45 protein-coding genes (1 of these 45 only partly in view) are annotated in these 57671 nt (G+C 46.5%); 19 read left to right on the forward strand and 26 right to left on the reverse strand.

Annotation, left to right across the window (positions count from 1 at the left end; translation table 11 throughout):
• Window positions 1–1177 precede the first annotated feature (1177 nt).
• Window positions 1178–1426, forward strand: a complete 249-nt coding sequence (locus GGU45_RS13740; protein WP_435225600.1) for a hypothetical protein — start codon at window positions 1178–1180, stop codon at window positions 1424–1426.
• A 9-nt stretch (window positions 1427–1435) separates the two neighbouring features.
• Here GGU45_RS13740 and GGU45_RS13745 read toward each other — a convergent pair whose 3' ends face one another.
• Both GGU45_RS13745 and GGU45_RS13750 read right to left on the reverse strand, forming a co-directional pair.
• Window positions 1436–1735 (reverse strand): hypothetical protein, encoded by a 300-nt coding sequence (locus GGU45_RS13745; protein ID WP_435225601.1) that lies wholly within the window; start codon window positions 1733–1735, stop codon window positions 1436–1438.
• A gap of 304 nt (window positions 1736–2039) precedes the next feature.
• Window positions 2040–3275 carry a DEAD/DEAH box helicase gene (locus GGU45_RS13750; protein ID WP_435225603.1) on the reverse strand — a complete coding sequence of 412 codons (1236 nt, stop codon included), beginning with the start codon at window positions 3273–3275 and terminating at the stop codon, window positions 2040–2042.
• A 717-nt stretch (window positions 3276–3992) separates the two neighbouring features.
• Between GGU45_RS13750 and GGU45_RS13755 the strand changes: the two genes are divergently transcribed.
• The 4 genes from GGU45_RS13755 to GGU45_RS13770 all read left to right on the forward strand — a co-directional run bounded on the left by GGU45_RS13755 (window position 3993) and on the right by GGU45_RS13770 (window position 6440).
• Window positions 3993–5057, forward strand: coding sequence for a fatty acid desaturase family protein (locus GGU45_RS13755; protein WP_435225605.1), 1065 nt, complete (start codon window positions 3993–3995; stop codon window positions 5055–5057).
• Window positions 5058–5180: 123 nt separating this feature from the next.
• Entirely contained in the window at window positions 5181–5411 is a 231-nt protein-coding gene (locus tag GGU45_RS13760) for a hypothetical protein (protein ID WP_435225607.1), read from the forward strand.
• Window positions 5412–5839: 428 nt separating this feature from the next.
• Window positions 5840–6106 (forward strand): RNA-binding regulator, encoded by a 267-nt coding sequence (gene rbp / locus GGU45_RS13765; protein ID WP_435225609.1) that lies wholly within the window; start codon window positions 5840–5842, stop codon window positions 6104–6106.
• 58 nt (window positions 6107–6164) lie between these two features.
• On the forward strand, window positions 6165–6440 hold the full coding sequence (locus GGU45_RS13770; RefSeq protein WP_435225611.1) for a hypothetical protein: 276 nt from the start codon (window positions 6165–6167) through the stop codon (window positions 6438–6440).
• Window positions 6441–6470: 30 nt separating this feature from the next.
• Here GGU45_RS13770 and GGU45_RS13775 read toward each other — a convergent pair whose 3' ends face one another.
• The 6 genes from GGU45_RS13775 to acs form a co-directional block, all read right to left on the reverse strand.
• The gene (locus GGU45_RS13775; RefSeq protein ID WP_435225613.1) at window positions 6471–6857 is read right to left on the reverse strand and encodes a response regulator transcription factor; all 387 of its coding nucleotides are present in this window, start codon (window positions 6855–6857) and stop codon (window positions 6471–6473) included.
• Between the two features lie 35 nt (window positions 6858–6892).
• Window positions 6893–7090, reverse strand: coding sequence for an ATP-binding protein (locus GGU45_RS13780; RefSeq protein ID WP_435225615.1), 198 nt, complete (start codon window positions 7088–7090; stop codon window positions 6893–6895).
• Window positions 7066–7800, reverse strand: coding sequence for a PAS domain S-box protein (locus GGU45_RS13785; RefSeq protein ID WP_435225617.1), 735 nt, complete (start codon window positions 7798–7800; stop codon window positions 7066–7068). The genes GGU45_RS13780 and GGU45_RS13785 overlap by 25 nt, the downstream gene beginning before the upstream one ends.
• 190 nt (window positions 7801–7990) lie before the next feature.
• Window positions 7991–8449, reverse strand: a complete 459-nt coding sequence (locus GGU45_RS13790) for a MaoC family dehydratase (RefSeq protein ID WP_435225619.1) — start codon at window positions 8447–8449, stop codon at window positions 7991–7993.
• 366 nt (window positions 8450–8815) lie between these two features.
• Window positions 8816–8983 (reverse strand): hypothetical protein, encoded by a 168-nt coding sequence (locus GGU45_RS13795; protein WP_435225621.1) that lies wholly within the window; start codon window positions 8981–8983, stop codon window positions 8816–8818.
• 84 nt (window positions 8984–9067) lie between these two features.
• Window positions 9068–11014 (reverse strand): acetate--CoA ligase, encoded by a 1947-nt coding sequence (gene acs / locus GGU45_RS13800; RefSeq protein WP_435225623.1) that lies wholly within the window; start codon window positions 11012–11014, stop codon window positions 9068–9070.
• Between the two features lie 152 nt (window positions 11015–11166).
• Here acs and GGU45_RS13805 point away from each other — a divergent pair, with 152 nt between their 5' ends.
• The 3 genes from GGU45_RS13805 (at window position 11167) to GGU45_RS13815 (ending at window position 13466) form a co-directional block, all read left to right on the forward strand.
• Window positions 11167–12693 carry an MFS transporter gene (locus GGU45_RS13805; RefSeq protein WP_435225625.1) on the forward strand — a complete coding sequence of 509 codons (1527 nt, stop codon included), beginning with the start codon at window positions 11167–11169 and terminating at the stop codon, window positions 12691–12693.
• Between the two features lie 26 nt (window positions 12694–12719).
• Window positions 12720–12956, forward strand: a complete 237-nt coding sequence (locus GGU45_RS13810; RefSeq protein ID WP_435225627.1) for a DUF6814 family protein — start codon at window positions 12720–12722, stop codon at window positions 12954–12956.
• A gap of 159 nt (window positions 12957–13115) precedes the next feature.
• Window positions 13116–13466 carry a hypothetical protein gene (locus tag GGU45_RS13815; protein ID WP_435225629.1) on the forward strand — a complete coding sequence of 117 codons (351 nt, stop codon included), beginning with the start codon at window positions 13116–13118 and terminating at the stop codon, window positions 13464–13466.
• A gap of 76 nt (window positions 13467–13542) precedes the next feature.
• On the opposite strand, the gene GGU45_RS13820 is transcribed toward GGU45_RS13815, so the two are convergent.
• A complete protein-coding gene (locus GGU45_RS13820; protein WP_435225631.1) occupies window positions 13543–13746 on the reverse strand; it encodes a hypothetical protein in 204 nt (67 codons plus the stop codon).
• 4 nt (window positions 13747–13750) lie between these two features.
• Between GGU45_RS13820 and GGU45_RS13825 the strand changes: the two genes are divergently transcribed.
• Both GGU45_RS13825 and GGU45_RS13830 read left to right on the forward strand, forming a co-directional pair.
• Window positions 13751–15439, forward strand: coding sequence for a SulP family inorganic anion transporter (locus tag GGU45_RS13825; RefSeq protein WP_435225633.1), 1689 nt, complete (start codon window positions 13751–13753; stop codon window positions 15437–15439).
• A gap of 38 nt (window positions 15440–15477) precedes the next feature.
• The gene (locus GGU45_RS13830) at window positions 15478–16119 is read left to right on the forward strand and encodes a carbonic anhydrase (protein WP_435225635.1); all 642 of its coding nucleotides are present in this window, start codon (window positions 15478–15480) and stop codon (window positions 16117–16119) included.
• 384 nt (window positions 16120–16503) lie between these two features.
• On the opposite strand, the gene GGU45_RS13835 is transcribed toward GGU45_RS13830, so the two are convergent.
• Window positions 16504–18783, reverse strand: coding sequence for an aconitate hydratase (locus GGU45_RS13835; protein ID WP_435225637.1), 2280 nt, complete (start codon window positions 18781–18783; stop codon window positions 16504–16506).
• 147 nt (window positions 18784–18930) lie between these two features.
• Between GGU45_RS13835 and GGU45_RS13840 the strand changes: the two genes are divergently transcribed.
• A complete protein-coding gene (locus GGU45_RS13840; protein WP_435225639.1) occupies window positions 18931–19152 on the forward strand; it encodes a PspC domain-containing protein in 222 nt (73 codons plus the stop codon).
• 17 nt (window positions 19153–19169) lie between these two features.
• On the opposite strand, the gene GGU45_RS13845 is transcribed toward GGU45_RS13840, so the two are convergent.
• On the reverse strand, window positions 19170–20501 hold the full coding sequence (locus tag GGU45_RS13845; protein WP_435225641.1) for a sensor histidine kinase: 1332 nt from the start codon (window positions 20499–20501) through the stop codon (window positions 19170–19172).
• Window positions 20502–20704: 203 nt separating this feature from the next.
• On the opposite strand from GGU45_RS13845, the gene GGU45_RS13850 reads away from it, so the two are divergent.
• Genes GGU45_RS13850 through GGU45_RS13860 form a run of 3 tightly spaced genes read left to right on the forward strand, consistent with a single transcriptional unit; the run spans window position 20705 to window position 22866 of the window.
• Window positions 20705–21262 (forward strand): RNA polymerase sigma factor, encoded by a 558-nt coding sequence (locus GGU45_RS13850; RefSeq protein ID WP_435225643.1) that lies wholly within the window; start codon window positions 20705–20707, stop codon window positions 21260–21262.
• The gene (locus GGU45_RS13855; RefSeq protein ID WP_435225645.1) at window positions 21252–21980 is read left to right on the forward strand and encodes an anti-sigma factor; all 729 of its coding nucleotides are present in this window, start codon (window positions 21252–21254) and stop codon (window positions 21978–21980) included. Before GGU45_RS13850 ends, GGU45_RS13855 begins: the two co-directional genes overlap by 11 nt.
• Complete coding sequence (locus tag GGU45_RS13860; protein WP_435225647.1) at window positions 21955–22866, forward strand: hypothetical protein; 912 nt, start codon at window positions 21955–21957, stop codon at window positions 22864–22866. The genes GGU45_RS13855 and GGU45_RS13860 overlap by 26 nt, the downstream gene beginning before the upstream one ends.
• Before the next feature lie 83 nt (window positions 22867–22949).
• Here GGU45_RS13860 and GGU45_RS13865 read toward each other — a convergent pair whose 3' ends face one another.
• The 5 genes from GGU45_RS13865 to GGU45_RS13885 form a co-directional block, all read right to left on the reverse strand.
• Entirely contained in the window at window positions 22950–23570 is a 621-nt protein-coding gene (locus GGU45_RS13865) for a response regulator (protein WP_435225649.1), read from the reverse strand.
• A 26-nt stretch (window positions 23571–23596) separates the two neighbouring features.
• On the reverse strand, window positions 23597–26548 hold the full coding sequence (locus tag GGU45_RS13870) for a sensor histidine kinase (protein ID WP_435225651.1): 2952 nt from the start codon (window positions 26546–26548) through the stop codon (window positions 23597–23599).
• Between the two features lie 680 nt (window positions 26549–27228).
• Entirely contained in the window at window positions 27229–30573 is a 3345-nt protein-coding gene (locus GGU45_RS13875; RefSeq protein WP_435225653.1) for a vitamin B12-dependent ribonucleotide reductase, read from the reverse strand.
• 600 nt (window positions 30574–31173) lie between these two features.
• Window positions 31174–33237, reverse strand: coding sequence for a thioredoxin domain-containing protein (locus GGU45_RS13880; protein ID WP_435225655.1), 2064 nt, complete (start codon window positions 33235–33237; stop codon window positions 31174–31176).
• A gap of 335 nt (window positions 33238–33572) precedes the next feature.
• Window positions 33573–34382, reverse strand: a complete 810-nt coding sequence (locus GGU45_RS13885; protein ID WP_435225657.1) for an alpha/beta hydrolase — start codon at window positions 34380–34382, stop codon at window positions 33573–33575.
• 182 nt (window positions 34383–34564) lie between these two features.
• On the opposite strand from GGU45_RS13885, the gene GGU45_RS13890 reads away from it, so the two are divergent.
• From GGU45_RS13890 to GGU45_RS13900, 3 genes are all read left to right on the forward strand, one after another.
• A complete protein-coding gene (locus GGU45_RS13890; protein ID WP_435225659.1) occupies window positions 34565–35512 on the forward strand; it encodes an ATP-grasp domain-containing protein in 948 nt (315 codons plus the stop codon).
• Between the two features lie 135 nt (window positions 35513–35647).
• A complete protein-coding gene (locus GGU45_RS13895) occupies window positions 35648–36022 on the forward strand; it encodes a four helix bundle protein (RefSeq protein ID WP_435225661.1) in 375 nt (124 codons plus the stop codon).
• A 122-nt stretch (window positions 36023–36144) separates the two neighbouring features.
• Window positions 36145–37254 carry a carboxylate-amine ligase gene (locus GGU45_RS13900; RefSeq protein WP_435225663.1) on the forward strand — a complete coding sequence of 370 codons (1110 nt, stop codon included), beginning with the start codon at window positions 36145–36147 and terminating at the stop codon, window positions 37252–37254.
• 72 nt (window positions 37255–37326) lie between these two features.
• Here GGU45_RS13900 and GGU45_RS13905 read toward each other — a convergent pair whose 3' ends face one another.
• The 5 genes from GGU45_RS13905 to GGU45_RS13925 all read right to left on the reverse strand — a co-directional run bounded on the left by GGU45_RS13905 (window position 37327) and on the right by GGU45_RS13925 (window position 46362).
• On the reverse strand, window positions 37327–38766 hold the full coding sequence (locus GGU45_RS13905) for a glycoside hydrolase family 10-like protein (protein ID WP_435225665.1): 1440 nt from the start codon (window positions 38764–38766) through the stop codon (window positions 37327–37329).
• A gap of 123 nt (window positions 38767–38889) precedes the next feature.
• On the reverse strand, window positions 38890–40329 hold the full coding sequence (locus tag GGU45_RS13910; protein WP_435225667.1) for a DUF4623 domain-containing protein: 1440 nt from the start codon (window positions 40327–40329) through the stop codon (window positions 38890–38892).
• Between the two features lie 71 nt (window positions 40330–40400).
• Entirely contained in the window at window positions 40401–42209 is a 1809-nt protein-coding gene (locus GGU45_RS13915) for a RagB/SusD family nutrient uptake outer membrane protein (protein ID WP_435225669.1), read from the reverse strand.
• A 20-nt stretch (window positions 42210–42229) separates the two neighbouring features.
• A complete protein-coding gene (locus tag GGU45_RS13920) occupies window positions 42230–45649 on the reverse strand; it encodes a SusC/RagA family TonB-linked outer membrane protein (protein WP_435225671.1) in 3420 nt (1139 codons plus the stop codon).
• A 20-nt stretch (window positions 45650–45669) separates the two neighbouring features.
• On the reverse strand, window positions 45670–46362 hold the full coding sequence (locus GGU45_RS13925) for a DeoR/GlpR family DNA-binding transcription regulator (protein WP_435225781.1): 693 nt from the start codon (window positions 46360–46362) through the stop codon (window positions 45670–45672).
• Between GGU45_RS13925 and GGU45_RS13930 the strand changes: the two genes are divergently transcribed.
• Window positions 46350–46601 carry a hypothetical protein gene (locus tag GGU45_RS13930; RefSeq protein WP_435225785.1) on the forward strand — a complete coding sequence of 84 codons (252 nt, stop codon included), beginning with the start codon at window positions 46350–46352 and terminating at the stop codon, window positions 46599–46601. The genes GGU45_RS13925 and GGU45_RS13930 overlap by 13 nt on opposite strands.
• Before the next feature lie 1410 nt (window positions 46602–48011).
• Window positions 48012–49586, forward strand: a complete 1575-nt coding sequence (locus GGU45_RS13935; protein ID WP_435225783.1) for a DEAD/DEAH box helicase — start codon at window positions 48012–48014, stop codon at window positions 49584–49586.
• Between the two features lie 169 nt (window positions 49587–49755).
• Here the strand turns inward: GGU45_RS13935 and GGU45_RS13940 are convergent, their stop codons facing one another.
• From GGU45_RS13940 to GGU45_RS13960, 5 genes are all read right to left on the reverse strand, one after another.
• Window positions 49756–50553 (reverse strand): DUF4397 domain-containing protein, encoded by a 798-nt coding sequence (locus tag GGU45_RS13940; RefSeq protein ID WP_435225673.1) that lies wholly within the window; start codon window positions 50551–50553, stop codon window positions 49756–49758.
• Between the two features lie 26 nt (window positions 50554–50579).
• Complete coding sequence (locus GGU45_RS13945) at window positions 50580–52226, reverse strand: SusD/RagB family nutrient-binding outer membrane lipoprotein (protein ID WP_435225675.1); 1647 nt, start codon at window positions 52224–52226, stop codon at window positions 50580–50582.
• 112 nt (window positions 52227–52338) lie between these two features.
• Window positions 52339–55431, reverse strand: a complete 3093-nt coding sequence (locus GGU45_RS13950; protein ID WP_435225677.1) for a SusC/RagA family TonB-linked outer membrane protein — start codon at window positions 55429–55431, stop codon at window positions 52339–52341.
• A gap of 129 nt (window positions 55432–55560) precedes the next feature.
• Window positions 55561–57237, reverse strand: a complete 1677-nt coding sequence (locus GGU45_RS13955) for a RagB/SusD family nutrient uptake outer membrane protein (protein WP_435225679.1) — start codon at window positions 57235–57237, stop codon at window positions 55561–55563.
• Window positions 57238–57249: 12 nt separating this feature from the next.
• On the reverse strand, window positions 57250–57671 hold the 3' end of the coding sequence (locus GGU45_RS13960) for a SusC/RagA family TonB-linked outer membrane protein (RefSeq protein WP_435225681.1). The gene runs 2845 nt beyond the window's last position; only the last 422 of its 3267 coding nucleotides appear in the window; its start codon lies beyond the right edge, outside the window — the gene reads right to left on this strand; the stop codon is at window positions 57250–57252.

Consider the following 57671-nt stretch of genomic DNA (forward strand, 5'->3'; position numbering starts at 1 on the left):
CGAATTGACGAGGAAATTGTTGAAAATCTTTTAATAGTGAGTGAATTGCCAGGCTTTCAGGATGGCGACGAAGGGATCGGATAGGTGATTTTCATCCACTTTTACTTCAGGTGCTCACCTACTGGAGAATATGTGGATAGCTAATTATAAATTTACCAATGATGAGCCGCAGAAATTAACGACAGACCTGAATAAAATTAAAATTACTGGTGACAAATACGTTAGCATTTCAGCTCAGCAAACAAATAAATAAATCAAGTACAAAAAATGCAATAATGAAAGCAAATCAGAAAAAGGTTTATTGCAGGAGGTAAGACCAGGAATGTGCAAACTGTGATTTATTTTAATTGCTCCACGGTGGCAAATTGGTTTCATTTACAGGGAAACCTAACTTGGTTTATCTTTTTATCAAAAAAAGGGCTTGAGGTCTTTAAATAGGCTTACCTTGATGTATGAAAAAGATTTTTTCAGTACAAAATGTACTTGTCTTCTTTTTGATCCTAGATATTTTGTGGACAATTGTCTTGATAATCTTCGCAGCAATAAAAATGGATTGGACCTGAAAATATCAAGTATATCTGGATCATTCAATTTCGTGTATATTCTTAGGTCGCTGTGATAATAATAGGTGTCGTACTGGTTACGGTATCTAATGTTATTAAAGATCATACGAGAATTCAATGCTATAATAGAATGGCGCATTTTAACGTGGCAAAATGTAATATATTTATTCTTTCAAAAGACCCGCGTTCCCTTTGAACCCACAAGCCATCTGCCCGATATTTATATTTTTATGATAAATGATTATAAATAGCGTATCTTCATCAATAATAAAAGGGGCATAAGTTAAATTAATTTCCATTCTTTCTATTTCCCATATTTCCGTCTCTTTCTTCTTTTATTTTCGAGGTTTAACCAAAATCAATCATAAATAACATTTGGGTTTCAATATGAAAGCCTGATAACAGGATTGGGGGCCAGGTATTTCTTCGGCGCTCCACGTGTTTTGATCACTATTAATTTGATGCCATGTACTTTTAAAAAAAAACTTTCAATTCGTATGCGTTTTGGCCAGGTGAACGAAACCCATATTGTCAGGCATAAGCGTCAAACAATGATTATGCAAAATCACTTTATTATAAACATCGTAGACCTTCACGAATAATATACTTGTTATATGACATCCGAACAAATAGACAAAGCCCTACAAAAACAAAACCGACCCGTATTCGAGATCCGATTTAAAAGTCGTTCTTCAATTAAAGGGCTATTTATACAAACAACGGACTATAATGAATTAAAGCTGAAAAATTTTTGGCGGATTGTAGATGCGAGTCGGATTGAAGAATATGATAAGACCGGAAATGAAAATCTGGCCCGCGTTTTTTATGGAGATGGATTTACAAAGCTAGAGATTGCCGACTAATAATGCTTTCTAAAGAGCACTAGCTCTTCTCTTAAACTCCACCAGGCAATATGCAATATGTTCAGTAAGTGATTGCTGTAATTGCAAGATATCGTTACGCTTATATGCGCGCATCAAATCTTTGGCTTCCAGGCCCAATTGGTATTGCAACTGACGCTCGTATCTTCCGCGCAACTGCTGAAATACATTTTCGTCTGTTTGGCGATCTAATTTGCCTGCTTGCTCTTTAAAATTGCGATAATGATCTTCAAATAATCGGAACGTTGTTTTTTGGAAAGCTTTTATTATTAAAACAGATTCTTGTTCCATATTGTTTCGTTTATCAGTTATTAGACGTAGTGCCAAATTGTACAAGCGTTCATTCCATCTAGTCTACTGTATCCTATTTATACATTTGATATAAATAACCAGGTTCTTATGCAGCCCTGCATATTGCAGCGTAACATAAGAGCCATTTATTGCTACTACTGTATATTGTCTTTTAGAGTCAAACGGAGATTGTAACGTAACAGTATCACCGATTTTTATATTATCCATTAAATGCCTTTTTATATTGGCCAAATTTATATGAAGCAGATAATCCTTAACTGAATGCCAGCATAGTGATCGTCGGCTACATTTGCTGCATAAATAACCGGCCCTTTCTTTTGCCTGAACGACCGCTCTGATGCAGTATCTGCAATGAGCCGGGTTGTTTAAAATCATTGCCGTGCATTAATGGAACGTCAAAGGCATGATCTTTTACAACAGGGATCGTTTTGCTGATCAGTTTTTGAATGTCACGTAAATATAATTTCTCTTCATAATCACAAAAAGAAATAGCAACGCCATTTTTGCCAGCTCTTCCCGTACGCCCAATCCGATGCACATAGGTTTCTGGTTCATTGGGTAGCTCATAATTGATTACATGACCCATCTGGTCTATATCAATACCTCTGGCTGCGATATCTGTGGCCACTAATACCTTTATCGTTCCTTTTTTAAAATTCAGGAGGGCTGTTTGTCTTGCAGCCTGCGATTTGTTTCCATGAATGGCTGCTGCTTTTATACCCGCACTAGTAAGATTTTGAGTGATTCTGTCTGCCCCATGCTTTGTTCTTGAAAATACCAACACTGTTTGCATACCTTCATCTTTCAATAATTGCAACAGTAATGATGGCTTATGTCTTTTTTCCGTATAGTATAGCAATTGTTGTATTCGTTCCACGGTTGTAGCTGGCGGCGTTACTGCTATTTTTACGGGCTGGTTTAATAGCGTATTCGTCAGTTGCTGAATTTGCGGCGGCATAGTTGCTGAAAACAGAATTGTTTGTCTTTGGTCGGACAATCTGGACAGGATCTTTCGCACATCATTCACAAATCCCATATCCAGCATACGATCAGCCTCGTCCAATACCAGGTATTGAATATCACTTAATGAAAGGCAACGTTGTTCAAGAAGATCCAGCAAACGGCCGGGAGTCGCAATAAGTACGTCTACCTTTTGTCGTAATGCCTTTACCTGGCTGTGCTGAGAAACGCCTCCAAAAATAGCCAGGTGTTTTAGCGAAAGGTATTTCCCGTAAATGGTAAAACTTTCTGCAACCTGCAGCGCCAGTTCTCTGGTAGGCACTAAAATTAAGGCCTGGCAGTTGGTTCGCTTTGTTGTTTCCTGTATGGACAATAGCTGCAACAGCGGTAGTGCAAAGGAGGCCGTTTTGCCGGTGCCCGTTTGGGCACAGACCAACACGTCTCTTTTCTGTAAAATTACGGGGATAGATTTTTCCTGTACGGGAGTAGGTGCAGTATAGGATGTGTCGCCCAGCGCCTTCAATAACGGCGCAATAAGCTGTAAATTGTTAAATGACAAATTAATAAAATTAAAAATGATAAAATAGGGTAAGGCTACTGCATAAACACATGCGAATACGATACCTGCCTTACGTTAAGCAATCACTATATTTGAATGGTGGGAATGAAGACAAATCCAGTGTAAGGATAACATACAAGATTATAAAGATAAACAATTTGCTCGAGACCGTTAATTAATTTATTTCTAATAGCACTTCTTCATTTGTCTGAAAGATAAAATCATTTTTACATAGTTTATAGAAAATAACGATTATTCCGGCATAGGGTCAGTCCCATTCTTGTTTTGTTTGTAGACAAAGTATGATCCACAGGTATTTAAGTCTAAGAGATGAAGCATTCAGTTAATGCGCCTGGTGCTCAATCGGTTAAAAGGTGCCGGGCGCAATATGATGCTTTATTGAGCCTTGCTTTATTGATTAACAGAGATCGGCAAAAATATATAATGGCTATTCTTTAACAGTCGCATATAGGGAAAGAATCGAATAATGTCGGTTTATATAGCTACCTTACGAAAGTATTTAATTACATATTTGAAAATGTCTGCCTAAAATGGAGCAGGATCGCGATTCCCCACACAACACAATTATGTGCGAAATTCAATTCGGCTGCTAACACCTCCCACCAACGGTGAACAATAATAGAATATACGAATGAACCGGGAAAAACCTTTTTGAATCAAAGATTCTTCCGGACTAAAAACATTTAAAAATTACGAATGAAGATTTTATCTGCATTAACGGATCCTGTTTATACCAATAAGGCCCGGTTTAGCCGCTACGAAAATTTCTGGCTGCACTTTATGAACGATAAGAGAGATGTTCCATTTATGTATCTTCTTACGCGCATCCATGTTTTTATATTGCCCGTTGCAATACTGCTTTTCACTCCGCTTTTAAAAGGGTGGACATGGTGGCTGTTGGCGCTTGTTTATTTTTACTTTTCCCAGTTTTATTTTAAAGGCCGCTTTGGATTAATGTTTCACTGTCTGTGCCACAGGAAAATGTTTAAACCCCGTTATCAACAAAAAATCCACGGATACATCAGCTGGGTCATTTGCCCACTGTTCGGCCATACTCCGGAAAGTTATTTCAGCCACCATATGGGAATGCATCATGTTGAAAACAATAATGAAGAAGATTCCAGTAGTACGATGCATTATCAACGGGATAGTTTCAAAAGTTTTTTGTCTTACTTTTTTAATTTTCTTTTTTTAGGAGTAATACAGACCTTTCAGTATTTGTACTCACGAAAAAGAAAAAAGCTTTACACCCGGCTAACGGTTGGAGAATGGTCATATATTGCTTTTTGTATCGTACTCTGTTTTATAAATCTGAAGGCCACATTGATGGTATGCATTTTTCCTTTGTTGTTTGCACGACTGGTAATGATGCTGGGTAATTGGGCACAACATTCGTTCATTGATAGCACCAATCCGGAGAATATTTACACCAATTCGATTAATTGCATTAATACGCCATACAACCACACCTGCTGGAACGACGGTTATCATATCATACATCATTTGCGGCCTGGGATGCACTATACAGACATGCCGCAGGAGTTTTTAAAACGACTGGAGGAGCTCGCGCGTGAGAAAGCAATTGTATTTGATGGTATTCATTATCTCCATGTTTTTTATTATTTAATGACCCGGCAATATAATAAACTGGCAAATAACCTGGTTAACATCAACAATATGTTTGAAACCAGAGAGCAAGCCATTTGCCTCATGAGGGAGCGTACACGGCGGATCGGAGGAAAAGCTGTATTAGTACGCTAGATTTTCGTTTGGAAAAAATTTCTTTAAGATGGACCGCGAATTATACGCTTAAAAAAAACAATAACAACTTGAAGACAACGTATTTTTCACTGACCTTATTTGTTATCGATTAAAATGACTTTTATGCATAAAAAACAACTTGACGGAGTCTTCAAATTACAAGTCCTGGGAGAGAATGAAAAAATCATACCGAATAATATTTGTTTTACCGGAGACGCAATTGCACTGTTAAACAATTATGCGGCAACCGGAACGACAATTCATTTAGGTGATTGGGATGGCTATAAAGAATCAAGGAACGGATCACTGTACTATATTGTTACTGATATTAAAAACGCGGATGCTACAACTTAGATAATTCCGTTTTTAAATAAATGCTTTATTTGTTGCTGATTTTTTGGTCTTTATAATATAGCTGGCCTCTCTTTAAAAAAATAGCGTTAACTATATGCGCTGTATGTTTTCTTCTTCGGGCACTGCCAGTTATAAATTTATAAAATTGCAGAACCTTCTGGTACTAGGTGTTTGGTTGGTGCAGCTCTAAATGTTATTCTTTAGATTTATTTTGTTTTTAACCAAGGGCTTCTCTTTTCGGCCCGGTAATAAAAAAAGACTTAATTGCTAATAAAGCCCTATCTTTACAGAGATAGGCATAAATACTCCATCACTTCAAGGCAAGATCCAGTTACATATCTACTACACACCAATAGCATTTATTTTCTTCTTCTTTTTCTTCTTTGCTGCCGCATTTAGCCTCTTTTTTAATATAAAAAATTATTACAATGAACATGTATGTTTCAAACCTGGGGTTTCATGCCTCTGACGATGATTTGCGCGAACTTTTCAGACCCTTCGGTCAGGTGTCTTCTGCTAAAGTAATTACGGATAGAACCACCGGTAAAAGCCGCGGGTTCGGCTTTGTAGAGATGGGCTCGGTTTCAGATGCAACACTTGCAATGAAAGAGCTAGATGGTAAGGATGTCGATGGCCGTAGAATCGCTGTTTCCGCTGCAAAAGAAAGGGAAGAGCGGCCTGGTAGAAAATGGTAGTAAACTTTTGAAGAGGCCATCCGGCCTCTTCTTTTTGTTTTATTTAAAATAAAATACTATGCATTTTCAAAAACAAGACCTCTCCGGTACTCATTATACCTGGGATAGAGGACAGTCCGTTTTTAGTGGCCAGCCCAGCCGCAGAAGCTTTGATAAGAACAACGGAGATCAGGTGCTTTACATGATTAATTTTTACGCATCGCTGGCTGGTCGGGTCAGCCTTCACGAGGGTCGGATTATCGAACAAGCGATTACACGGGATCTGCCGAGTGCAGCAAAAAGTGAAATCTCCGCTTTTAACTGGATCAGGCGCAGCGCTTTCTCTAGTCGGTAGTATCAATTGATCTTTCTTCTTAAAGCACTTTTATAGCTGCGCTACTATGAAAAATAGTAAACTAATCGAATAAAGGCAGGCGTTCACCGTCAACCTTAACGTATGAATATCAAACGGCTTGCCTATGAAGTGATCTGCGCATGAATTGGCGGGTTTCTCCAGTGCCGATATCAATATCACCTTAGCGTTTCTGGTTTCTAAGGTGTCTTTTAATTGATCGCATAAATCGCTTCCACTTCCATCCGGAAGCATGATATCCAGTATGATTAAGTCAGGAACTCCTTTGTCGATTTCCCTTTTTCCTTCGGCTATGGTTGTGCATGCTGTTAAATGATAAGGATCTGCCGAAAAGATATAGCCAATTAAATCACTGATATCTGGATCGTCCTCTATTAATAGAATTTGCTTTTCTGTCATTTGGGTTCAAAATAAAAGTAGTGCAAAATTTGCTCCTAAGTCTTCGGCAGCTTTATTGTAAAGGTAGATCCAGCCCATTTTTTGCTCTCCACCTTTATCGTTCCTCCATGACGTTCAATAATTTCTCTACTAATGGATAATCCCAGACCAAATCCAGATATCTTGTATCCTGGATCGACAGCCCTATAAAATTGAGTAAAGATTTCCCCTAGATGTTCCTGATCGATCCCCATGCCTTCATCCCTGACGCTAATAGAAATCTCCTTAGGGCTTTCGGTAGCCGTAAGTGCGCCAGGTTTAACTGGACTTTCCCATCTCGGATACGGGAAATATCTAACAAATCACTTATTAGTGACTCCAGCTTTCTTGCTTGTTTTGAACACCGTTCAATGAGAGCAAAATTATGATTGCTCGGATCCGTTTGTAGCGTCAGTACTTGTAAAAAGCCATTCATGGAAGTTAAAGGTGTCTTTAATTCATGGGCGGCCATGGCAATTAATTTATCCTTTTTTTGGCTCAGAAAGCTGGTTTTCCGATACAATTGTTCCCGTTCCCGCTGTATGGCCAGTCTTTCTGAAATATCGCGGGCGATCTTTGAAGCGCCGATAATCTGCCCATTTTTATCACGAACAGGAGAAATTGTCAACGATAGAGGTATGAGCGCTCCGGATTTTGCAATTCTTATCGTCTCAAAATGTTCTACTCTGTTCCCATTTGCTATTTCCTGAATAATATAATCCTCTTCCTGCATGCGATCGGCAGGAATTATCATTGAAATATGCCTTCCTATTGCTTCCTCTTCATTATAACCTAAAAGACGTTCTGCGGAGGGATTCCAACTGGTAACGATTCCTTGCAAGGTCTTACTGATAATGGCATCATCAGATGAGGCAACAATTGCGGCTAGCAGAGCCTGTTTAGCGTCTATGGTTAATTCAGCCATAACCAGAAAGCGCAAATAACAGACCAAAGTATCTGGAGATATACTAATACCGATGCGCACAGCTAAGTGCCCTGGTATTGCTGCCCTGGTATTGCATGGCCAAAGGTTACGCCGAAGCGTCAACAGAGGCTGTATACAATAAAAAAAAAGAAAAATCGAGGGATATTTTCCAAACTAGTTGGACTGGTAGCTAAACAAAATGGTAGAGAAATACAACATTACCAGTATAAGCCGGTTTTGTCTGATTTCTGATAACAAGGATTGCCTCGATAACGACTTTGGTAATACCTCTCAAATCTACAATCGATTTAAGTTTAGCCCTTAATTGAATTTCACTATTTACCAAAACAGGCTCTCCAAATCTAAAATGCTCTATTCCGTAGTTGATCTCCATTTTCAAATTCCGAACGTCGGCTATTTGTTTCCATAGATATGGTATTAACGACAACGTCAGATAACCATGGGCAATCGTGGCCTTAAATGGGCCTTCTTTTTCGGCCTTTTCTTCATCTGTATGTATCCACTGATAATCTAACGTTGCCGCAGCAAATTTGTTAATCTGCTCCTGGCTTATTGTATGCCAATTAGAACATCCTAATTCCTTGCCTAAATGCAATTTAAACTCTTCAAAACTATTGATGACTAGCATATATTTCGAAATATAGGACTTTTTTTATTTTTGTAATGTATGTTTACCAAAATGAGTAGTAAAGTAAGAAGAGTTGCTTTTGAGAAAGAGTATCGGTTGTATTCCGATTTATAATTACACCTTCCCCACGATCAGTGGTACATTGATCGTGGCTGTACAAATTGAGCTATTTAGCGAAGCAAATATTTGAATCACTTCAAATATTGCAGGCTGAACTTAAACCGGCATGGATACTCGGGCTCAAGTAATTTAAAGACCTTATTTCTTTAAAATAGAAGATAAACAAAAGATACTTAACTTTATACTGTTAACGTTAAGCGTTATAAAGTGAAGTAAGATTTGAAAGATTTAGCACTCGGAAGTAGACTAAAAGTAGACCAGGACATAATTGTAATTGATAATCAATGAAATATGGGCCAGTGACTTATCCCGTCCGATCTCAAAATGTCGCTTGGGGATCAACACATCCAAAAATCCTTTTTTTATCAGCCGTTGTTTAAACGCCACCTGCACATCCGGCTCACCGTAATGCATTTTTATAACCAATGCGCTCGTCTTTTATAGCAAACAACGGCGCGAAATATGTCCATTGCTCCGCATAAACGCTCCTAAATCAGATCAGAGTTTTCCTTCTTTAATTTCATCTACAATTGCGGGGTCCAGCAGCGTAGTGGTATCGCCCAGGTTGGCCAGCTCGCCTTCCGCTACTTTGCGTAAAATACGCCGCATGATCTTTCCGCTCCTTGTTTTGGGGAGCCCACTTACAAACTGGATCTTATCCGGCTTTGCAATGGGCCCAATGATGCGACTTACCGTAACCAGTATGTCTTTGCGGGTAAGATCATCCTCATCCTTATGCCGTTTTCCATCCAGCACTACGTATGCGTAAACGCCTTGCCCCTTCACTTCATGCGGATAACCTACCACAGCGCTTTCGATCACGCTTGCATGCATATTAATGGCGTTCTCTACTTCCGCAGTACCCAGCCGGTGACCACTCACATTTAATACGTCATCTACGCGTCCGGTAATTTTATAATTCCCCTGCTCATCCTTCCAGGCTCCATCGCCGGTAAAATAAAGATCTTTGTAGGCGCTGAAATAGGTTTGGCGACAACGCTCATGGTCGCCATAAGTAGTCCTCAGAATGCCCGGCCAGGGCGCCCGCATGCAAAGATTGCCGCTCATTACTTCATCCGTAAATTCTACGATCTCTTCCCCTTTTTCGTCTACCAGCAGCGGCTGCACCCCCGGAAGCGGCAGCGTGGCCCAACTCGGGCGCGATGGTGTAACCCCCGCCAGGTTGGAGATCAGGATACCTCCGGTTTCGGTCTGCCACCAGGTATCTACAACAGGACATTTCTTTTTACCGATGTTTTCATTGTACCAATGCCAGGCTTCTTCATTGATGGGCTCGCCAACCGTGCCCAGCACCCGCAGGGAGGACAGGTCCTTATCTTTCAGCGGATCCAGCCCATAACTCATCAGCGAACGGATGGCCGTTGGCGCCGTATATAAAATATTTACTTTATGCTTATCTACAATTTCCCAGAATCTTCCGGCATCCGGCCAGGTGGGCACCCCTTCAAACATCAGGCAGGTAGCACCCGCCGACAGCGGACCATAAACGATATAGCTATGACCGGTGATCCAGCCAATATCTGCCGTACAAAAGAAAACCTCCCGGGGCCGATACTGAAACACATTCACAAATGTATAGGTTGTCCAAAGCATATAGCCTGCACAGGTATGCACCACACCTTTAGGCTTGCCCGTGCTGCCCGATGTATAAAGAATAAATAGCGGATCTTCTGCATCCATTTCTTCGGCAGGAATGTCCAACACCTCATCATGCATGGTTTCGATCACATTCTCCACCTCATCGCGCCACCAGATATCGCGCCCTTTGATCATACTCACCGGGGTACGGGTGCGGGTATGTACAATAACACGTTTTACGGTTTTATTGCCTACCAGGGCATCATCAATAATCGATTTTAGCGGAATATCTTTTGCCCCACGGTAAGCTCCATCGCAGGTAATAATATATTCGGACCCGGCATCGGCCAGGCGGTCGGCAATGCTCTGCGCCGAAAAGCCTCCGAAAATAACGGAATGAATCGCCCCGATGCGGGCACAGCCCAATACGGCAATCACCAGTTCGGGAACCATACCCATATAAATACAAACACGATCGCCCTTCTGAACTCCGTTGTTGCGCAACACCTGGGCAAACTCGCACACTTTGCGGTGCAGCACTTTATAGGTAAGTGTTCTTACTTTCTCATTGGGATCATTGGGCTCCCACACAATAGCAGGCGTGTCTCCATTCGTTTTCAAATGACGGTCGAGGCAATTTTCAGTAATGTTCAGCTTAGCGCCCTCAAACCATTTCACTTTCGGTTCTGCAAAATTCCAGTCGAGCACACGGCTGCTGAAAGGCTGCTTCTTTTTCCACTCAAACGTATCGGCCACTTCCGACCAAAAACCTTCCGGATCTTCTACACTTTTTCTGTAAGCTTCATGATACTCTTCAATCGTCTTTATCTGAAATGAATATGACATAACTAAAACGTTTTTTTTGCGGCAATAAAAATAGGCAATAAAAATTATTCAAATTTATTAATCTTTTATTGAAAGAAATATTATCTTGAACGCTGTTAACGCGAACGTTAGCGAACGATTGTAGGTTTTTTTATTGCACAAAACAAAATTACATGAAACAAGTGAGTGAAGCAGCAGTGCTTCGAAAAGTCATTGGGGCATCATCGTTGGGCACCATGATTGAATGGTACGACTTTTACATTTTCGGAATGCTGGCCAAAACCATTTCCACTGAGTTTTTTCCGGAAGGTAACAGTACGGCAGCCTTATTAAGTACGCTGGCTATTTTTGCCGCCGGCTTTATTGTGCGCCCTTTTGGCGCCCTGTTTTTTGGGCGGTTGGGAGATTTGCTGGGACGGAAATCTACCTTTTTGCTAACACTTATTTTAATGGGCGGTTCCACATTCCTGATAGGACTGGTACCGGGCTACCAAACCATCGGAATTGCAGCCCCGCTTATTGTACTGCTGCTGCGTTTGTTGCAGGGGCTGGCCCTGGGAGGCGAATACGGCGGCGCCGCCACTTACGTGGCCGAACATGCCCCACCTGGCAAAAGAGGCTATTATACCAGCTGGATACAAACTACCGCAACCCTTGGATTATTTTTGGCACTGGGCGTTATCATGCTCGTAAAAATGAATATGAGCGATGATCACTTTAATACCGAATGGGGCGGCTGGCGTTACCCTTTCTGGTTTTCGATTGTATTAGTGGTTGTATCGGTTTATATCCGGTTAAAGATGGAAGAATCTCCATTATTTGCACGCCTGAAAAGCGAAGGCAAAGTGGTCAAAAACCCATTGAAGGAAAGCTTCCGGAAAAAGGCCAATTTTAAAATGGTGCTTCTGGCCCTGTTTGGCGCCGCCATGGGACAGGGCGTCATCTGGTATACCGGACAGTTTTACGCACAGAGTTTTTTAGAAACAAAAGTAGCGCTCAATTTTGAGCAGAGCCGCTCCATCCTGCTATGGGCCATATTACTGGCAACGCCCTTCTTCATCGTCTTTGGCTGGCTGAGCGATAAGATTGGCCGCAAATGGATTATGCTGGCGGGCATGTTGTTGGGCATACTCACCTACCGCCCCATTTTTAACACGCTGCTGACGGATGCCGGCACCGACCAATGGAGCATGGCAATCAGCAACAGCCAGGTTCAAAAAGAAACCAGACCGCTGGCCAACAGCAACGACTCCCTGGTAAAAACCATTACGCATATTGAAGTATCCAATGGAGCAACGTATACCAGGGAACAAACGGACACCCTGCATACGGCTACAGGAGTCATTGCGGAGGGCAAGCCGGTAATCAGGGATAAAGTATTACCGCGGCCCGTTTACTGGAAATTTGTAGGGCTTGTATTCCTGCTAATCTTTTATGTAACGATGGTATACGGCCCTATTGCCGCATTTCTTGTTGAGCTGTTCCCGGTACATATCCGGTACACATCTATGTCCCTGCCTTATCATATCGGTAACGGCGTATTTGGGGGACTGGTTCCGTTTATTGGGGTACTCCTCCAAACCACGTTTACCGAAGATCCGATGGTGGGGCTTTGGTATCCGATCGGCATTGCGGCGCTAAGTTTTGTTATTGGCGTCGTATACCTGTCTAACAAGATCGATAAAGACGTAAGCGATTAATAGTTGACTACTTAAAACAAAAAGTAATGAACAGTATAAAAAAAGGATTGGGCATATTGTGGCTGATACTGGGACCGGTTATTACCTATTTTTTAATAATGGGCGCCATACATAATATTGACCCGGATGGAAAAAAAGACATTAACAACCCGGTGATCTGGATCATCATCATTACCATCTTCCTGCCTATTGCCATAGGTCTCATGATCTTTGGATGGTATGCATTGAAGGGTGAGTATTCTCAAAAAACAGCAGATCAGTAAACCGGCAATGCAAGCCTTCCTGCAATAGCGTTTCCGGGTTGCTGCAACACCCGGAAGCGCTTTTTTTGTAGCGCTGGCCGGCACGTTGCTTCGTTAAAGAATTGAAATATTTTTCCGTTTTTTTGTCTGAAAAAAAACAATCTGTTATTTTCGCACTACATGGTATCCGGTTTATTATACAACAGAACAATATCCAGGGCGCTTGCAGTAATGCTGAGCATCGTCTTATTGTGGCTTACGGTAAGCCTCCCGTTTGTATATGAAGCCAGGCTCCTGCTTACGGAGCGCACGGAAACCAGCGGCAAGGATCAAAGCAATCCGCTTGCGGGGGCTACCGAAGAAAAAACGCCGTCTAACCCAACCATCACCATTACAGAAGAATACCTGCACCAGGGCGCCTGTGACCTTTCATTGACCGGGCTTCAAAAAAACTGCGCTTACCTGCATGCACACGAGGCCACCTATATAGCCTTTCATCCGGAGCTGCACGCCCCACCACCCAACGCTTAACACCAGCACCCCCGGCTCCGGCATCTTTTGCTGCGGGCTACTTTTTTAATAGCCGGTCACCGGCAACTATCCTTTTTTATACGGTTCGTTCCTGATGCCTGAAAGCGTCTGAATCCTTTATTCCACTGATTTCATGGTAACAGATCAGCGGATCACGGATCTGTAATCCTAAGGCTTTCGTTGAATCCTGGCCCACCCGGAACAGTATAACAGTAAGGACTTTTTGAGCGACCCCATAACAGGGGGCCGTATACACATCTTCATATTTCTTTAATGTCATTTTTATGCATACGAATTCAAAAAAAAATAATACATTTTCAAACCTGGCCGCTAATATACCCTCATCGGTAGTCGTGTTTCTCGTGGCCCTGCCCTTATGCCTGGGGGTAGCGCTGGCATCCAATGCACCCTTGTTCAGCGGTATCATTGCCGGCGTTTGCGGGGGAATCATTGTAGGCATCCTCAGCGGCTCCCAACTCAGCGTAAGCGGGCCTGCAGCCGGGCTTACGGCAATTGTAGCCTCGGCCATCATCACCCTTCAATCTTTTGAAGCCTTCCTGGTAGTAGTGGTACTGGCGGGCATTATGCAGGTAATTCTTGGTTTTGTAAAAGCCGGTGTCATCGGCGACTACATTCCCAACAGTGTTATCAAAGGCATGCTTGCTGCCATTGGCCTGATCCTGATCATTAACCAGGTACCGCAATTGCTGGGAGATAAATCGGCACTGCCCGCCAATGACGAAGAATCCGTTGCTGCAACCGGCAATATTTTTGTCAACTTCTTCAGGTCGTTTGGTCACATTACACCTACAGCGTTGCTGATCGGCATCATCTGCCTCGTCTTTCATTTTGTTTGGGAAAAGCTGGTGGCGGGTAAAAAAGGCTTCATCAAACTGGTGCCGGCTCCTCTGCTGATTGTTTTTACCGGAGTAGGGTTAAATGCGCTGTTTACAAGCACTGGGCTTATGCCCGCCTTAACAGAGAACTACCTGGTGCATATCCCCACGGCCGGCTCCGCCAGCGAGTTTGTTTCCTTTTTTACAAGCCCCGACTGGAGCGCGATCCAAAACGCCCAGGTTTGGGTGCTTGCCATCACTATTGCCCTGGTAGCCAGCCTGGAAAGCCTGTTAAGCCTTGAAGCGATTGACGATATGGACCCTTACCAGCGTGCCAGCCCCACCAACCGCGAGCTGAAGGCCCAGGGCATTGGCAATATTGTTTCCGGGCTGATCGGCGGCATCCCGGTAACCAGTGTTATTGTGCGTTCCTCGGCAAACGTGAACGCAGGAGCCAAAACAAAAATGTCGGCTATTCTACACGGGGTTCTGTTGCTGAGCTCTGTAGCCTTTATACCCTTCCTTCTGAACATGATCCCCAAAACGGCATTGGCCGCTGTCCTGATCTTTACCGGTTACAAGCTGGCAAAGCCGGCCCTGTTCAGGCTCTATTATAAAAAAGGCTGGGATCAGTTCCTGCCCTTTGTGATCACGATCGCCGCTATACTGGCCACCGACCTGCTGAAGGGGGTCATTATAGGAATTGGCGTTGGCCTGTTCTTTGCCTTCCGTTCCAACATCAGAAAAGCGGTATTTGTAGTAAAGGATGAATACAGGTATCTCTTCCGCTTGCGGAAAGATGTTTCATTTCTGAACAAGGCTATTATTAAACAAAACCTTGAAAACGTAACCGATGGGGCCCGGGTAATCATTGATGCACGCCGCGCCGATTATATCGACAAAGATATTGTTGAGGTCATTGAAGACTTTATCATTCATGCGCCTTTAAAAAATATTGATGTACAATTGGAGACAAGCGGTTTTATCGACCATGGCTTCTCTCATAAAATACTGGCAAACGACAACAGGGATGGGCATTTAAGAAGAACCTACACAAAAGTGATCACAAGCATCAGGCAAAAGTCAATACCGGAAAGTCAACCGGAATTGTCTAACTTAGCATCACATTCCCAATAAATTTAATTTTAATAATACATTCAACAGATATTCATATTATGCAATCATACGAAAAGTTATTACAGAACAATAAAGAGTGGGCTTCAGAAAAATTAAAAATAAATCCTCATTTTTTTGATCACCTGGCAGAGACACAAAAACCGGAGTTTTTATGGATCGGTTGCAGCGATAGCCGGGTTCCGGCAAACGAAGTTACCGGCACCACTTCGGGTGAGATCTTTGTACACCGGAACATCGCCAACCTGGTGGTTCATACCGATATCAACCTCATCAGCGTACTGGAGTATGCAGTGGCACACCTGAAGGTAAAACACGTAATTGTGTGCGGACACTATGGATGCGGTGGTGTAAAGGCCGCTATGAGCAATGGTGATTTTCACCAGGTACTGAATATGTGGCTTCGGGTGATCAAAGATGTTTACTACAAACACAAAGAAGAACTGAGTGGGATCGCCGATGAAACAGCCCGGGCAAACCGCCTGGTAGAGCTCAATGTAAAAGAGCAGGTGGAAAAACTGGCCAAGACTTCCATTATCCAAAAAGCCTGGCAGGAACGCCAGGCCCCTATATTACATGGTTGGGTATACGGACTGGAAGACGGGCTGCTGCACTCCCTGCAGACCATCACACCGGCTACCACGCCGGTAGACCCCATCTACGTGTACGAAAACCTTCAGTAAAGTAATGCCTGTCCCTGTTATGCCCCCCGCTCAAACCGGGGGGCTTTTTTGTAGACGGCTATTGTCAGCGGATTATGGCCATTTCATCCTTAAATTTATATGGTTTTAATGGTAGGATGTAACCTGGGATGATTTCAATAAAAGATCTGCTTTCGTTACAGAGAAGGTATAAAATATGGACAATTATAAAAACTATAATTAGCCAAAATGATAAAAATCAGGGCCATTTTGGACAAATATAAAGTCATTTCAGGGTCTGATACGACTACCGCTAACCCTGAAATCCCAAGCAGGCTCAACCCTTTTTTTAGAGATTTTTTGCTTCAGCTCCAGCAAAAAGGGCCGTCCTTTTGAGACAGCCCTTATCCTTAAACAGGTTTACTATTATGATGCTTTTTGCTTTGCAGCAAACTCACGGCGGATGATGTTCAGCGCCGCACCGGCCTTAAACCATTCGATCTGCTGGGCATTGTACGAATGATTTACCGTAATGGTTTCTGAAGTACCGTCTTTATGATGCAATACCAGGGATAACGATGTATCGGGAGCAAACTCCGTAAGACCAATGATATCGATGGTATCATCTTCCTGAATCTTTTCGTAATCATCTTTATTGGCAAAAGTCAGCGCCAGCATCCCCTGCTTTTTCAGGTTGGTTTCATGTATGCGTGCAAAGGATTTTACCAGCACGGCACGGGCGCCCAGGTGCCGGGGCTCCATGGCCGCATGCTCGCGGCTGCTGCCTTCTCCATAGTTTTCATCGCCCACAATCAGCGTACCAATACCAGCGGCTTTATAAGCGCGCTGTGTGGCGGGCACCGGGCCATATACGCCGGTGAGCTCGTTTTTTACGTTATCCGTTTTATCATTAAAGAAATTGATTGCGCCAATCAGCAGGTTGTTGGAGATATTATCCAGGTGCCCGCGAAATTTCAGCCAGGGACCCGCCATTGAAATATGGTCGGTTGTGCATTTTCCTTTGGCTTTGATGAGCAGCCTCAGCCCTTTCAGATCCGTACCCTCCCATTCAGGAAAGGGGTCCAGTAACTGCAGGCGTTTGCTATCCGGAGCCACTTTTACTTCCACGCCGGAGCCATCCGCAGCAGGCGCCTGGTAACCGGGGTCATCTACAGAAAATCCTTTGGCCGGCAACTCCTCACCGGTTGGAGGATCCAGCTTAACGGTTTCTCCTTTTTCATTCACCAGGGTATCCGTAAGGGGGTTAAAAGTCAGGTCGCCGGCAATTGCCAGCGCGGTCACTAATTCGGGCGAAGCCACAAATGCATAGGTATTGGGATTCCCGTCTGCGCGCTTTGCAAAGTTCCGGTTAAAGGAATGCACAATCGTGTTCTTCTCCTGCTTGTCGGCGCCCACACGGTTCCACATACCAATGCAGGGCCCGCAGGCGTTGGCGAATACGGTGGCGCCAATGCTGGCAAAGGTATCCAGGAAGCCGTCTCTTTCGATGGTGTACCGTACCTGCTCCGAGCCCGGGGTTATCGTAAATTCTGCTTTCGTTTTTAATCCCTTTGCATTTACCTGTTTGGCCAGCGACACGGCGCGGCTGATATCTTCATAAGAAGAGTTGGTACAGCTGCCGATGAGTCCTACCTCTACTTTTGTGGGCCACCCATTGGCGGCGGCGGCTTCTTTCATTTTTGAAATCGGCGTAGCCAGGTCCGGGGTAAAGGGCCCGTTCAGGTGCGGCTCCAGCTCGTCCAGGTTAATTTCTATCACCTGATCAAAATATTGTTCGGGATTTGCGTATACTTCAGGATCTGCGGTTAGCTGGGTTTTGACTGCGTCTGCTGCAGCTGCCACATCTTCGCGCCCGGTAGCTCTCAGGTAGCGGCCCATGCTGTCGTCATAAGCAAAAGTTGAGGTGGTAGCCCCAATCTCCGCACCCATATTACAGATGGTTCCCTTGCCGGTACAGCTTAATGCCTGTGCCCCTTCTCCAAAATATTCCACGATGCAGCCCGTACCGCCTTTTACGGTGAGGATGCCCGCCACTTTCAGGATCACATCCTTTGGTGCTGCCCATCCATTCAGTTTCCCGGTGAGCTTTATACCAATCAATTTGGGCATTTTCAATTCCCAGGGCAGGCCCGACATCACATCGCAGGCATCCGCGCCACCTACCCCGATGGCAACCATTCCTAATCCGCCGGCGTTTACCGTGTGGCTATCCGTACCGATCATCATTCCCCCCGGAAATGCATAATTTTCCAATACTACCTGGTGAATGATGCCTGCACCGGGCTTCCAAAAGCCGATGCCATATTTATTAGACACCGATGCCAGGAAATCAAAAACCTCGCTACTGTCTTTTTTTGCAATGGCAAGATCCTGAGCCGCCCCCGTTTGCGCCATGATCAGGTGATCACAATGCACGGTGGATGGTACCGCCACCCTGTTGCGGCCAGCCTGCATGAACTGCAGCAGCGCCATCTGCGCGGTTGCATCCTGCATAGCTACCCGGTCCGGGGCAAAATCAACATAATCTGCGCCCCGCTGGTAAGCCCGCTGAGCAGGTGCGGTCAGGTGTGCATAAAGTATTTTTTCCGTAAAGGTCAAAGGCTTGTTCACGAGTTTACGCGCCTCATTTACCTTCCCTTCAAATTCGGCGTAAACCTTCTTTATCAGGTCAATATCAAATGCCATAGAAAATTGTTTATTGGATGTGAATAAATTGGGGCGAATTTACAAAAAAATGACAGAAAAATAAAATGCAACCTGTGGGAATTATTATTGCTGATTCGGCGAATATTAAATAATTTCGCGTAGCAGTATCTGATGTGTATACTAACTATGAACCGTCTTAAAAATTTTGTTGAATGGAACGCCTTCGGCGTTTGTTCTTCCATCGGGAACCGGATGAATATTTCTCCCAGCCGGATACGGCAGTATTTTATTTATACGTCCGTTTTAACGATGGGATCCCCGATCCTGATTTACATGATCCTGGCTTTCTTTAAGAATGTAAAAAATTACATTCAGTCTTCTAAAAGAAATCCCTGGTACTATCTTTAAAGCCAGCTCCTTTTCCATTAATTTTCAGATACCTTAACGGCGGCGGCTTCCGGCCGGTTTCCTTTTGGCAGCCTTACGGTAAAGCAGGTTCCATTGCCGGGGCTACTTTCCACGCTGATATGGCCTTTATTCTGGCGTAGAAATTCGCTGCAAAGGAGCAACCCTACCCCTGAGCCCCGTTCGCCAATAGTGCCATAAGCCGGACTCTGAGGACCATCAAACATTTTCTTACGTTGTTCGGCATCCATTCCTATGCCATAATCGCGAATGGTAACAACCACATGGTTGCCTTGCATCGCAGCAGCCAGTTCTATACGTCCTCCGGGAAAACTAAACTTAACCGCATTGCTAAACAGGTTCCGGAACACCACGGATACCTGGTCGCGGTCGGCATATAAGGTAATATCGGGGGATACATCGATGTCTATTTGAATCTTTTTCTGCTGTACAACCGGCTCAAAAAAAAGCGCCAGATCCTCCGTTAGCGGGGCCAGCAGAAAATGCGTTGGAACAATCCTTATTCCCTGCATTCCACGGGCGCTCCACCGGAGCAGGTTATCCAGTGTACTGCTCAGCTGCGATACCCGGTCGTGCAGCACGGCAGTAGCGGCCTCCATCTCATCCTTTTCGAGCAAACCATGACGAAACTGTTCCAACAGGGCATCCAGTGTCGCAACCGGGCTGCGGATATCATGCGCCACCACCGAAAACAACCGCTCCTTGTCGCGGTTCATAATAGTTAATGCCTGCTGTTGCGCTTCAATTTCGCGTTCATAGTCAGATTGTATGGATTTAAAAAAAAGCAGGGCCAGCACCACAAACAGCAGGGCGGTAACAACATTGCCCCAAACCCGGGCATACGGCACCGGCGCTCCAAAAATCGGGGGCTGGGGACAAAAGAGGATCAGGAGCTGCGCGGCAATAATCAGGAGGCTTATCCCAATCACTGCCCGGCGGTTGTCATTTACCAGAATGACCATAATAAGAATATTCATCAAAAAATACTGCGACCCATTGTGAAAATACAGGCCGGCGAAGGTATATGCCAACAGGTTAACACCGATCAATACCATCCGCGCGCCCAGGTACATCCGCCGCCGGTGCATGATCAGCACCAATACTGCAGACAACGTGTTTAACAGGTTGAGCCCGGCCAGCACCTGGCGACCCTGGATAAAATTGAGCACGGAAAAGAAGAACATAAAGGGGATACAGGGCAGCGCCAGTAAATTCAGCAATTTGGTTCGCCGGGACTCTACATAGGGCATGGCAGGCAGCACTCCAACGTTAACAATACTATTCCAAACCAGGTTTACATACTTCAGCAAGGGCTCCGTTCTCTTGATCATATAACAACAAAGATAAAATCAACGGAGCAAACTGTTGCCCCCGGAGCTGATGCTATTTGTTTCATTTTTGTAAAGAAATGCTCAAATACAAATAACACCTCCTTGTTTATCAATATATTGCCTTTTTTTTAAAAAAATAGCATACGGCGCGTGTAACATTTTAAAGCTTTTTGCTATTATTAAGTAAAGGGTAAATTACTTCGTTGGACCAAACCATAGAAATAGCGAGAGATGAGCAGGTGGAACTTTGCAAAAAGGGGGATCATAACGCCTATTTCTGCATCTATGAGCGGTATGCAAAACCCATGCTGAACAGCAGTATGCGCGTGCTGAACAATATTGCGGATGCAGAAGATATGGTACAGGAAGCATTTATTGATGCATTTAACAGCCTGGAGTCCTTTACCTACAAAAGTTCATTTGAAGCATGGCTGCGAAGAATCGTTATCAATAAGTCGATCAGCCTGCTCCGGAAACGAAAGATCTCGTGGTCCGATATCGACCTTTCGGAAGCACCGGCGGATGCATCGGAGGCCACCGATGAGGATCAGTTTGAATTTGACGTGCAACGGGTAAAAACGGCCATTAAAGCGCTTCCCGAAAACTACCGGGTCATTTTTAATTTATTTGTTATTGATGAACTGAAGCAGGATGAAATTGCATCACTACTGAATATTTCGCATAGCAACGTCCGGACCATTTATCACCGCGCAAAGAAAAAAGTACTGGACCTATTAAACTCGAACGATCATGAGCAGTAACCGGTTAGAGGATTTTATACGGGCGAACAAAGGGGCATTTGACGACCAGGAGCCTTCTGCGGCCCTCTGGAAGCGCCTGGAAAAAAAAATGCAGGCGCCTGATGCGGAGCCCCCCAGCTCCATTGAGCCCGCAACTGCCAAAATAGTTAAAATCAACTGGTGGAAATGGACTGCGGCTGCCATGATCCTGATTACCGCCGGTGTTTTGAGCAAACCGTTTTGGAAGCCCGCCGACTCCGCTTCCACGGATCCGGACCTGGCTGTTCAAACGCAGGAACCCGCTCGTTTGCAAACCGGAACCGATAGCAATGAGCATACAACCGACAGCCCTGTTTTAGCCTTTGATGAGTCCCGCCGGCCCTCACCGGACAACCATACAAAAAGAGACGCCTCCAACGCCGGGCGCCTCCAGGCGGGAAACGAGATTAAAGAGGAGCTATACCATTATACCCGGCTTATTGAGATTAAGCAAAAGGAAATTGCCACATTAAAAAACAATGACCCGGCGCTGTTTGAGCAGTTTTCTGAAGATCTTACTACGCTTAATCGATCCTATGCTTCCCTAAAGCACCAGTATGATGAGGGCCTTAACGGCGAACAGCTTTTAAGTGCCATGATCGAAAACCTGAAATTGCAAACCGAGCTTTTGAACAGGCAACTGGAGATCACCAAAAAACTTAAACAACAAAAAAATGAAGCAACATATAAAAATATTTAGCTTGGTATTGTTACTGCTGGCGGCTTCTGCTGCCAGGGCACACTATGACAGTACGGAGATGGGGTGGAATTCCGAAAAACGAAAAACGATGGCGCGATCATATCCGCTAACAGATCAATCCCGGGTTTCCATTAAAAATTCTTTTGGGAACGTGACGGTGCTGAACTGGAACAGGAACGAAGTTAAAGTCGAAATAACCATCACGGTTAAAGCCAATAGTGATGAAGCCGCTTCAGCCATCCTGGATGCTATTTCCATTGACGAAAAAAAGGGTACAGATATTTCTTTTGAAACAAAGTTCCGGTCCCGGACCAATAATGGCCGTGGCAAAAGCTCATCAATGCAGATCGACTATGTCGTAAATATTCCGGCTACCACCAGACTGAAAATAACCAATTCCTTTGGAAATACGGTTATCCCCGACCGTTCGGGCGCAACGGAGCTATCCCAGTCCTACGGGGACCTTACCACCGGCAGCCTGGCCAATACCGAGCGGCTGTCGGTCGACTTTGGAAAACTGGTAACCGGGGAACTCGAGAATACCAGGGTACACGTAAAATTTTCGAAAGTTGAAATTGACAAACTTTCGGGCAACTTTGACGGAAACTTTCAATTTTGCACCAAACCTTCAATCAGCTTTACACCTGCCATCAAAAATGTAAACATTGAAACAAAATATTCCGACCTTACGATTTCCCTTCCAAAGTCCTTTGACGCCAATATCAACATTACTACCAGTTTTGGAAAGATCACCAATAACAGTAGCCTTAAACTGACCGATAAAGACGGGGGGCCGTTAACCGAGATAAGACACACAGCGCCATCATCCCGAACCGACCGTAAAATTTCTATAAGAAGCGAGTTTGGAAAGATCCGGCTTCAATAACCTGTAAGCAAAAAAAAGGCCAACTAAATGGCCCTGGTGTGCAGTAAAAATAAAAAAAGGTATTTTTCATTAACCGGCTACTCTCATTTAAGATGTTTATAATAAAAGGATATTGCCTCTCCCAGTGAAGCAACATGCAATTTTTCGTAGATCCTTTTGGTATAGGTTCCAACTGTGTTTAAAGTGATCTGCAATTTTTCAGCAATCATCTTATAACTCAGTCCATCTGCCAGCAATTGCAGCACTTCCGCTTCCCTTTCGCTTAAAGACGAAGCGATTGCAGGTGGTTTGAAATAGTCCAGCACTTTTAACGCAATGCCGGGGTTCATAACAGCGCCCCCCTCATGAACATCATGAATCGCTTGCAGCAGTTTTTGGGAGGAGTCGTTTTTCAATACGTATCCGCTGGCGCCGTTGCGGATACTGGTAAAAATTTTCTCACTGTCGTCAAAGACCGTCTGCATCAGCACTTTGATCTCCGGACGCGTAGTTTTAATGGTTTTCAAGCCTTCCAGCCCGTTTACCTCCGGCATATTAATATCCATCAATACAACATCAGGCAGGGTGTTCTCCATATCGGCAACGGCATCTTTGCAATTCTCTGCCTCACCAACATATTCCAGGTTGTCTGTCAGTTGGATCAGGTTCTTCAGACTATCTCGTCTGGCGATATTATCATCATATATAAAAACCCTGATTGGCATTGCTCGGGCAAAGATAAAATTGTTCCCTATATGCTTTTGTCACTAATATTCGTGACAGGAATGGCGGCGCTGATCTTGGTCCCTTTTCCGGGAAAGCTGGCTATCTGGAAAATACCGCCCAGCTCCTCGGCCCGTTTTTTCATATTGCGCAATCCGTTGCCGGAGGGCTTTGCATCTTCATAAAAACCGATGCCATTATCCACAATTTCGATCCGGAGCCAGTCGTCCTTCTTGTAAATATGGATGGATACATGACTGGCCCGGCTATACTTTACAATGTTGTTGACGGCTTCTTTAACGATCAATACCACGTTCTTCCGCGCCGTTATATGCTGAACCATATCATTGATTTCCGGCGCTACCTGGATGTGATAATCGATCTCCCGGCTTCCCAACACCTCGGAAACAAAATTCTTTATACGGCTGTCTACGGTAAGCATATTGTGTTTGTCGGCACGCATACTCCATATAATATCCCCAATATCCTCCAGGATTTTGGAGGAGTTCACCGAAATCTGCTCCAGCAGGTATTTTGTTTTTGAAACATCGCGCTCCATCAGGCTTGAAGCCACATCGCTATAAATCTTGAGACTGCTGAGTGTTGAGCCAATATCGTCATGCAGGTCCTCTGTAATCCGGTTTCTTTCGGTTTCAATCCGGGTTTTTTGGGCCTGCTTTCTTTTTTGCCGGGCCGTTTTGAGCCGGTTAAACCCAAAAAATGAGACCCCCGTAACCAGGGAGGCCATGATGAAAACAAACCAGGCACTGCGATAAAAAGGCGCCCGGAGATTAAAGTGCAATACCAGTACATGACGGCTGATGAGCCCGTTAACGTTTACTGCCCTTACTTTTAGAACATGTTGGCCCGGTTCCAGCTGCAGGTTCAGCGTGTTACCCACGATCTCCGATTTGGAGGAATCCTCATTCAATGAGTAAATAAAATGATGAAAATAGCCGGAGATATTTACACCCGAAAATGTGAGGGTAAGCGCATTGTCGCCGCTGGGAAGGTCGTAGGAGGCTCTAACGGGAACCGGTTTCTGGTTTACTTTTATATCGGTAAGGTATGTTTTTATATCAAACCGCGGAACCGTCATGTTGGCGGGGATAATCGCAATACCGCTTTCTGCCGCCAGGTAAACAGAATCCTTCTTGTAAAAGATATCGCTGATCACATTATTGGACACGCCCTCCTCATGATTTAAGTTGGTGATCGTATAGCTGAATCCACCTCCCCGGATATTGTAGTTGATGTAGGCGGCGCCCCTCCGGGTTGTAGCCCATAAAACTCCGGAGTGGTCCGTTTCCAGAAGCTTCATCACTGAAAAATTCAAAAACCCCGGATCAGAAACCTGGTGTATTACAGTGTTGTTTTTCAATACAAAGACACCGTTATTGATGGTCGAAACCCAAAGCAATCCATCGGGCGTTACCGCTGCAGACAGGATGCGGGATCCTTTAAGCGGTGTATTGTTGCCTGTTTCTGATAATGCGCCCGACTCATAGTCATACCGAAACAGCCCTTCTGTGGTGCCCAGATAAATATATTTACCCTGTACCACCAGCGTGGTGATCCTCAGCAGGGGAATTTTTAGACGCCGGGCCCTTTCTGTTATGGTGTTCACCTTGTACAACCCTCCTCTTGCGTCTACACCCGTAACAATAAGAATACTGTCATTATAGATGATACCCCGCTTTAACTGGCGGAGAGGCTCCTCCGACGTTTCCAGCCGGATCTGCCGTTTAAAATCGATGATTCCGCCCGACTCGGATATTACAAAAAACTTGTGCTGCGAAACAAGCATCCCCAGCACCCTTCCGCTGCCCCCGGTTGCGCTGATGTTGTGAAACCGCAGCCGGCTGTCCGGTGTCTTTTCTACAATTTCTCCATAATTATTGCCGCCGAAGAGCGTTCCTTTGTTGTCAACAAATACCGACCGGAAGTTGTTCCGCGTTGGCGGATCGCCAAAAGGGCGAAACATATTAAAGCTGCCAGTGCGAAAAAGGATCAGGCCTTTGTCTACCGTTGCCACCCAAACATTGCCCTCGCTGTCTCTAAAAGAAGAATTGGCAAAAAAGCTGCCCGAGATCTTGTACTTAAACGTGTCGGTCACAAAATCAAAAACATAGATAGCCCCCCGTACGGTTGAAATATTAACATCATTGCCATTTTTACGGATCAGGATCGGGTTATCATCCATTTCATTTTTTAGCACCCGGAGTGGGGCCCGCCCTGCTGTTTTTTGTATAATATAAATTTTACCTGTATTCTGGAGCAGGTACAATTTATTCTTTAATACCCCGGAAATTTCAGACAAAGGCCTCTTCTCTTTGTTAACCGGTAACAGGAGACTGTCTACACGGTCCCTGCCTTTTAAATATACAAACGACTCGCCCTTAGCAGACCGTTCGGGCCGGCCTGTATATAACCAATAGGGTTCATTTCCTTCATAAAAACGATTGGCGACTTTGGTAGCTGAAACTACCAGTTTCCTGTTTTTAAAGACGAGCTCCCCGGCCGTATTAAAAAACACAATACCGCCTTCATCCAGCCGCTTGCCCCATAATACCAGCTTTATAATGTCCTTTTGAATGCCTGTATCCTTTAGTGGGTTTACAAAACGGTCGGCAACTTCATCGTAGTAGCAGGGCCCTTGTTTGAAGGTATTGATCCAGATGGTGCCGTCATTTTCCCGGATTACTTCCAGTACATCGTTGTCCGGAACGCCTTCCGGCTGTGCATAGCGTTTAAAGTATTTTCCGTCAAACCGGCAAACGCCGTTATCGGTGCCTACCCACAAAAAGCCCCGGCTATCTTCCATACAGGAATAAACCAGGTTACTGGCCAGCCCATCATTTACCGTAAAGGTTTTTACCATCCTGAGGTTCTGGGAAGCAACCGGTCCTACAACCAAACTGATCAGCAATAAAAGGAGCACGGCCCCGTAAAGCATCTGGTAAGCTCTCTTTTGCTTCATATTGGGCCGGCTGATTTAAAATAGATGTCCATCTCCAAACAAAAATATACATTTTCAAACATCCCTAAAAATGTCGGATACATAACATTCTTACAAACTTTTTTTGGAGTTGGGCTTTAACCCACCGTGCGCCAGGAATATGCAAAGGTGCGCAAAGGCACTTATACTGGTCCCCGATACATCGGGGATAAAAATGTAAAATAATAAATATCCAATGTAAAATGCAAAAGTGGATCCCGTCAAAACCGACAAGCTCTTTTTGCTAAACGCATACTCCTTTTTTATTTTACATCCTTTATTTGGTGCCTGCCCTTGCGGGCATTGCGTATTCGTTGCGTCCTTTGGGGCTTTCCCAAAAGTCGCTTTACAACATGATGTCGTTCTGAAGATGTCATCCCGGGCATGACCCGGGATCTATTCTCGTTTCAGAATCTATTGATTAACAATCATCTTTAGATGCCGAAACAATCCCCATCGCCATCGGGACGGCATAACAAAACAGAGACTTTTGATACAGCCTCGTTAAAAAAGAATTACAAAAAAACAGTTGTCAAAAAGTATTTTTCTGCCATAAAGCCGGGAAGACGATAAATACAAATATTTCCGTCTCCCCGTCTTTACGGTTATTGAATTAATTCATGATTTTTGATACAAATAGCTATCTATTGTTTACAGATCCCTTAGCTGCATCCCAGGCTATTACCGCAATTGAGACATTTATAGCAGGTGCCGCTACGAATGGTGATATGTCCGCATACATTGCAGGCCGGGGCATCGCCCTGCATATTTTTTGCTGCTGCATTTACAGCGTCCAGCCCCGCCTGGGCTCCGTTTTTATGGCTATTGTTCACCGTAGGTGTCGCTGCAGCAGCGCCCACTACCCGTACATCGCTTAACTCGGGTTTTCGTTCGCCAATCGTTGGCGCGCCTGCTCCCCAATCTTCATCCGGAGCGGGCTCGCTGGCCTTGTCCAGCACATGTACAAGATCAGCTCTTCCCAGGTATTCGTAGGCAAGCGCCCGGAACATAAAGTCGATAATAGAAGTGGTGGATTTTATATTCGGATGCTGTACCATACCCGCCGGCTCAAATCGGGTGAATACAAATTTTTCTACAAATTCTTCCAGAGGAACACCGTACTGTAATCCTATTGAAACAGCAATAGCAAAACAATTGAGCATACTTCGCATGGTAGCGCCCTCTTTGGCCATATCAATAAAAATTTCTCCCGGGGTTCCGTCATTGTATTCGCCCGTGCGCAGGAAGAGGGTTTGGCCATTGATTTTTGCCTTTTGTGTAAATCCCCTGCGTTTGGCCGGAAGCGACCGGCGTTCCACGATCATGGCCAGCTGCCGCTTCAATGAAGTGTCGGCGCTGTTTTGTACCCGGTGATTGATTTCCTCCAACAACTCATCAATGGTCAGTTTACCCAAATCGATGATTGCAGCTTGCAGAGCGTTTTCTTCAATGGTTTCTTTTTCTTCTTCCGTTTTTGACGCAGTATCTGCCTTATTGCTCAGAGGCTGGCTCAATTTGGAACCATCGCGATACAAGGCACAGGCCTTGAGCCCCAGCTCCCAGCTTAGCTTGTAAGCATCGGCAATTTCTTCTATAGCCGCCTCATTAGGAAGGTTAATGGTTTTGCTGATGGCCCCGCTGAGGAAGGGCTGCGCCGCTGCCATCATACGAATGTGGCCGTGTGCATGAATATAGCGCTGGCCTGTTTGCCCGCATTTGTTGGCACAATCAAAAACAGGCAGGTGCGCTTCTTTCAGGTAAGGGGCGCCCTCCACCGTCATGGTACCGCAAACATAGGTATTGGCTGCCGCCATTTCTTTTTCAGAAAAACCCAGTGCCTCAAGCATGTTCCAGTTAAAATCATTGTACACCTCCGGCTTAAAACCCAACCGTTGTAGACAGGCTTCTCCGAGCGTGAACACATTAAAGGCAAACCGGATTTCAAAGGCGGTTGCCGTGGCATTGTTCAGCTGTTGTATTTCCGCAGCCGTAAGTCCTTTGGCTGCCAGGGTTTCTTCATTTATATGGGGCGCTCCCTTTAGGGTAGCATGCCCCTTGGCATAATTTACAATGGCCTCAATTTCCTGCTCGTTATATTTTAAGGTGCGCAGGGCCTGGGGCACGCTTTGATTAATGATCTTAAAATAGCCACCGCCGCTTAGTTTTTTAAATTTCACCAAGGCAAAATCCGGCTCCACCCCGGTGGTATCACAATCCATTACCAAACCGATGGTTCCTGTTGGCGCTATTACGGTAGTTTGTGCATTGCGGTAGCCATACTGTTCGCCCAGCTGAACAGCTGCATCCCAGGCCCTTGTGGCAGCTTTTAGCAGGTAATCGGGGCAATGAGCGGCATTAATGCCCTGGGGCTTCGTCTGTAAGCCTTCATAAGCATCTCCGGCATCATAGGCTGCCGCGCGGTGATTGCGCATCACCCGCAGCATCTGCTCCTTATTTTCCCGGTACCGGGGAAAGGCCCCCAGGTTGCCGGCCATTTCTGCAGAAGTGGCATAGGCCACACCCGTCATGATAGCTGTAATAGCGCCTGCAATGCCGCGGGCCGCATCACTGTCGTAGGCAATGCCGTTTACCATCAACATAGAGCCGATGTTGGCGTAGCCCAGCCCCAGCGTGCGGTAATCATAACTCAACCGGGCCACTTCCTTTGAGGGAAACTGCGCCATCAATACAGAAATCTCCAGTACCACCGTCCACAAGCGGCAGGTATATTCAAAACCCGGCACATCAAACAGGTTTTCCTGTTCATTAAAAAATTTACGCAGGTTTACACTGGCCAGGTTGCAGGCCGTATTATCAAGGAACATGTATTCACTGCAGGGATTGCTGGCGCGGATAGGGCCACCCTCCGGGCAGGTGTGCCATTCGTTAATGGTGGTGTCATATTGGGTGCCGGGGTCGGCACAGCGCCAGGCGGCATAGTTGATCTGATTCCACAGATCCTTTGCTTTTACCGTACGCATGGTTTTGCCGGTGCTCCTGGCCTTCAGTTCCCAATCGCCGTCTGCCGCCAGGGCCTTAAAAAATGTGTTGGGAATGCGGACGGAATTATTGCTGTTTTGCCCGCTTACCGTGCGGTATGCTTCCCCCTCGTAGTCGCTGGAATAACCTGCGGCGATGAGAGCCGCTACTTTTTTTTCTTCTTCTACCTTCCAGTTTACAAATTCCACGATATCCGGATGATCCAGGTCCAGGCAAACCATCTTTGCTGCCCGCCTTGTTGTACCGCCACTTTTTATAGCACCGGCAGAACGGTCCCCTATCTTCAAAAAGCTCATCAGCCCGCTGGAAGTGCCCCCCCCGCTCAATTTTTCTCCCTCACCACGGATACTGCTGAAATTGGTACCAACCCCGCTCCCGTATTTAAAAATGCGGGCTTCGCGCACCCATAGGTCCATAATCCCCCCTTCATTAACAAGATCGTCCTCAACGCTGAGAATAAAACATGCATGGGGCTGTGGCCGCTCATAGGCGGAAGTCGATTTCTTGAGCTGTCCATCCCGCTGATCTACATAATAATGCCCCTGGGGTTTGCCGGTAACGCCATATACTTCATGCAAGCCGGTATTGAACCATTGCGGGCTATTGGGCGCACAGGATTGATTCAGGATCGAAAAAACGAGCTCATCATAAAAAACCTGTGCATCTTCTGTTGAGGCAAAATAATCGTACCGCTCGCCCCACATGCGCCAGCAATGCGCCAAACGGTGGGCTACCTGCTTTACACTGGTTTCCCTGCCCAAGGTTCCATCGGGCTGCGGTACGCCTGCTTTGCGAAAATATTTTTGGGCCAATATATCCGTGGCGATCTGGCTCCACTGCCGGGGAACTTCCACATCGTCCAGCTGAAATACCACTTCCCCATTGGGATTCTTGATTACGGAACTGCGGTAATCGTATTTGAACATGTCGAAGGGACTCACTCCATCCTGAGTAAACTTCCTGTTAAAACTCAGACCACTGCGATTTTGTTTTTTCGTTGGCGCCATTTTATAAAAGTTTGGTTAAGGTTAAAAACACTGTAGCGTGAGTAACGAATTTACTTTTACAAAACCAGGATTCCCAGCCTTAAATATGCACAGTTGTGGATAAACCAATTTGGCAGCTCCAAAGCCAAACGGGGCGCGGGGGGCGATTATGCCATTATTTTTTCTGCAGGAAGTATTCTCGTTGATGCGCGCTGATTCTTTGCTGGTCATGTTTTTTCCACATTTGACTGCGGGAACCCACCTGCATGCTTTATATATACTTCTTACCGGATGGATTTGTGCATTGATTTTCGCGCGAAGACGCTATGAAGCAAGGACGCAACGATTTTTACTGAACATTTTTACCCGGCGCGGAGTATATATACTGGCCAAGCGATCAAAAAGTGAATCGGTTTGTTATAAAAGACCGTTTTTTCACAAAGCTTCAGGAAATGTAAAATAATAAATATCCAATGTAAAATGCAAAAGCGCATCCCGTCAAAACCGACAAGCTCCTTTTGCTACACGAATACTCCTTTTTCACCTGCCCGAATGACGGATCAGGCGGGTTTTACATTTATACCGAGCCCCGGTAAATCGGGGCGAACAATAACCTCTATTCTAAACAACGCCGGGGTTGGCCCCATGCATCAGCCGTAGCAATGCCTCCAATGTATAAACCGGTTTGCGGCAGGCATAATTTTCGCAGAGGTAGATCAGCAAAGGGTTGCCAGCCTTTTTATCTGCCAGCAACGGAAAACGTTCATCGGCATCGGGCGCCGCCATTATAACGCTATGGGGCAGAAAATGGCGCAGAAGCTCCGGCTGCGTCTGCTTGTAATCACCCAATAAAACAATCTCTTTAAAGCCCTTATGCACCAGGTAATAGTTCAGCATCCAGGCACCAAATGAAGTGGGATATTTGACAACGGCATTGCCCAGCTGCGCCACCATCCGCCCCGCCTGCAAGCGCCAGTCCTGCCTGTCAAATAACAGGGCCAGCGTAAGCAGGTTTTGCGCCATCACGGCATTTCCGGAGGGTGTGGCTCCGTCATATACTTCTTTTTTCCGGAGGATCACATCCTCCTGTTTCCGGGGTGTATAATAAAAATACCCGGTATCCTCCTCTAAAAAGTCTTCCTGAACTTTTTCACAAAGCTCCTTTGCTGTCAGCAACCAGGAAACATCGGCCGAAATGCGGTACAGCTGTAACAAGGCCTCCACCAGGCACGCGTAATCATCCAGGAATGCAGGGTACCGGGCAGCCCCGTTTTTCCATACATGCAACAGGCGGCCATCGGCGCCCTCAAATGCTTTCAGCAGGAATTGCATATTCTGAATGGCCCGGGCTTTATATGCCGCATTGCCGGTTGCTTCAAAAGCCTTGCTGTACGCTGTATTCATGAGGGCGTTCCAGCCCAGGATCACTTTATCATCCAGCCCCGGGCGCACCCGTTTTTCCCGCTCGGCTAACAGGCGCCGCCTGCCTTTTTCCAGCAATGCTTCCAGGTCTGCCATCGTAGTTCCATGTTCTGCTGCCACTTCCGCCACCGGTTTTAAAACCCGGAGGATATTGGTCCCCTCCCAGTTTCCCGCGGCAGAAACATCATAATATGTCATAAACAGTGCGGCATCGGCACCCAGGAGGTGCTCTATTTCCATTTTGCTCCAAACATAGTATTTGCCCTCCTGGCCCTCGCTGTCTGCATCAAGCGCCGCATAAAAACCTCCCTGCGGATGCAGCAATTCCCTTTCGACAAAATTGAGGGTTTGCGCCAGGCAGGCCGCATACCGCTCATCTCCTGTTGCCTGTAAGGCTTCGGAAAGGGTTGTTATCAGCAATGCATTATCATAAAGCATTTTTTCGAAATGGGGGGCCAGCCACTCCGTATCGGTTGCATAGCGGGCAAAACCACCGCCCACCTGGTCATAGATGCCGCCCTCCATCATTTTATTAAGGCTCAGCAATGCCTGGGCACGGGCAGCGCCGGAAAGGCTTTCGGGACGGCCCTGCTCCAGTACGCTGTAACGCAGCAGGTACCGGATCACCTGGGTTTGTGGAAATTTTGGAGCCCGTCCAAAACCACCCCAGGTGGTATCTGCCTGTTTCAGGATATTGGAACAGGCAGTGTCAATATCACTGATGGAAAATTCCAATGTACCCGCAGCATCCAATCCAAACGAATTGGCCTCCACCAGGTGTCGGGTCAGGCTGGCGGCCTGGTTTTCGATCTGCTGCCTTTTTTGCTGAAATGCATCTGCAACGGCTGCCAGCACATCTTTCCAGGAAGGGCGGTTGGCATAGGCCAGCGGCGGATAATAAGTACCTCCATAAAAAGGTTTTTTGTCCGGTGTTAGAAATACATTTAGCGGCCAGCCTCCGCTCCCCGTCATGGTTTGCACTGCATCCATGTAAATATGATCCAGGTCCGGCCGCTCTTCACGGTCGATCTTTATGTTAATAAAATGCGCGTTCATCAGCGCAGCCGTTTCTTCGTCCTCAAAGCTCTCCCGCTCCATTACATGACACCAATGGCAGGCCGCATAGCCGATGCTCACCAATATCGGTTTATCTTCCGTTACCGCCTTTTGCAACGCTTCTTCGCCCCAGGGATACCAGTTTACCGGGTTATGCGCATGCTGCAACAAATAAGGGCTGGTTTCGTTTATGAGATGATTGGGCATTGAACCGTTTAATGTTTAAAGTTTAAGGTTTCAGGTTAGATCCTGTTTTTATACTCCATGGGCCGTTCTTCGTTTCTTGTTTGAAGTTTGAGGTTTGAGTTCGGTACTAACCGGGTTCTTCGAATATTAGTAGATTCATCATAAATCAGCCTTGGTATTTGGTATTCAGATTTCCGGGTATTTAGACGTTAACGCTCTCCAGAACCTTTAAACCCGGAACCTCGGAGAGATTTGAAACATCTGAGTTTAAAAACTGCTCCAACCTGAAACTTCAAACCTGAAACCTTTCCACATTTTCACATTCTCACATCTTCACATTTTCAAATTCTCAAATTCTACCTTCCCCATCCCCACTTCAAAAACACGGGCATGGCCTTTGCCCAGGTGGCTACATCATGCTTTCCATCATCCAGCTCCAGGTAGGAGACGTCTTCAGGGCGATATCCTTTTTTCATCAGTTCCCGTACAACATCGCGGGTATCGTCCACGGCATCAATCACTCCATTGTTATTCCGGTCGTGAGCCTCATCCATCAGGCCGCATTGCAAAAAGAATTTCAGGCCCGGCCGGTAATTTCCGCTGCGGATCTGCTGCTGCATAATACGATCCTTGTCATCATTGTAAGCCGCATCATCCTGATCCCGGCTCCGCCACCAAAACGAACCGGAAAACACGCCGGATTTTGAAAACAGCTGCGGATGGTTCCATACAATATCCAACGCGCTCAATCCCCCCAGGGAAAAACCGGCAAACGCCATGTCCTGAAACCCCGCCACCTTATATTTATCCTGCACATACGGGATAAGTTCTTCAACAATAAAGCGGGTATAATTTCCTGCCAGGTCGCCCCGGCCGAGATAATCCGCCTCGGCGGCAATCCCATATTCTCTTTTCCGGTCGGCGCCAGCCGTGATGCCCACACATAAAACCGGAGCCATCTGTCCCGTAGCGTATAAACCCGTCAGCAATTGCTGCAGCCCCATCGTTGGCAGATCCTGGCCATCGTTGATCAGCAGCAGGCTAATGCCCGAAAAATCTTCTACATCATCGGGTAAATAAAAATCCACTGTTACCCATCGCTTTAAATGCGTGGATACAAGTGTTGCCTGTTCCGTGAGGCAATGCTGCTCTTCTACAGTATTCATTCGCTCAAAAGTAATAATTTTTTGCAGGGAATGGAGAATATCCTAAATTCAAGCTCAAATTAAACAAAACAAAAATGGAGCCTGTAAAAGCGGCATAAAGCCATGGCTGCTTTCCCCCTTTGCCGGGCTATGAAATCACATTAAACCGGTTCTGTAAAAGCAGAACAATAAACAACAAGAACATGAAAAAAATCGGAATCCTATTTGGGAAAGAACGCTCCTTCCCCGAAGCCTTCGTGCAACGGATCAACAGTAAAAGTATTGATGGCATTGTTGCAGAACCTGTGCGGATTGACAAGGCTTTACAAGGGCAGCCTTCCGGCTACTCGGTAATCATCGATCGCATCAGCCAGGACGTACCTTTTTACCGTACCTGGTTAAAAAATGCTGCCGTAACCGGAACGGCGGTGATCAATAACCCTTTTTGGTGGAGCGCCGATGACAAATACTTTAACAACTGCCTCATGACGCAGATCGGGGTGCCCGTGCCTAAAACGGCCATCCTTCCCTCGCATGACCGGCCCGATGATACTTCAAACGAATCGTTTAGCAACCTGGCTTACCCGCTCGACTGGGAGGGTATTTTTGCAGAGGTTGGGTTTCCGGCGTATATGAAGCCTTTTGCCGGAGGCGGGTGGAAAAATGTGTATAAACTACACGACAAAGAGGAATTCTTTGAAAAGCACCGGGAAACGGGTCAGCTGGTAATGCTGTTGCAGGAAGAAATTGTTTTTGAAGAATATTACCGCTGTTATTGCATCGGGGGCAAATATGTGCGCATTATGCCCTATGAGCCCCGTAACCCCCACCACCTGCGCTATGTGGCCGATTTTGCCCCTTCCGCGGAAAAATTGCAGGAGATGACGGATATTGTGCTGAAGATAAACCGGTACCTGGGTTATGATTTTAATACCGTGGAGCTGGCACTGAGAAACGGCGTTCCCTACGCCATCGACTTCTGCAACCCGGCGCCGGATGCAGATGTAAAAAGCGTGGGTGCAGAAAATTTTGAATGGGTGGTGGAAACCGCTGCCAGCTACGCCATCGAAAAAGCACTGGCTAATAACGGCGGCGACAACCTGACCTGGGGGGAATATGTAAAAAGAAGCGCGGGGAGAATGCCTTCTTAGGGTACCGGATGCTGGATGCTCGATATTGGATACTGGATGCTGGATGCTGGATACTGGATCGAGTATCAAGAATCGAGAATCGAGTATCAAGTATCAAGTATCAACATCTATCTAACCTTTAAAAAACATCAAACCATGAGTTATCGAAATTTGGAGATCTGGCAGCTGGCCAGGGAAGTAGTTGGGACGATTCATCAGATGTCGCTTCAACTTCCGCAGTTTGAACAGTATGAAGAAGGACAGCAGATCAGGCGATCCAGTAAATCAGTGCGGTCCACTATTGTTGAAGGCTACGGGCGACGGCGATACAAGAATGAGTTCATCCGTTTTCTTGTATATGCGCAGGCGTCCAACGATGAAACGACAGACCATTTAGATATTTTGTTTGAAACCAGTTCTTTAAAGAATGAACCGATATACAGCACCCTTAAAGAGCGGTTAGACCTGCTTGGCAGAAAGATTAACCGGTTTATTCAGGCCGTAGAATCGGGACATATCAGCGTTAAATAGAGGGATACTGGATGCTGGATGCAGGATACTGGATGCTGGATTGAGTATCAAGAATCGAGTATCAAGAATCAAGTATCAAGTATCGAGAATCGAGTATCAAAAACCAGGAATCAAATTAAAAAATGAGCATCAATTATAAAACATTCACGCTGGGCGTGGAGGAGGAGTACATGGTTTTGGACAACCAGACTTTTGAATTAAAAAGCCACGAGCAAAAGATTGTACAGGAGGGGCAAAAGATCATTAAGGATAAGGTAAAAGCAGAGATGCACCAGGCCGTAGTGGAAGTGGGTACCGATATCTGCCAGGACATTGACGAAGCCTATAATGATGTGGCCCTGCTGCGCAAAACGATTTCGGATATCGCCGGCACGCTGGATCTTACCCTGGGCGCCTCCGGCACACACCCCTTCAGCCACTGGGAAAAACAACTCATCACCGATCATATCCGGTATAACGAAATCGTGGCCGAATTACAGGAAGCGGCCCGCAGCAACCTCATCTTTGGGCTGCATGTGCATGTGGGTATGGAGAGCCGGGAACTGGCCAATCATATTGCCAACTCCACCCGCTATTTTCTGCCGCATATATTTGCGCTGAGCACCAACTCCCCGTTTTGGGAAGGAAGGACCACGGGCTACAAATCTTACCGCACCAAAGTGTTTGACAAGTTTCCCCGAACCGGCATCCCCGATGCATTTGAAAGCATAGAAGCCTATGACAATTATGTAAAAATGCTGATCAAAACCAATTGTATTGACAATGCCAAGAAGATATGGTGGGATCTGCGGGTGCATCCTTTTTTTAATACGGTGGAATTCCGCATCTGCGATATTCCCATGACGGTGGATGAAACCATTACGATTGCAGCACTGTTCCAGGCCGTATGTGCGCGGATCTATATGCTGCGCAGCAAAAATCTCAATTTCATCCAGTACTCGCGCCCCCTCATTAATGAAAATAAATGGCGGGCCAGCCGCTATGGTATTGATGGCCACCTGATCGATTTTGGAAAAGAAGAAGAGGTCAATACCCGTGCGCTGATCTATGAGCTGCTGGATTTCCTGGATCCGGTTATTGACCACCTTGGCAGCCGGCACCGCATTGAGCATGTGCACAAGATCCTGGAAGGGGGCACCGGGGCCGACCGCCAGCTGGCCCTTTTTGAGCAAACCAAAAACCTTACAGATGTAGGCCGGTATATCAGCGAAAGTTTTTTGGCGGGACTGTAACCTGCCAGAATATAAAATATTGAATGCTAAATTTTAAATGTAAAAGGGGCCGGCAACAAGTTCGCCGTACCCCTACTTCTTTATTACCGTTGAGGCCTTGCTTTCCTTATTATCCTTATTGATGGTGGTTACACAATAATACCCGGCAGCCGAAGCCGCAGCCTCCTTCCCATTTGTAATCGTCAGCACTTTTGCCTCCTGCGCCAGATCTGTTGTAAAATAAACCACAGACCGCACATCGCCGCTGGCATCCCATTTCAGGCTGCCGCCCTCTATACGTACATTTTGTGGTTCGCCCGGGTCCGCCGCAACACTCCGGCCTAAAAACGGAATGACTGTTGGCGTATTCCACAGCGTGGCCAGCTTATCGGTAATCCCTATCGGATTTTGCAGGATGTATTTGGCACTGTATAAAACATGGCCGAGCGAAGCCCGGTATTTTTTTGTAAGGTCAAATTGTTTTTCGAGCTCATTTACCGACTGGAAAGCTGTTGGGGCTACAGGATCGCCGAACCGGTAATAGGCATGCCCCACCATCATGGTTGCCTGGTAACGGAACTGGTGCCACCATTGAAGCCGTTCTTTATAATCGTTGGTTGGAGCTCCCACCTGCTGGTAAAGCTGGGGAATGATCACATCCAGCCATCCCTCGCGGTTCCATTTCAGCACATCCGCATATAGCGTGTTATAGTTATAGGTATCGCTTGCTGCCGGTGAAATGGAGAACACCACTTCGGGCCGGGTAGCCACAATAACATCATGCACCGCTTTGATGGCCTTATTTACATTGTCTCTCCGGAAGTCTTCAATAGATGCGATGCCCGCTCCATAGTGGTCATAGTCGGGCTTGTCCGCCACCATGGTGCCGGCAGCCCCCGGGTCCGGGTAAAAATAGTCATCAAAATGGATGCCATCCACATCGTACTTTGTAATAAGATCCTTTACAATATCGGCCAGCCGCTGCCGTACTTCCGGAAGCGCCGGATTGTAGATCTGGATCTTTTCATGATTGACTACCCATTCCGGGGGAACGGACGCGTGCAAGGCCGGGTATGCCGTGGTACTGCTGGCGCGGGTGGCAATACGATAAGGATTGAGCCAGGCATGAAACTCCATACCCCGGGCATGTGCTTCATCCAGCATAAACTTGAGTACATCATAGCCCGGATCGGCGCCCCTGGTGCCGGTTATGACCGTGCTCCAGGGCTCATAAGGTGAATTATAAAACGCATCACCCATGCCTTTGACCTGTACAAAAACGGCATTAATGTTCAGCTCTTTAAACTTGTCGAGGTAAGCAATGTACTGTTGTTTTTGGGTGGCCACATTGTGTTCCCCCTGCGGCCAGTCCAGCCCATAGGCTGTCGTGATCCATACTGCCCGCATTTCTTTTTTGGCAATCTTAAAGCTGTTATCTGGGGTACCGGCATTGCCTGTATCGCCATCTTTTTTACATGCATTCAGCCCCGTTAGCAGCGCCCCCATTATAAAAAACCAGGTTATTTTTTTCATATCAAACATATATTTATATTGAAGAAGGGATCCTATAAAATTTAAAATATCAAACACCCAATAAAAAATACAGAAGAGGCTCCCGTTATTACCGGCAAGTTCTCTTTCACAAACGCATACTCCTTAATCTTCCAATGCTTTTACCGGCAAATCAATCAGCACAAAACCAGCATCTGTAGCAGCAGCGTAGAGGGTCAATGTCTGATCCCGGCCCTGATCATCTTTTGTAATATGCCACCGGGTTTGCAAAAAGCAGTTTGGACCTGCAGGCCCCAATAAAGAGTATTGGAATACCGCTGTTTTATCGTCTGCCTTATTAAACTCCTCCAGCGCCTCCCGCGTTGTTTTCCCTTTTGTGAGATTATACACATACAGCACAACGGGCTCGGTTCCCGTACGCGCGGCAGTGGTCATGATCAGGTAACGCTCCCGGTTAAAGGTGATCACATGCGCATCCGATCCCCGTTTGGGCACAGCGTCAATATCCAGGGCATAAGCAACCGCCGCCGATTCATTGGCCAGCCGGATGGGCGCATCATAGCCGGTATAAATATAGTCATCGGTGTTGCCCACGCGGTTATAAGACATTACATAGCTTGAGCCGCTGGCGCTTATAAATGCCGTTGGTTCCGACAGCTGTGTATAGTTGGTCACTTTTATCCGTGCCACCCTCGTTGCAGCATTATCACCAAAAAAGAAGTACCCGTTACCATCCTTATCCAGGTTTGCCGACATATTGTCGCCAAGTCTTATCCCCCCATCAGGCACTACCAGGCTGCCAATGAGCTGGGGCGCCGCAGCAGGATCGGTCCAATGATATATTTTCAAGGGTGAAGCCGCCGAATTGCCGGAAAGGTTGGCAATATAAGAATGGCCGTTTACCTGTGCGCCCACATTTACCGGGAAGGTACCGCCGGCTACCCCTGACAGGTTCAGTGATATAGGCGCAATCACATTATTGCGGAGATCCGATACCTTCAGCAGGTGCGAGCCAACGGAAGCCCGCGTAACAATAAGTACATGTTCACCGTCAAACCCGGAGCCTCTTGTAGCAGCGCCGGTAAATGTCGGGTATACCGGGTTGCCCAGTTCATTATTGGTATAGTCGTAGATCCGGGGTTTTCCAAAGTCGGCACCAAAAGCAGGCACTTTCAAGACCAGCGTGGCAAAATACTCCCGGAAGTGTGCATTATTAACCACTTTGATCACCTTGGTAAGCGATGATTTACCATCGATAAAATAGGGACTGCCGTCTTTAAAATCCAGCTGGTACGATGTTGTTTCCAGTTTACCGCCGCCGGACATGGTGGCTTCAAATTGAATATGATCAAAATCGCTCATGGTATCCAGACGGGGAAACGCAATCGTTTTCAGGTTTTCATCGATCGTACCCTCCAATACGGTATTACCGTTAGCGCCGGCGTTTATAATTTTGATGGACTTTAATACCACTTCATCGGGGGATTCCACATTGGCCGGGTACTTTTTCTGACAGGAAACCGCCAGCAGCAATACCAGTGCTGCCAGCATCACTACTGAATATGTTGAAATATTTTTTACCATTGTATGTAATTTTTCATCCATAAATTTTTATGCTTTTGATGGCAGGGTGTAACTTTTGATAAATCCCGTTACTATTGATAAGCCGGCCATCCCTCCGTTTGCGCTAGTGTATAGCCCCTGCTTTTATAATCATCCATTTGTGTTTTGCCCACCGGGGACAGATAAGGATTGACCCCTGTTTGATTGAGAAACACCAGGCGGCCATTGGTATTGGTACCCCTGTAAAACCCTTTCATTGCCGTGCCGTTAGATCCGTTAAACACAACCGGGCTGCCACCAGCGAGCGGCACTACCGATATCTGGCCGGTCTTATTGGCCTCCTTCGACAGATCATCGGGCAATTCTGTTGGAAAATTGACCCAACCACCCGACAACAGGTCCGGCTTATTCTCGGTATCCATATATTCCAGTTTCTTCCAGCGCCGGAGATCCTGGTAGCGGGAATATTCAAATACAAACTCCATTCTCCGCTCGCGGCGGATCTCCCATAGCAATGCCGGTACGGAAGGATCCCGCGAGGGGTCATCCGGCAGCTTGTCTATGTTTAATGCAGCCGTCTGGCTTACTCCCTTTGCTGTAGCTTCGGGCGCCAGCGGCCGCTTGCGGATCTTGTTGATCGAAACTTCGATATCGGCCTGGGTTGCAGACCCCTGTTCTGCTTTGGCTTCAATCCAGTTGAGCAATACCTCGGCATAACGCATTACCGGGTAATCAGTTTGGTTTTTATTGGAGGTAAACTCTGTAGGTACGGAGCCCCCGGCATCTACGATTGCCGCAGCTGCACGGGGTAAAAATTTATTGATATACCAGTATGAGGCCCTGTTTCTTACATTCGGCTTATCATAAAACGTAGCTTCCAAACGCGAGTCCCTTGATTTGATCATATTCGACAAGGTAAAATCATCCGCATTGGCAACGGTGGCATTTTGGTAGGGCTGCCCATCAACACAAATAAATGATTTGATCAGGTCTGTTGTAGGCCCGAATGCAACCGACTCCGACAGGTTATTATTGGTAGCGATGGCATGGGTAATACCCGCAGCAGCATCATAATGCCGGTATAGAATTACGTCTTTATTTCCGGAAAGCGAATTGGAGGTAAATAAGGATCTGAAATCCGTTACAATATCAAACCTGCCGCTGTTGATCACCAGACCTGCGGCATCCTGTGCCAACGCAAAAAACTTATCAGACCGGGCCGCGTCCTTGTAATAATATTTTTGCCAGGAACCTTCGGCAAGGGCAATACGGGAAGCAAAGGCCGCCACCACATACCGGTTTACCTGCTGGTCGCCATCTGCAGTTCTTACATTGCTCATGGCAAACTTCAGATCTTCATATACCGAATCCATCACCTGGCTGCGGGGGGTGCGCGGCTTATATAAATCCGGAAGATTGGTCTCTAAAGGTACATATCCAAAATACGGAACGTCTCCATAGTCACTAACCAGGTCGGCATATTCCATCGCCCTGAAAAAGCGGCCTATGCCTGTCCAATGATTGTAAGCCTCTTCAGATAAAACGCCCTTCATCCGGTTTTTTATCCGGTCCAGCATGATATTGATCGAGCGCAGGGTGCCCATGCCCCATATACCGCTATTGGGCACCGACCGCGAAAAGTTGCTCTGGTTGCCCATGAGGAACACATCATCACTAAAGCGGAAACCCAGCAGTGCCGCGCCTGCTTCTGCACTAAACTGCGTACCATATCCTACAAAATAACCTGTGTAAAATTTATTGGCATAGAGTCGTACATTATCTTCAGAACTCCAGGCTGTTTCATCCGGAACGTTGGTTAATGGAGGCCGGTCGAGGAGCTTTTTACAACCGGTAGCTGCCACTATTAAAACCAGGCATATAAATGTATATTTCAGTTTCATTTTTTTTGTTTTACAGCGTACTATAATCCGATGTTTACTCCTACGGATGCAATCTTAAATGTAGGATTGGAGGTACCGGTGCGTCCCAGGTTGTAGTTACCATCAGTGCGCAGCATGGAATATCCTGATATCGCTTCCGGATCAATCGGCAGGCCTCTTAGTTTGTCAAACGTTATAAAATTATCCAGCGAAACATAGAGCCGCGCCTGTTTTAATTTTGCGCGTTTCAATATATTTTCGGCAACGCTGTATCCCAGCGTCATGTTCTTTATCCTGAAATAGGCCATATTCAACAGGTATTTTGTTTGCGGTACCATTACAAAACCGGAGTTGGACTGGCCCATATCCCAGGCACGGGGATAAAAAGCATCGGTACGATCCGGCCTCCAGTAATTGGCTGCAATGGCCTGGGGCATGGCGCCTTCCTTTGCATAGTACCCCGGGATGGCCAGCTGACCCGATCCCCAGATACTTCTTTTACCCACTCCCTGCCCCATTACGGAAAGGTCGAAGGATTTGTAATCCAGCGCCAGGCGGAATCCATATTCGTACCGGGGCATTACATTCCCAATTACCACCCGGTCGCCCGGATCGCCAAAAGTTCCTTTTCCGGGTGTGATATAACCATCGCCATCTACATCCACAAATTTTACATCGCCGGGGCTCACCAGCAGTATCTGGTTGCCGTCTTCAAAAAAGGTTTGATAAACGGGGTTGTTACCGGCTAATTTATTAGTGCGTTTGGCAGTACCCTGCCAGATGATGGTTTCCTGTACAAATTTGCCGTTTTCATCATACACAAAATCTTCTTTTTGATACAGCCGGTCGGTTATGTATCCATAAATATCGCCATACCGCTTACCGGTCGTAAAGGTATTGTCCACCTTACGGTCGCCCCAGGGAAGATCCCAGTCCGGCGCCTTGGTAATAACCGTAACGGCATCCGACAGGTTGGCGGTAAAGTTGAGCCCCAGGCCGTTCTTAAACCGGTGATTGAAGTCGAAAGCGATTTCCCATCCATTAGTTCTTAAATTGCCGTAATTGCCGAGGGGGGCGGAGGCGCCAAATGTGGCAGGAAGGGACTCCCCGCTGATGATCATATTTTTCGTTTCCCGGCTGAACCAGTCAAACACGATACCGAACTTGTTTTTAAAAAACCGGAGATCGGCTCCCAGGTCAACGGTTTGAATGTCCTGCCAGGTAATACCCTGTGATACCGGCCCCGGCGTGCTCAGCTGCACAAACTGCTTGCCGGCGCTGGTAAGCCAGGAGTTTTTGGATATATCCATGGTAGACATGTAGAGCGTGTTGGGTACCGACTGATCGCCGATGGATCCCCAGGAGCCGCGGAACTTGGCAAAACTGAGCACCGGGTTCAGCTCCTTCATAAATTCCTCATCGCTGATTACCCAGCCTGCAGAAAAGGAAGGGTACCATTTCCAGCGCAGGTCAGCCGGAAATTTGGAGGTAGCATCGTAGCGGAGATTCCCTTCCAACAGGTATTTATTTTTGAACGCATAGTTTACCCTTCCAAAATAGCCCAGCAATGCATCCCAGTTGGCATCGCCTCCGGTGGTTTCTGTACCCACTGCAAAATCAAACTGCGGGTTATCGCTATTAATCAGGTCCGTTTTCCGGGACCAGTGGCTGTTCCATTTATTGGCAACAATATTGGTACCCAGGGTAAATTTAAATGCGTGCTCCGTGTTGAGTTTGAGATTGTACACGGAATAGGCATTGACCGTATGACGCTGCGCCGCCCACGTAGACTGGTATACATAGCTCTGATCCTTGGTAACGTAATTTACAAGTGGAAACCGGTAACCGGGTATGCCCGCAGAGTCGGTAATATTACCGGCGGCATCCACATATACCCGGTCGCCGTCTGCATCGGTCCAGGGCACACCCGCATACCAGGGTTCCCGCAAACTAAGTGTGGGCAGGGAAGAGTTGAGTGTTTCATTGCGGTAATCGTAGGTGTAGTCTGCAATAACCTGCCAGTTCTTTGTCAGATCAACCGTGGTTCCGAAATTCAGATTTACATACTTGTTTTTCAGTGTAGCGGTATTTGCATTTTTAGCATCCCAGTAAGGATCGCGGATCTCTTCGCCCAGCTCTTTTACCCCGGTTGGGAATAGCAGGCTCCAGCGATACAAATACAGCCAGGGGTCGGCCCCAAAACCGGATGCTGTGTTGGTGGAGTTCGGGTAACGTTTGGCCCTGTCGGAATACAATGCACCACCTCTTACTGTAATAAATTCGTTCAACTTTGTTGACACTTTAAGGTTGGCCGTGTAACGCGTAAAATCATCATGCTTGGCCGGTTTCATCATCCCCTCCTGCCCCAGGTATCCAAAACCTACATTATAAGTGGTATTATTGGCCCTTCCATTTAATGAAATATTATGATTCTGTGTAAAGCTGTATTTTTTAATCATGGTGCTAATGGGGTCGTAGATCCGGTAGCCGTACTTATCGGTACCATTAAAGAACCAATCGCGGCCATATAATACGGGGTCCGTAGGTTTTACCGTGCTTCCATACAAACGCTGCCATTCCCGGGCTTTTTCAAGGCTGGCGCTATCCAGGCGCCAGAACCCGCCGGCAGGGCCCGTTCCCTTCATATTCTTTTGTGCATCCAATGTATATTGTAAACCATCTATGCCTGCCAGCTCCAGGTCTTTAAAAGGGGTTTGCCAGGAGAGGTTGGAGCTATAGGTAAGATCAGCCCCCTGCCTTCTGGTGCCTTGTTTTGTAGTGATCAGGATTACGCCAAACGCAGCTTTGGCTCCGTATATAGACGCAGAGGCCGCATCTTTAAGCACGGTTACACTTTCTACATCATTCGGGTTCAGATCCTGGATACTGGGCACTTCCACATTATCCACAAGTATCAGTGGCTGACTGGATCCCTGTACGGAACCAATAAAGCCCCGGATGTTGATCAAGGGATCTGAGCCTACTTCACCACTCGGGATGCGTATAGACAGTCCGGGGACCACGCCCTGCAGACCCCGGCCGATATCCGCTATCGGCCTGCTTTTTAAATTGTCCATATTTACATTGGTTACCGCCCCGGTGATATTACCCTTCCGCTGTTTACCATAACCCACCACAATAATTTCATCCAGGGAATTGCTCCCCAACCGCAGGGTAACGATAACCGGACCCGCACCGGAAATGGGTATTTCCTGAGCCTGGTAGCCTACATAGCTAAATTGAAGCACCTGTCCTGCAACGGCGCTGATCGAAAACATACCGGTTTCGCCGGTAGAGGTAGACGTAGCTGTTCCCTTAACGGTAACCGTTACTCCGGGCATGGGAGAGCCAGCCTCCGAAACCACCGTTCCGGATACCTGACGCTCCTGCCCCCATAAGGCATACGGTGCAGAAAAAGCAAGCACTACCATGAGCAGTACATGGGTTCGTAATCTTCTCATAACTTTTTTTATTTAGTTTTCTACAAAACGGTAATTCCTGCCGCAACATAGGGTTGCAACATTTTGTCATCCGGGTCCAATTCTGTTATCAGGTAGTCGATCTGTTTCAATACGCATACCTGCAAAGCCTCAAAAGAGTTCAGCTTTTCGGAAATAGCCAGGCAAACCGTTTTGGCGGAAGCCGCAACCATGGCTTTTTTCAGCTCTACCACCTCCCAATCATTGTCGGTAATCCCTCGCTGAAGATCAATTGCATTGGTGCCCAGAAAGCAAAGATCAGCGTTTACCTCACGGATCTTTGAGAGCGCGCTGGCGCCAACCGTTATCCGGGCAGCTTTATTGACCTTGTCGCCAATCATAACCACATTGATATTGGGATGCGTAATATATACGTTCACGGCAGGAATGCTTCCTGTTATAAAAGTAGCTTTGAGCTGTGGCGGCAATTGCTTGGTCATTTCAATAATCGTTGTACCTCCGCTGGTCAATACATACATATTGTTTTGAATGAGCCGGATCGCCTTTTCTGCAATCTTCACCTTATTTGACCGGGAATACACATTGGACGAGTCAAACTTTACCTCGTTAAATGCCAGTGATAAGGCTCCTCCATGTACCTTAATCAGTTTTCCTGCCTGAGACAACTCATGCAGATCTCTCCGCACGGTGTCTTCTGACACGCCCATATCAACACACAAATTTGCGTTTACCACTTTATTATGCAAGTCCAGCCTATGCAGTATATAAGCCTGTCGTTCTTTCTTCAGCAAGTCAATTCGTTTTTATTAATACTAAGATAGAAAATATATTGCAAAAACCCGCATTTTTTTATAAAAACCCGCAAAATTATAGCCATGTTAAAACAACAAAGTTGCAAAAAGATGCAGAGGTGCAATTTGAAAATTTGGAAAATGTGGAAATGTGGAAATGGTTCATAGTCAATAGTTCATAGTTCATGGAGTACAAAACCAGATCCAACCTTAAACATTAAACCTTGAACTTGAAACAAAACTTTGAACGTTAAACTTGAAACAGCATTCAGCATTAAAAATATTCTCCCTATCTTTCGCGCCGCTATTACAAGTACCGCAATATGGCAAAGCAGCAGGTTACCGCAATATTGATCGCTCCCGAGAAAGCAGGGGAAAAACAAGGACTCTTACAAATATTATCCATCGATAAAAGCGCCAAGCCCCCGGTTTATGAAACCATCGGATTGGTCAATAAATCCATCAACAGCTTATTCAAACCCCTGCTTCCCCCCGATCCGGTTAAAGTACTGCTGGCCTTTGGCGAAGGCGGCATGGCCCGGACCCTGCCGGCAATAAGACATTACTTCGAAGTACAGGGAGGATCCGTTCCCTACCGCGCATTCCTGGAGCGGGAACTGGTAAAATATCATTACGATCTTTTTCGCCAGCTAAAGCCGTATTTCGACAAGATAAAATGGTACAACAGCAGCAAAGCCCCCCAAAACCGTTGGATAACTGCTCCCTGTGCAATCAGCAGCCACCGTCCCTATTTAAAGTTCACGGTTGCGGAAGCCGGTGGCCAGTACCTTATTGAGTCTGTAGTGGAAATCAACGGCACCGGCCACGCCCTGAAAGACCTCAAACGCCACTATTTCTTCCTGAAAAAAGAGCAGGAATATTTCCTGTTGTCGCTGACAGATCACCAGACCCTCGATTGGCTGGAAGGGGAAAGCGCTACTGCCCCGTATACACGGGAACAACTCGAAACCCTGCTGTCCCGGCTGGAAGGAAAATACCCGGTGCAACGCCATCTGCCGGAAGAAAGCCTGGCCATCAGCGTGCCTCCTGTACCCCGGGTATTACTGAGCGAACTGAGCAATACCTTCCTGATGCTAACCCCCCAGTGGACCTATGATGGCCATGCGGTGGAAGGCGCCTGGGAAGCACAAACCACCCTGCAGCAAAACGGCAATGCGGTTATTATTGAGCGTAACCGGGAAAAAGAGGAAGAGCTAAAAACCCTGCTGGAATCCTTTCATCCCCGTTTTGGGGAGCAGCGCAATGGCTATTATTACCTCCCGTTTGCGGAGGCGCAGAAACGGCAATGGTTTCAAAAAGTATATCATAAACTGCTGATTTCAGATATAGAAATCATTGGCATGGATATGCTGCAGCGTTTCCGGTTCTCTTCATTTTTACCGGAAACCCAAATGGAACTGGTTGAAGAAGACGCACAGTTTTATACCTACCGGTTTACGGTGCAGTTTGGGAAAGAAAAAATATCCGTGCATGAATTGCAAAAAACCCTTTGGGCCGGGCAAACCGCGGTGCTGCTAAAAGACGGCACACTGGGCCTGCTGAGCACGGACTGGATGCAGCAATACGCCACTATGCTCAAACACGGGAAAGCCCATCAGCAGCTACTAAAAGTGTCGCGATGGCTGCAGCTGTCCTTACAGGCAGATGGCGAAACCGGGTCTGTTAAAGCCGAACAGAAAACCTGGTGGCAGCGCTGGCGCAACTGGCAGCAGCACAAACCGGTGTATGCATTGCCCAAAACGGTGAATGCGGTTTTAAGACCCTACCAGCAACAGGGTTTTGAGTGGATGTGCCTGATGGCCGATGCCGGCGCCGGCGGCTGCCTGGCCGATGATATGGGACTGGGAAAAACGCTCCAGGCTATTTCTTTTTTATTGAGGATGCAGGAACAGTTTACCGGCGCACAAAGCCTGGTGGTATGCCCTGCCTCGTTGATTTATAACTGGGAACAGGAGCTGAAAAAATTTGCGCCCGGCCTGTCGGTAGTGGTTTATCATGGCGCTCAGCGGAACCCTGCTGCTATAAGCGACCCGTCCATACAGGTTTTCATCACCAGCTACGGCACCCTGCGGTCAGATGAGGGGCTGTTAACGGCCATTGCTTATAAAGTGGTTTTTATTGATGAGAGCCATAACATTAAAAATCCCGCGGCCCGGATTACCCAGGCCATCGGCAACATTAACGCGGATTACTGTTTTGCCCTGAGCGGTACACCGGTGGTCAACAATACCTTTGACCTCTATGCCCAGCTCAATACGGTGCTGCCCGGTGTTTTTGGCAGCCGCGAATTCTTTAAACGGGAATATGCAGACCCCATCGATCGTTTTGGAGACGAGACCAAACAACAGATGCTGCAAAAATTGACCGCTCCCTTCATTCTCAGAAGAACAAAGGAACAGGTGGCAACCGACCTCCCGGAAAAAACAGAAATGGTGCTTTGGTGCGATATGGAAGCGGAACAGCGCCAAGCCTACGAAAACCTGAAAGACCAGGTGCGGAGCAATATTTTTGCGGATATTAAACAGAACGGAATGGCGCGGTCCAAACTGAATGTGCTGGAGGGCATTTTAAAATTGCGGCAGGTATGTAATATGCCCCTGCTGGTAGAAGACGCAGAGCCCCGGTCGTCCGAATCCGTAAAAATGCGCCTGCTGTTTGCCGAACTGGAACAATTATTACCGGGCCATAAGGTGCTGGTGTTTTCCCAATTCACCAAAATGCTGGATATACTGGCAGCAGAATGCGCTCAAAAGAAAATAGCCTGTTTCCATTTTGATGGGCAAACCCCTCCGGCAAAACGTGCAAAAATGGTGGAAGATTTTCAACAGGACGACAGCAATACAAATCTCTTCCTGATCAGCTTAAAAGCGGGAAACGCAGGCCTCACACTTACCGCGGCCGACTATGTGTTTCTTTTTGACCCCTGGTGGAACGAAGCCGTGCAACAGCAGGCCATCGACCGTACGCACCGCATTGGTCAAACCAAAAGTGTTTTTGCCTATAAGATGATCTGCAAAGACAGCATCGAAGAAAAGATCCTGCAATTACAGGAACGCAAAAAAAAGCTGTCGGCCGAACTTATTTCAGCTGACGAAAGTTTTATAAAAAACCTGGAGCAGGAGGATGTGGAGTGGTTATTTGGATAAGGGGTAGCCATTACTGGTGTTGTGCGGGGATATGAAGTCCTGCAAAAACACCAGCAATTTTTCGCTGGTGCCTTGCCCCATCACGCACCCGGCTCAACACCAACGGAGGCAATGAACAATCGCTTTTTTATCCTTTGCCCGGCATAAAAGAAACGCAACTTTTCAAATTTTACCGGACAAGCAAAAATGAAACATAGGGCTTCCTGGGAGCAGTGGTTACCCCATTGTATCCGCAGGCAAAAACATTATACACACGGGTACTGGTAAAAGTACTGGAACTTGCATAGGTAGCAATGGGCGTAGTGGTAGCCGCACTGCCATTGAGCCGGAGTTTCCAGGTACGTGATTGCCCGCTGCGCACCGTAAACTGCTCCGTCATTTTCAAATACTCCACTCCCTGGGCAAGCAGGGTATCCGCTGTATGATTTGAAGCGCTGATACCATAGTATAAATCAACCTTAGGCACATTTGGCATCAGATTGATAAACCGGTAGCTACATTTTCCTGGCTCCGGCGTAACAAAATTTTCTTCTGTTACCACCAGTTTTGTATTTGCCGCTGTATCTGTAACATGCGCCACATAATTATTGCCGCCCACCACTGAAAGCGCCTGCTTGTAAAGAACGGCAGAATCAGTGCCGTTGTCTACAGCAAAAGGCATGATCACGGACAGCTCAATATTTCCAGGCTTCACCATTAAAAAATCCGGAGAGCTGTTGCCCCCGGTATTATACCCCCCGCCGGGGTAAGGCGTCCTTCCGGTAATTTTGCTGCTTACCCGCTCGCCATTTACTTTCAGTATGGCACTCCTGTTATCCTGGTATATTGAGGCGTAGTTGACCTTCAGCAACGCATATTCATTCGAGTACTTGATGGTATCGCCGTAGTCAATAACATTTTTTTTGCAATTTGACACAATCAACAGGAACGCAAGGGCGCTTATTAAGATCATTATTCTCCTTCTCATTTTTTTTATTTTTAATTAACTCCTGTTTAAGGAAGGCTAAACCATAACTCTTTTGTCATATAATCGGGATCCAGTCCACCCCACTTTTCCAGTTCTTTTGTATTCCACACATACTCGGAATTATAGCGGGGCCGGAACCGGTAGGCATACTTCCCTTTGTTTCTTGAGGAAAGTTGTCCCGCATCTAACTGCATATATTGGCGGTATATTGCCGGGTCGTAATGATATTTTCTCAGATCGCACCATTGCTCCATGGTTGCCCAACCCCACTGTGCAATATATTTTTGTCCCATAATATCCGCAAGGGTCAACTCTGCCGGGTTCTGGGCCACTTCTGTTGAAGCCAGGTAGGTATTGATTTCAGCCGATGTTATTTCGGCCACAACACCAGGTATAGTAGTCGTGTTTTTACCTGCAGTATCAATCTGTGGAACGGTTCTGCCATAGCGGTTGTAAAAGTCCATGTGCCCCTTTATTCCATTTATATAAGCGGTGTGGGCCTCCTGAGACTTGTTCTTATAAAACAAGGCTTCGGCTTTTGCAAACTGCAATTGCGTATAGGTCATGAGGGGAAATTTGGCTACATCCGTAAAAAGATAACGTCCTCTAAAGGTTGTTTCCCCGGGAGCAAGCGGACCGTAGGCCGTAAGGTTTGTTCCATTATTGGTAGTTCCAAGGGGTTCAGCCGCCAGGTATTCGCCGTAAGTATCTTTGGCGCTGCTGGGCGCCAGTAACCGGCTTAACCGCGGATCGGGCGAAGTTTTCATACCCTCTACGGGCGTTCCCCTTACCCCTCCGGTAAGATAACCAAGAATGGTAGTAGTTGGGCGGGCATAATAATCTGTTGGGCTATACAAATAATTGTAAGTAGGCCCCCAGGGATTGGTATCATCTGTGCTGGTGGCCGAATAGCGGATCAACGCCGATTCAGATTCATTTGCAAAGGAAAGATCCACATACTTCACCACACTGTCTGCATATTGTGTTTTAAATTCCGGTTTATTTACCAGGTGACTGTACTGCAGCGCCAGTAACCCGTAAAGGAATTTTTTCCATTTCAGTTTGTTTCCCTGGTAAATATTATCACCGGAGAAACTGGAAAGTTTGGAGCTGTAGTCCTGGGGACTGGTCATATCCAGGTATTGAAATGCGGTATCGGTCCATCTACGCACCTTGGCATATACTTCGGATTGATCATGATAGGGAAAGGCCAGGTATTTTTCGTCAAACGCTTCATCCAGAATGATGGGGCCGTATAAATCCGTTGTCATCTGGTAAGCCCATGCCTTTATAGCGTACCCAATCCCCACGTACTCGTATTTCTTATTCTGCTTTCCATCATTGATCATGTTCTCAAGATTCAGCCCCATATCAACATAGGTCATCCGCCACAGCACCCCTCCCACATCGCTGGCATCGGGGTATCCGTGCATCTCCCAGATCACTGAGGCGTTGTTGGCAGATGCGCCAACCATATCCTGTGTTACCTTCCATAAAACCCTGTAGTCCTGGGATAGGGCATTTGACATCTGGAAAATGATGGGTGGCAGCAAAAACTCGGCCTGTGTTTCCTGTGGCACTGCAGGGTTTGTATTTATATCCAACCATTTTTTGCAACTCTGCATACCAGCCAGGAATACCAGCAATATAGCAACGGTCAATATCTTTTTCATCTGTTTATTTTTTAATCCCTCTTATTAGTCAGATGGAATTCACCATAAAAACGATCATCGCTTTGGGTGTAAATTACCCGATCATTTTTATGGCTCATTTCATAATCCCTTATTATAATTTTAATTTCAAACCAAAATTCATTCCTATGGGCTTGCCTACATTACCATAGTCGATCCCAAACCCGCCAATACCCCCCAGGCCCGGCGTGTTGGCATTGCTCTCCGGATCGCCGGAGGAGTAGTTCGTAAACAGTACGGCATCTGTTAGGGTAACAAAAAGATTAACATTTGTAAATACCCCGGAGCGGTGCATCAACGACTGCGGTAAATCATAAGAAAGTGTCACATCTCTTAAACGAAGGGTTTTGATATTCTTTTCTACAAACATTTCGGGCGACACATTGGTAGTATAGTAAGCCGAAGTATAATATGGAGTAATGGCAATCGTATTGGGTGTAGGGTGGTCCGTGTTTTCTAACCCATCTTTCAGCACTCCCGTTATAATTCTTGGATTTTCCCGATCCAGTGTTTTTACGCTGATGCCCTTGGTGTAGGACTCGTATTCAGTACCATTCATTACGTCACCGCCATACCGCAGGTCCCAAAGGAAGGATAAATACCAGTTTTTATAGTTAAGCTGGTTCACCAGGCCCATATTGAATTTCGGTGTCCGGTCTCCTATTGGATAATACCGGGTATCAGAAGTCGTAGGCAATCCTGAAGAAGGGCTGATCAGGATATCGCCCCGGTCATTTTTTTCAAATCGCGTACCGCTTAGTACACCCGTGCTGTAACCCGGGTGCACGGCACTTCTTGTAGATCCCACTACCCAGGTATCCGATTCGTACAATTCGGGCAACTCGTTGGCCAGGGACAGCACCGTTCCCCGGTTGTGAGAGTAATTGAGGGTTATATTCCAGGAAAAGTCATTATTAACAACCGGCCTTCCTTTCAACTGTACTTCCATACCGCGGTTTCTTACCGTACCGCCATTGATTAATTTCAACACAAAACCGGTACCATAACTCAGCCGGGGGTTGATGATCTGATCTTTGCTCAACAGGTTATAAAAATTAATATCTGCCCCAATGCGGCCTTTCAGGAATTCCAGTTCAAGACCCGTTTCAAAGTTCTCTGACCGTTCGGGTTTCAGATCAGGATTTCCTCCATAATAAGAATATGCAAAGCCACCACCTGTATATCGCTTCGCCTCGTAATTGGTACCGGTCGAATACTCGCGCCAGGGCTCTTTACCGGTGATTGCATAGGAGGCCCTGAATTTACCATAGCTGATCCAGTGTACGGCTGATTTAAAACCCTTGATATCTGAAAAATTAAAGGCAACACTTGCCGATGGATAGGCAAAATAAGGATTATTAGGCATTAACCTGGACGCCGCATCTAACCGGCCCGAAAGGGTTAAATAGAGTATCGACTTATAGCCAAAAATATCCTGGGCAAAAGCGCCCATATTGCGGCGGCGGTTCACATAAAGCCGGGCCCTTTGTGTAGATGGCAGTGTATTATTAATACTATAAAAATCAGGATCAAACATATTTGTTCCCATCTGAGAATTTGTATTTGCATTAAAATCACTAAAGGTTCCTCCAATAATAAATATGTTGGAGAAGTTCCCAAACTTATGGTTAGCAGTTGCGGTCAATGAGCCGTTAATGATTTTTGTTAAATCGTCATAGGTCTCAACCCGGCCACCCGTAGGTGTGGCTGCGGAGCCTGAGCCCTTATAGGACTGTGCATGCTGCACCCGCAAGCCAGAGGTAGCGGCTATATCGGCTCCCACAATACCATTGATCCGTAACCAGGAGGCGGGTTTTAATTCCACATTCGTATTGGCTATCGTTCTGTTTACTTTATCCCAGTTAATGTTTTTATAGGCATCCCATAAAGGGTTGTCATATTCGCTATAAATACTTGCAAGGTGAAGGATCCGGTTCCCGAGCGCATCTTCATAATCCTTTACATCAAATGCAGAGCTAAAGCGCATCAGCTGCAATAAACTTCCATTTGCCCCCTTGTTTGCTTTATCGTTGGCCGAATGAATAAAATTGATGGAAGTGGTTATTTTAAGGATGGGCGTAATCTGTCCCACGCCTGTTAACCGGGTCGACAAGCGCTGGTACCGGGTATTCGGTATCGTGCCCCTTGAATCGGTATATTCATTGGACCACCGGTAGGTATATTTATCGGTTCCCCCGTCAAAAGAAAGATTATGCTTTTGTGTAAATCCTGTTTTAAAAAAGTTGTGGATATTGTCATATAATGTTACCGTATCAGCAAACCTTGGCCCATGAAAATTGGAGGTAGTACCGCTAAAAACCCCATTGGATCCCGAGTTATACACGTGTTGTATTTCCGGGAATTCGTAAATCTTTTCAACCCGGAAGGAGTTTGAATATGTAATGCTCCCTCTCCCCGCATGTCCCTTCTTTGTAGTAATCAGTATAGCGCCGCTGGCTCCTGCATTGCCGTACAAGGCTGTTGCCTCCGGCCCTTTCATGATGGTATAGTTCTCAATATCATTCGGGTTAATATCGAGCCCCCGGTTTGAATAATCCTGATCCCGGTTTGCTCCACCTGTTACCAGCTGGTTGGTTTGATTTAATGTAGTGTTATTTACCGGTACGCCATCAATAACAATTAATGCGTTGTTATCGCCGCTGATAGATACAAAACCCCGGAGAACGATCTGGGCTGAAGCGCCCGGATTACCGTTGGTGCTGTTAATGGACAGGCCGGGTACACGGCCCTGCAGCCCTCCAAAAAAATCATTGCGCTGGGTTTGAGATACATCATCACCGGCTACCGTGGGAGTTGAATAACCCAGGGTTTTACGCTGGCGGTCGATCCCATAAGCCGTAACCACCACTTCATCAAGGTCTTCCTTTCCTTTCTGCAAGGTTATATTTAACATTGCGCCATCGCCCACTTTGACCACCTGGGCCTGGTAACCAATATGGCTGACTTCAAGCTCTGCCCCTGCTGCCGCCTGGATGGAAAAAACTCCTTCGGTATTGGTGGTGGCCGCTCTTGCTGTTCCTTTAACCACAATGGTAACCCCTGCCAGGGGGTTGCCATCATCGGCCGTTACTTTTCCAACGATGGCTTTTGTTTGTGCCGATAGTCCATAAGAAATACTGCAGAAAAGGACAAGCAGCAATACGTTTAGTGAAACACATTTTCTCATACTTCTTATTTTGTTAATTTGATTTTTCAAACTGGCGGTCTGGCTTATTGGTTACCCCGCACCGCACAGACCGGGAAACCAGCACGGGGAGCCTCCCGGCTCAACAACACCAACCGCGGCAATAAAAGATCAATTACCCCAACCCGGGTTTTGCGTAAAACTTCCATCGGGATACAGCGCGATCTGCCCGGTTGGAATAGCCGAAAGATAGTTTTTGGGATCCGCAAAAGGCCGCGCCGCGCTGGCTGCATAGGGGGTTATATAACCGTTTGCATCGGTTTTTACCTGGCCATTGCCTGCCACTTTTGCGCCTTTAAATATATCGGGGTTGGTGGCATTATCCATATACTTACCCTTAGCCCACCGCATCAGGTCATCAAAACGGAATCCATCCAGCATCAGCTCTGTGCGGCGTTCCCGGCGCACTTCCCATAACAGGGATGTAATATTGGGGTCGGCATCCTTGCTCGGATCCGTAAAGGCAACACCACCTATCGCCGTACCCTGGCCGCCTACCACCTGCAACGCTGCCACGCCGGCCCGCGCTCTTAACTTATTGACCGATTTATCCAGGTCGCCCGGTGTTATAGTATACTTTCCCATACGGTCCAGTTCGGTACAGGCTTCCGCATAGTTCAGCAATACTTCCGGAAGGCCAAAGATGGGTGCATCGGTTGTATTATTGGGAGCCAGCTGGGCATCGCTGGGCTGCAGGAACTTGGCCGGCCGGTAACCCGTGCTGGAGCTTAATCCCCCCACCAGTTTCCCCTGGTAACACAAAAAGTCACTGATCGTTTCCAATAGGCGCTTGTCGCGGTTAGCCCGCACGTGGATGAGCGTGTCATCTCCCTGGTAGGAAGAGGAAAGGCTAATAGGAAGCCCGTCCGTACACAAATAAGCTTCCACCGCATTTTTGGATAAGCCTTTCATAACCGTTGAACTGTTGGTAAACCCGATAACGGAATGTCCAAGGAATCCCGCCAGGTACTGCTTATACAGGATTACCTGTTTATTACCGTTCAGGTCCAGAGAATTGTAGGTTGTCTGGTAATCCGCATTCAAGGTATACCCTGCAGGGGAGCTCATCAGTTTTTCCGAGGCTGTTTTAGACGCCTGTAAATACAGATCGGCATTGGTCACTGCGGGATCGGCGTGATAAATACGATAGGTACCTTCATACAAACCTACCCGCGATAATAATGCAAGCGCTACATCCTGGTTAACAGTATTTGCCTGGTCTTTAACACGCAGGTTTGCAACGGCAAAATTCAGATCCGCCAGCACACTATCCATTACCAGCACCCGACTGTCCCTTGGTTTGTAGATCTTCTCCACATCTGCCAGATCAAGATAGGTATTGAAAAAAGGAACGCCCCCAAAGGTCTTCACCAGGTTGAAATAGGTCATGGCCCTGAAGAATTTTGCTACACCTTTCCAGTGATTCTTTGCCTCGTCCGGAATGGACATTCCATCAATGCGGGCCAGCATCAGGTTGGCCTTGCGTACCCAGTAAAAATTCCAGGCACCGCTGCTGGCCGGTGCATTGGCTGCAAAGATCTGCAGACTGGGATCTGCCTGGTCATCATTAAAAGAGGTAAAATAAAAATCGCCCTGGCCGCTCCCGTTGCCATAGCCCGGAAACAGGGAATAAAATTCCCAGGCATAGGCCCGTAAATTGTCTTCGCCGGTCCAGAAATCAGCATCACTGAAACTATCGAGCGGACGTTTATCGATATACTTTGCACAGCCGGAGGCTGCAACAATAAAAAACGATGCTATGAACAATAATTTATTAAAAGAATTCATGGTATGCTGATTTTATTGAAAGTTAATTTGTACTCCAAATGAAAAGGTCCGGGCAATAGGCCATGTCCTTCCGGTAAACCCTGCTGTTGTGCTTGTGTCATAAGCCTCCGGATCTATGGGAAGATATTTATCCTTTATGGTAACCAGGTTCTCACCGCTTGCATAAACCCTTACTTTCTGAAAATGATATTTTGCCAGCAGATCATAAGGCAATGTGTACCCGATGGTAAGGTTCTTCAGCCGCGCATAAGCCAGGTTTAACAGGTATTTCGTCTGCGGATAAAAATTATTGGAACCCGCCGGCAGGCCGCTCACCGTTCCACCCTGGTTATTAGGATAGGGATTGGGGAAGCGGGCATTGGGATTTTCGGGAGTCCAGTAGTCTACCTGGTCGGCATACAAAATATCGGTTCCCTGGTACATCGGAATCACCA

The organism is Niabella hirudinis (genome assembly GCF_051201075.1).
GTDB lineage: Bacteria > Bacteroidota > Bacteroidia > Chitinophagales > Chitinophagaceae > Niabella > Niabella hirudinis.

What these genes read in the sequence shown, in the direction of transcription:
- acs (WP_435225623.1), bottom strand. Translation starts at nt 11,014, where the DNA reads ATGTCATATTCATTTCAGATAAAGACGATTGAAGAGTATCATGAAGCT.
- GGU45_RS13820 (WP_435225631.1), bottom strand. Translation starts at nt 13,746, where the DNA reads ATGACATTAAAGAAATATGAAGATGTGTATACGGCCCCCTGTTATGGG.
- GGU45_RS13920 (WP_435225671.1), bottom strand. Translation starts at nt 45,649, where the DNA reads ATGAGAAGATTACGAACCCATGTACTGCTCATGGTAGTGCTTGCTTTT.
- GGU45_RS13885 (WP_435225657.1), bottom strand. Translation starts at nt 34,382, where the DNA reads ATGAATACTGTAGAAGAGCAGCATTGCCTCACGGAACAGGCAACACTT.
- GGU45_RS13855 (WP_435225645.1), top strand. Translation starts at nt 21,252, where the DNA reads ATGAGCAGTAACCGGTTAGAGGATTTTATACGGGCGAACAAAGGGGCA.
- GGU45_RS13780 (WP_435225615.1), bottom strand. Translation starts at nt 7,090, where the DNA reads ATGGGGATCGATCAGGAACATCTAGGGGAAATCTTTACTCAATTTTAT.
- GGU45_RS13880 (WP_435225655.1), bottom strand. Translation starts at nt 33,237, where the DNA reads ATGCCCAATCATCTCATAAACGAAACCAGCCCTTATTTGTTGCAGCAT.
- GGU45_RS13790 (WP_435225619.1), bottom strand. Translation starts at nt 8,449, where the DNA reads ATGCTAGTCATCAATAGTTTTGAAGAGTTTAAATTGCATTTAGGCAAG.
- GGU45_RS13945 (WP_435225675.1), bottom strand. Translation starts at nt 52,226, where the DNA reads ATGAAAAAGATATTGACCGTTGCTATATTGCTGGTATTCCTGGCTGGT.
- GGU45_RS13830 (WP_435225635.1), top strand. Translation starts at nt 15,478, where the DNA reads ATGCAATCATACGAAAAGTTATTACAGAACAATAAAGAGTGGGCTTCA.
- GGU45_RS13745 (WP_435225601.1), bottom strand. Translation starts at nt 1,735, where the DNA reads ATGGAACAAGAATCTGTTTTAATAATAAAAGCTTTCCAAAAAACAACG.
- GGU45_RS13955 (WP_435225679.1), bottom strand. Translation starts at nt 57,237, where the DNA reads ATGAATTCTTTTAATAAATTATTGTTCATAGCATCGTTTTTTATTGTT.
- GGU45_RS13740 (WP_435225600.1), top strand. Translation starts at nt 1,178, where the DNA reads ATGACATCCGAACAAATAGACAAAGCCCTACAAAAACAAAACCGACCC.
- GGU45_RS13795 (WP_435225621.1), bottom strand. Translation starts at nt 8,983, where the DNA reads ATGCATTACGGTGAGCCGGATGTGCAGGTGGCGTTTAAACAACGGCTG.
- GGU45_RS13770 (WP_435225611.1), top strand. Translation starts at nt 6,165, where the DNA reads ATGCATTTTCAAAAACAAGACCTCTCCGGTACTCATTATACCTGGGAT.
- GGU45_RS13815 (WP_435225629.1), top strand. Translation starts at nt 13,116, where the DNA reads ATGGTATCCGGTTTATTATACAACAGAACAATATCCAGGGCGCTTGCA.
- rbp (WP_435225609.1), top strand. Translation starts at nt 5,840, where the DNA reads ATGAACATGTATGTTTCAAACCTGGGGTTTCATGCCTCTGACGATGAT.
- GGU45_RS13940 (WP_435225673.1), bottom strand. Translation starts at nt 50,553, where the DNA reads ATGAGAAGGAGAATAATGATCTTAATAAGCGCCCTTGCGTTCCTGTTG.
- GGU45_RS13900 (WP_435225663.1), top strand. Translation starts at nt 36,145, where the DNA reads ATGAGCATCAATTATAAAACATTCACGCTGGGCGTGGAGGAGGAGTAC.
- GGU45_RS13905 (WP_435225665.1), bottom strand. Translation starts at nt 38,766, where the DNA reads ATGAAAAAAATAACCTGGTTTTTTATAATGGGGGCGCTGCTAACGGGG.
- GGU45_RS13895 (WP_435225661.1), top strand. Translation starts at nt 35,648, where the DNA reads ATGAGTTATCGAAATTTGGAGATCTGGCAGCTGGCCAGGGAAGTAGTT.
- GGU45_RS13825 (WP_435225633.1), top strand. Translation starts at nt 13,751, where the DNA reads ATGCATACGAATTCAAAAAAAAATAATACATTTTCAAACCTGGCCGCT.
- GGU45_RS13785 (WP_435225617.1), bottom strand. Translation starts at nt 7,800, where the DNA reads ATGGCTGAATTAACCATAGACGCTAAACAGGCTCTGCTAGCCGCAATT.
- GGU45_RS13870 (WP_435225651.1), bottom strand. Translation starts at nt 26,548, where the DNA reads ATGAAGCAAAAGAGAGCTTACCAGATGCTTTACGGGGCCGTGCTCCTT.
- GGU45_RS13910 (WP_435225667.1), bottom strand. Translation starts at nt 40,329, where the DNA reads ATGGTAAAAAATATTTCAACATATTCAGTAGTGATGCTGGCAGCACTG.
- GGU45_RS13860 (WP_435225647.1), top strand. Translation starts at nt 21,955, where the DNA reads ATGAAGCAACATATAAAAATATTTAGCTTGGTATTGTTACTGCTGGCG.
- GGU45_RS13775 (WP_435225613.1), bottom strand. Translation starts at nt 6,857, where the DNA reads ATGACAGAAAAGCAAATTCTATTAATAGAGGACGATCCAGATATCAGT.
- GGU45_RS13810 (WP_435225627.1), top strand. Translation starts at nt 12,720, where the DNA reads ATGAACAGTATAAAAAAAGGATTGGGCATATTGTGGCTGATACTGGGA.
- GGU45_RS13915 (WP_435225669.1), bottom strand. Translation starts at nt 42,209, where the DNA reads ATGAAACTGAAATATACATTTATATGCCTGGTTTTAATAGTGGCAGCT.
- GGU45_RS13935 (WP_435225783.1), top strand. Translation starts at nt 48,012, where the DNA reads ATGCTCAAACACGGGAAAGCCCATCAGCAGCTACTAAAAGTGTCGCGA.
- GGU45_RS13865 (WP_435225649.1), bottom strand. Translation starts at nt 23,570, where the DNA reads ATGCCAATCAGGGTTTTTATATATGATGATAATATCGCCAGACGAGAT.
- GGU45_RS13840 (WP_435225639.1), top strand. Translation starts at nt 18,931, where the DNA reads ATGAACCGTCTTAAAAATTTTGTTGAATGGAACGCCTTCGGCGTTTGT.
- GGU45_RS13755 (WP_435225605.1), top strand. Translation starts at nt 3,993, where the DNA reads ATGAAGATTTTATCTGCATTAACGGATCCTGTTTATACCAATAAGGCC.
- GGU45_RS13950 (WP_435225677.1), bottom strand. Translation starts at nt 55,431, where the DNA reads ATGAGAAAATGTGTTTCACTAAACGTATTGCTGCTTGTCCTTTTCTGC.
- GGU45_RS13835 (WP_435225637.1), bottom strand. Translation starts at nt 18,783, where the DNA reads ATGGCATTTGATATTGACCTGATAAAGAAGGTTTACGCCGAATTTGAA.
- GGU45_RS13875 (WP_435225653.1), bottom strand. Translation starts at nt 30,573, where the DNA reads ATGGCGCCAACGAAAAAACAAAATCGCAGTGGTCTGAGTTTTAACAGG.
- GGU45_RS13805 (WP_435225625.1), top strand. Translation starts at nt 11,167, where the DNA reads ATGAAACAAGTGAGTGAAGCAGCAGTGCTTCGAAAAGTCATTGGGGCA.
- GGU45_RS13845 (WP_435225641.1), bottom strand. Translation starts at nt 20,501, where the DNA reads ATGATCAAGAGAACGGAGCCCTTGCTGAAGTATGTAAACCTGGTTTGG.
- GGU45_RS13890 (WP_435225659.1), top strand. Translation starts at nt 34,565, where the DNA reads ATGAAAAAAATCGGAATCCTATTTGGGAAAGAACGCTCCTTCCCCGAA.
- GGU45_RS13760 (WP_435225607.1), top strand. Translation starts at nt 5,181, where the DNA reads ATGCATAAAAAACAACTTGACGGAGTCTTCAAATTACAAGTCCTGGGA.